The sequence below is a fragment of the Nocardioides sp. AE5 genome, from assembly GCF_031844485.1.
Taxonomy (GTDB): Bacteria; Actinomycetota; Actinomycetes; order Propionibacteriales; family Nocardioidaceae; genus Nocardioides.
Map to the genome: position 1 here is coordinate 447252 of NZ_JAUZVI010000002.1, position 55822 is coordinate 503073.

Annotated in this window: 54 protein-coding genes (2 of these 54 only partly in view); 25 read left to right on the forward strand and 29 right to left on the reverse strand. The window is 69.7% G+C overall.

What is annotated here, in order from left to right:
- The 7 genes from Q9R27_RS05285 to Q9R27_RS05315 all read right to left on the reverse strand — a co-directional run.
- Positions 1 to 647, reverse strand: partial view of a hypothetical protein gene (locus Q9R27_RS05285; RefSeq protein ID WP_311251293.1) — the 5' portion only. It extends 16 nt beyond the left edge of the window; only the first 647 of its 663 coding nucleotides appear in the window; its start codon is at positions 645 to 647; its stop codon lies off the left edge, out of view.
- A gap of 109 nt (positions 648 to 756) precedes the next feature.
- Entirely contained in the window at positions 757 to 1170 is a 414-nt protein-coding gene (locus tag Q9R27_RS05290) for a hypothetical protein (RefSeq protein WP_311251294.1), read from the reverse strand.
- Between the two features lie 373 nt (positions 1171 to 1543).
- Complete coding sequence (locus tag Q9R27_RS05295; protein WP_311251295.1) at positions 1544 to 1750, reverse strand: hypothetical protein; 207 nt, start codon at positions 1748 to 1750, stop codon at positions 1544 to 1546.
- 370 nt (positions 1751 to 2120) lie between these two features.
- A complete protein-coding gene (locus Q9R27_RS05300) occupies positions 2121 to 2597 on the reverse strand; it encodes a hypothetical protein (RefSeq protein ID WP_311251296.1) in 477 nt (158 codons plus the stop codon).
- A complete protein-coding gene (locus Q9R27_RS05305; protein WP_311251297.1) occupies positions 2594 to 2944 on the reverse strand; it encodes a helix-turn-helix domain-containing protein in 351 nt (116 codons plus the stop codon). The genes Q9R27_RS05300 and Q9R27_RS05305 overlap by 4 nt, the downstream gene beginning before the upstream one ends.
- Before the next feature lie 176 nt (positions 2945 to 3120).
- Positions 3121 to 3597, reverse strand: coding sequence for a DUF456 domain-containing protein (locus Q9R27_RS05310; RefSeq protein ID WP_311251298.1), 477 nt, complete (start codon positions 3595 to 3597; stop codon positions 3121 to 3123).
- 73 nt (positions 3598 to 3670) lie between these two features.
- Positions 3671 to 3895, reverse strand: a complete 225-nt coding sequence (locus Q9R27_RS05315) for a hypothetical protein (protein ID WP_311251396.1) — start codon at positions 3893 to 3895, stop codon at positions 3671 to 3673.
- A 394-nt stretch (positions 3896 to 4289) separates the two neighbouring features.
- On the opposite strand from Q9R27_RS05315, the gene Q9R27_RS05320 reads away from it, so the two are divergent.
- Positions 4290 to 6383 carry a DNA topoisomerase IV subunit B gene (locus Q9R27_RS05320; RefSeq protein ID WP_311251397.1) on the forward strand — a complete coding sequence of 698 codons (2094 nt, stop codon included), beginning with the start codon at positions 4290 to 4292 and terminating at the stop codon, positions 6381 to 6383.
- On the opposite strand, the gene Q9R27_RS05325 is transcribed toward Q9R27_RS05320, so the two are convergent.
- The 5 genes from Q9R27_RS05325 to Q9R27_RS05345 all read right to left on the reverse strand — a co-directional run bounded on the left by Q9R27_RS05325 (position 6350) and on the right by Q9R27_RS05345 (position 13659).
- Entirely contained in the window at positions 6350 to 8053 is a 1704-nt protein-coding gene (locus Q9R27_RS05325) for a GMC family oxidoreductase (RefSeq protein ID WP_311251299.1), read from the reverse strand. The two genes, Q9R27_RS05320 and Q9R27_RS05325, sit on opposite strands and share 34 nt — an antisense overlap.
- 78 nt (positions 8054 to 8131) lie before the next feature.
- The gene (locus Q9R27_RS05330; RefSeq protein ID WP_311251300.1) at positions 8132 to 8626 is read right to left on the reverse strand and encodes a carbonic anhydrase; all 495 of its coding nucleotides are present in this window, start codon (positions 8624 to 8626) and stop codon (positions 8132 to 8134) included.
- Between the two features lie 80 nt (positions 8627 to 8706).
- Entirely contained in the window at positions 8707 to 10458 is a 1752-nt protein-coding gene (locus Q9R27_RS05335; protein WP_311251301.1) for an MFS transporter, read from the reverse strand.
- The gene (locus Q9R27_RS05340; RefSeq protein WP_311251302.1) at positions 10455 to 11162 is read right to left on the reverse strand and encodes an LppX_LprAFG lipoprotein; all 708 of its coding nucleotides are present in this window, start codon (positions 11160 to 11162) and stop codon (positions 10455 to 10457) included. The genes Q9R27_RS05335 and Q9R27_RS05340 overlap by 4 nt, the downstream gene beginning before the upstream one ends.
- A 4-nt stretch (positions 11163 to 11166) precedes the next feature.
- Positions 11167 to 13659: a DNA topoisomerase IV subunit A gene (locus tag Q9R27_RS05345; protein ID WP_311251303.1), complete on the reverse strand. Its 2493-nt coding sequence runs from the start codon at positions 13657 to 13659 to the stop codon at positions 11167 to 11169.
- Positions 13660 to 13751: 92 nt separating this feature from the next.
- On the opposite strand from Q9R27_RS05345, the gene Q9R27_RS05350 reads away from it, so the two are divergent.
- From Q9R27_RS05350 to Q9R27_RS05360, 3 genes are read left to right on the forward strand one after another with little or no spacing between them, the layout of a single operon-like run.
- Positions 13752 to 16454: a GNAT family N-acetyltransferase gene (locus tag Q9R27_RS05350; RefSeq protein WP_311251304.1), complete on the forward strand. Its 2703-nt coding sequence runs from the start codon at positions 13752 to 13754 to the stop codon at positions 16452 to 16454.
- A 46-nt stretch (positions 16455 to 16500) separates the two neighbouring features.
- The gene (locus Q9R27_RS05355; RefSeq protein ID WP_311251305.1) at positions 16501 to 17100 is read left to right on the forward strand and encodes a DUF5998 family protein; all 600 of its coding nucleotides are present in this window, start codon (positions 16501 to 16503) and stop codon (positions 17098 to 17100) included.
- Positions 17097 to 18227, forward strand: coding sequence for an alkaline phosphatase family protein (locus Q9R27_RS05360; RefSeq protein ID WP_311251306.1), 1131 nt, complete (start codon positions 17097 to 17099; stop codon positions 18225 to 18227). Before Q9R27_RS05355 ends, Q9R27_RS05360 begins: the two co-directional genes overlap by 4 nt.
- 113 nt (positions 18228 to 18340) lie before the next feature.
- Here the strand turns inward: Q9R27_RS05360 and Q9R27_RS05365 are convergent, their stop codons facing one another.
- The gene (locus Q9R27_RS05365; RefSeq protein ID WP_311251307.1) at positions 18341 to 19867 is read right to left on the reverse strand and encodes a DUF222 domain-containing protein; all 1527 of its coding nucleotides are present in this window, start codon (positions 19865 to 19867) and stop codon (positions 18341 to 18343) included.
- Between the two features lie 163 nt (positions 19868 to 20030).
- Positions 20031 to 20684 carry a thymidine kinase gene (locus Q9R27_RS05370; protein WP_311251308.1) on the reverse strand — a complete coding sequence of 218 codons (654 nt, stop codon included), beginning with the start codon at positions 20682 to 20684 and terminating at the stop codon, positions 20031 to 20033.
- Between the two features lie 54 nt (positions 20685 to 20738).
- Between Q9R27_RS05370 and Q9R27_RS05375 the strand changes: the two genes are divergently transcribed.
- Complete coding sequence (locus Q9R27_RS05375) at positions 20739 to 21563, forward strand: sulfurtransferase (RefSeq protein ID WP_311251309.1); 825 nt, start codon at positions 20739 to 20741, stop codon at positions 21561 to 21563.
- A gap of 22 nt (positions 21564 to 21585) precedes the next feature.
- Here Q9R27_RS05375 and Q9R27_RS05380 read toward each other — a convergent pair whose 3' ends face one another.
- Together Q9R27_RS05380 and sepH are read right to left on the reverse strand one after the other, a co-directional pair.
- Entirely contained in the window at positions 21586 to 23583 is a 1998-nt protein-coding gene (locus Q9R27_RS05380; RefSeq protein ID WP_311251310.1) for an SDR family oxidoreductase, read from the reverse strand.
- Between the two features lie 95 nt (positions 23584 to 23678).
- Positions 23679 to 24656 carry a septation protein SepH gene (gene sepH, locus Q9R27_RS05385; RefSeq protein WP_311251311.1) on the reverse strand — a complete coding sequence of 326 codons (978 nt, stop codon included), beginning with the start codon at positions 24654 to 24656 and terminating at the stop codon, positions 23679 to 23681.
- Positions 24657 to 24797: 141 nt separating this feature from the next.
- Between sepH and Q9R27_RS05390 the strand changes: the two genes are divergently transcribed.
- A complete protein-coding gene (locus Q9R27_RS05390) occupies positions 24798 to 25421 on the forward strand; it encodes a TRIC cation channel family protein (RefSeq protein ID WP_311251312.1) in 624 nt (207 codons plus the stop codon).
- Between the two features lie 19 nt (positions 25422 to 25440).
- Here Q9R27_RS05390 and Q9R27_RS05395 read toward each other — a convergent pair whose 3' ends face one another.
- Both Q9R27_RS05395 and Q9R27_RS05400 read right to left on the reverse strand, forming a co-directional pair.
- Complete coding sequence (locus Q9R27_RS05395; RefSeq protein ID WP_311251313.1) at positions 25441 to 26745, reverse strand: D-arabinono-1,4-lactone oxidase; 1305 nt, start codon at positions 26743 to 26745, stop codon at positions 25441 to 25443.
- On the reverse strand, positions 26742 to 28001 hold the full coding sequence (locus Q9R27_RS05400) for an MFS transporter (protein WP_311251314.1): 1260 nt from the start codon (positions 27999 to 28001) through the stop codon (positions 26742 to 26744). Before Q9R27_RS05400 ends, Q9R27_RS05395 begins: the two co-directional genes overlap by 4 nt.
- A gap of 21 nt (positions 28002 to 28022) precedes the next feature.
- Between Q9R27_RS05400 and Q9R27_RS05405 the strand changes: the two genes are divergently transcribed.
- The 3 genes from Q9R27_RS05405 to Q9R27_RS05415 all read left to right on the forward strand — a co-directional run bounded on the left by Q9R27_RS05405 (position 28023) and on the right by Q9R27_RS05415 (position 30342).
- A complete protein-coding gene (locus Q9R27_RS05405) occupies positions 28023 to 29111 on the forward strand; it encodes a ferrochelatase (protein WP_311251315.1) in 1089 nt (362 codons plus the stop codon).
- A 4-nt stretch (positions 29112 to 29115) separates the two neighbouring features.
- Positions 29116 to 29913: an inositol monophosphatase family protein gene (locus Q9R27_RS05410; protein WP_311251316.1), complete on the forward strand. Its 798-nt coding sequence runs from the start codon at positions 29116 to 29118 to the stop codon at positions 29911 to 29913.
- Positions 29914 to 30051: 138 nt separating this feature from the next.
- Entirely contained in the window at positions 30052 to 30342 is a 291-nt protein-coding gene (locus Q9R27_RS05415; RefSeq protein WP_311251317.1) for a DUF4193 domain-containing protein, read from the forward strand.
- Between the two features lie 114 nt (positions 30343 to 30456).
- Here the strand turns inward: Q9R27_RS05415 and Q9R27_RS05420 are convergent, their stop codons facing one another.
- Positions 30457 to 30792 (reverse strand): DUF4235 domain-containing protein, encoded by a 336-nt coding sequence (locus Q9R27_RS05420; protein ID WP_311251318.1) that lies wholly within the window; start codon positions 30790 to 30792, stop codon positions 30457 to 30459.
- Between the two features lie 31 nt (positions 30793 to 30823).
- Positions 30824 to 31267 (reverse strand): DUF3093 domain-containing protein, encoded by a 444-nt coding sequence (locus Q9R27_RS05425; protein WP_311251319.1) that lies wholly within the window; start codon positions 31265 to 31267, stop codon positions 30824 to 30826.
- A gap of 52 nt (positions 31268 to 31319) precedes the next feature.
- Here Q9R27_RS05425 and dut point away from each other — a divergent pair, with 52 nt between their 5' ends.
- Genes dut through Q9R27_RS05445 form a run of 4 tightly spaced genes read left to right on the forward strand, consistent with a single transcriptional unit; the run spans position 31320 to position 33597 of the window.
- Positions 31320 to 31820 (forward strand): dUTP diphosphatase, encoded by a 501-nt coding sequence (gene dut, locus Q9R27_RS05430; RefSeq protein ID WP_311251320.1) that lies wholly within the window; start codon positions 31320 to 31322, stop codon positions 31818 to 31820.
- Complete coding sequence (locus Q9R27_RS05435) at positions 31817 to 32488, forward strand: DUF3710 domain-containing protein (RefSeq protein ID WP_311251321.1); 672 nt, start codon at positions 31817 to 31819, stop codon at positions 32486 to 32488. The genes dut and Q9R27_RS05435 overlap by 4 nt, the downstream gene beginning before the upstream one ends.
- Before the next feature lie 4 nt (positions 32489 to 32492).
- Positions 32493 to 32864 (forward strand): OB-fold nucleic acid binding domain-containing protein, encoded by a 372-nt coding sequence (locus tag Q9R27_RS05440; protein ID WP_311251322.1) that lies wholly within the window; start codon positions 32493 to 32495, stop codon positions 32862 to 32864.
- The gene (locus Q9R27_RS05445; protein ID WP_311251323.1) at positions 32848 to 33597 is read left to right on the forward strand and encodes a DUF3159 domain-containing protein; all 750 of its coding nucleotides are present in this window, start codon (positions 32848 to 32850) and stop codon (positions 33595 to 33597) included. Before Q9R27_RS05440 ends, Q9R27_RS05445 begins: the two co-directional genes overlap by 17 nt.
- An 11-nt stretch (positions 33598 to 33608) precedes the next feature.
- Here Q9R27_RS05445 and Q9R27_RS05450 read toward each other — a convergent pair whose 3' ends face one another.
- Positions 33609 to 34280 (reverse strand): TrkA family potassium uptake protein, encoded by a 672-nt coding sequence (locus tag Q9R27_RS05450; RefSeq protein WP_311251324.1) that lies wholly within the window; start codon positions 34278 to 34280, stop codon positions 33609 to 33611.
- Positions 34280 to 34945: a TrkA family potassium uptake protein gene (locus Q9R27_RS05455; protein WP_311251325.1), complete on the reverse strand. Its 666-nt coding sequence runs from the start codon at positions 34943 to 34945 to the stop codon at positions 34280 to 34282. Before Q9R27_RS05455 ends, Q9R27_RS05450 begins: the two co-directional genes overlap by 1 nt.
- A gap of 46 nt (positions 34946 to 34991) precedes the next feature.
- Here Q9R27_RS05455 and Q9R27_RS05460 point away from each other — a divergent pair, with 46 nt between their 5' ends.
- Positions 34992 to 37040 carry an APC family permease gene (locus Q9R27_RS05460; protein WP_311251326.1) on the forward strand — a complete coding sequence of 683 codons (2049 nt, stop codon included), beginning with the start codon at positions 34992 to 34994 and terminating at the stop codon, positions 37038 to 37040.
- Positions 37041 to 37043: 3 nt separating this feature from the next.
- Positions 37044 to 38222, forward strand: a complete 1179-nt coding sequence (locus tag Q9R27_RS05465; RefSeq protein WP_311251327.1) for a TRAM domain-containing protein — start codon at positions 37044 to 37046, stop codon at positions 38220 to 38222.
- 4 nt (positions 38223 to 38226) lie between these two features.
- On the opposite strand, the gene Q9R27_RS18735 is transcribed toward Q9R27_RS05465, so the two are convergent.
- The gene (locus Q9R27_RS18735) at positions 38227 to 39198 is read right to left on the reverse strand and encodes an RES family NAD+ phosphorylase (RefSeq protein WP_397219645.1); all 972 of its coding nucleotides are present in this window, start codon (positions 39196 to 39198) and stop codon (positions 38227 to 38229) included.
- Positions 39195 to 39524 carry a hypothetical protein gene (locus Q9R27_RS05470; protein WP_311251328.1) on the reverse strand — a complete coding sequence of 110 codons (330 nt, stop codon included), beginning with the start codon at positions 39522 to 39524 and terminating at the stop codon, positions 39195 to 39197. The genes Q9R27_RS18735 and Q9R27_RS05470 overlap by 4 nt, the downstream gene beginning before the upstream one ends.
- A gap of 786 nt (positions 39525 to 40310) precedes the next feature.
- Between Q9R27_RS05470 and Q9R27_RS05475 the strand changes: the two genes are divergently transcribed.
- Positions 40311 to 43127 carry an aconitate hydratase gene (locus tag Q9R27_RS05475; RefSeq protein ID WP_311251329.1) on the forward strand — a complete coding sequence of 939 codons (2817 nt, stop codon included), beginning with the start codon at positions 40311 to 40313 and terminating at the stop codon, positions 43125 to 43127.
- Positions 43128 to 43183: 56 nt separating this feature from the next.
- Here Q9R27_RS05475 and Q9R27_RS05480 read toward each other — a convergent pair whose 3' ends face one another.
- Positions 43184 to 44128, reverse strand: a complete 945-nt coding sequence (locus Q9R27_RS05480) for a hypothetical protein (protein WP_311251330.1) — start codon at positions 44126 to 44128, stop codon at positions 43184 to 43186.
- Complete coding sequence (locus Q9R27_RS05485) at positions 44125 to 44349, reverse strand: hypothetical protein (RefSeq protein ID WP_311251331.1); 225 nt, start codon at positions 44347 to 44349, stop codon at positions 44125 to 44127. The genes Q9R27_RS05480 and Q9R27_RS05485 overlap by 4 nt, the downstream gene beginning before the upstream one ends.
- A gap of 158 nt (positions 44350 to 44507) precedes the next feature.
- On the opposite strand from Q9R27_RS05485, the gene Q9R27_RS05490 reads away from it, so the two are divergent.
- The 8 genes from Q9R27_RS05490 (at position 44508) to Q9R27_RS05525 (ending at position 51969) form a co-directional block, all read left to right on the forward strand.
- Positions 44508 to 44816: a thiamine-binding protein gene (locus tag Q9R27_RS05490; RefSeq protein WP_311251332.1), complete on the forward strand. Its 309-nt coding sequence runs from the start codon at positions 44508 to 44510 to the stop codon at positions 44814 to 44816.
- 5 nt (positions 44817 to 44821) lie between these two features.
- Complete coding sequence (locus tag Q9R27_RS05495) at positions 44822 to 45451, forward strand: DUF3105 domain-containing protein (RefSeq protein ID WP_311251333.1); 630 nt, start codon at positions 44822 to 44824, stop codon at positions 45449 to 45451.
- A gap of 14 nt (positions 45452 to 45465) precedes the next feature.
- A complete protein-coding gene (locus Q9R27_RS05500) occupies positions 45466 to 45915 on the forward strand; it encodes an NUDIX domain-containing protein (protein ID WP_311251334.1) in 450 nt (149 codons plus the stop codon).
- A gap of 2 nt (positions 45916 to 45917) precedes the next feature.
- Positions 45918 to 46841 carry an SMP-30/gluconolactonase/LRE family protein gene (locus Q9R27_RS05505; protein WP_311251335.1) on the forward strand — a complete coding sequence of 308 codons (924 nt, stop codon included), beginning with the start codon at positions 45918 to 45920 and terminating at the stop codon, positions 46839 to 46841.
- A 73-nt stretch (positions 46842 to 46914) separates the two neighbouring features.
- Positions 46915 to 48819 carry a 1-deoxy-D-xylulose-5-phosphate synthase gene (gene dxs / locus Q9R27_RS05510; protein ID WP_311251336.1) on the forward strand — a complete coding sequence of 635 codons (1905 nt, stop codon included), beginning with the start codon at positions 46915 to 46917 and terminating at the stop codon, positions 48817 to 48819.
- Between the two features lie 64 nt (positions 48820 to 48883).
- Positions 48884 to 50122 (forward strand): hypothetical protein, encoded by a 1239-nt coding sequence (locus Q9R27_RS05515; RefSeq protein ID WP_311251337.1) that lies wholly within the window; start codon positions 48884 to 48886, stop codon positions 50120 to 50122.
- 16 nt (positions 50123 to 50138) lie between these two features.
- Entirely contained in the window at positions 50139 to 51077 is a 939-nt protein-coding gene (locus Q9R27_RS05520; protein WP_311251338.1) for a PAC2 family protein, read from the forward strand.
- 22 nt (positions 51078 to 51099) lie between these two features.
- Positions 51100 to 51969: an acyl-CoA thioesterase II gene (locus Q9R27_RS05525; protein WP_311251339.1), complete on the forward strand. Its 870-nt coding sequence runs from the start codon at positions 51100 to 51102 to the stop codon at positions 51967 to 51969.
- Between the two features lie 72 nt (positions 51970 to 52041).
- Here Q9R27_RS05525 and Q9R27_RS05530 read toward each other — a convergent pair whose 3' ends face one another.
- Complete coding sequence (locus Q9R27_RS05530) at positions 52042 to 52932, reverse strand: MaoC/PaaZ C-terminal domain-containing protein (RefSeq protein ID WP_311251398.1); 891 nt, start codon at positions 52930 to 52932, stop codon at positions 52042 to 52044.
- A 1-nt stretch (position 52933) separates the two neighbouring features.
- A complete protein-coding gene (locus Q9R27_RS05535) occupies positions 52934 to 54262 on the reverse strand; it encodes a 3-oxoacyl-ACP reductase (protein ID WP_311251340.1) in 1329 nt (442 codons plus the stop codon).
- A 179-nt stretch (positions 54263 to 54441) separates the two neighbouring features.
- Between Q9R27_RS05535 and Q9R27_RS05540 the strand changes: the two genes are divergently transcribed.
- Positions 54442 to 55725, forward strand: coding sequence for an acetyl-CoA C-acetyltransferase (locus Q9R27_RS05540; RefSeq protein WP_311251341.1), 1284 nt, complete (start codon positions 54442 to 54444; stop codon positions 55723 to 55725).
- 43 nt (positions 55726 to 55768) lie between these two features.
- On the opposite strand, the gene Q9R27_RS05545 is transcribed toward Q9R27_RS05540, so the two are convergent.
- Positions 55769 to 55822 carry the 3' portion of a TetR/AcrR family transcriptional regulator gene (locus Q9R27_RS05545; protein ID WP_311251342.1) on the reverse strand. It continues 645 nt past the right edge of the window, so the window shows 54 of its 699 coding nt (coding positions 646-699); its start codon lies off the right edge, out of view; its stop codon occupies positions 55769 to 55771.

Sequence of the window (55822 nt, forward strand, 5' to 3'; positions counted from 1 at the left end):
TCAGCGCAGCGAGTGGTCTCGAAGTACTGACCTTCGCGGACGGTGACGAAGCCGGGGCCGTCGATGTTGTTGTTCTCGGCGATGTCATGCGTGCTGGTGGACCGAAGAACTGCGTAGTAGCAACCCGATGCGCCCTCGGTCCGGTAGGTGCCGGCCTTCATGTCGGTGCCAACCCTGTACATGCCTTCGCCTGGGATCGTGTTCGCGGCCCGCTCGACCTCGGCTATGCCGACCGCCTTCTCGCGCTCGGCCACGGCCGTCTCAGAGCCCGCGACTACGACCTCGCGCCTCGTCAATTCGGCCTGGGCCGCCTTGAGTTCAACGAGTCCGGCCGCCAACTCTTCCTCGCGCCGGGGGAGGTCGCCCTCAATCTCCTCCATCTCGGCCCGGGCGTTTCCCAAGTCCGCTCGCGCTGCCGCGAGTTCCCCTTGAAGGGAGTCGCGCTCGGCTGTCAGTTCCACGTACTCCGGCGAGTTCTCCACGCTGCCTTGCGCGAGCACGCTCACCCCGACGCCGATGGCTGCACCCGCGAGGAGTGCGACCACCGCAGTGGCGCCCACCTGCAGTCCACGCCGGTGAAGCAGCGGCACCTTCGGAGCCGGTGGCGGCGTCGGACCTGACTGCAAGGGTTGCTGTGGGTGGCTCATGTGCCAGACGCTAGCCCCCGGCCAACCGGCTGTCAGAAGAATGGAGAAAGTGCTGCAGTTGTCAGTCACGACCCCACGCTGCCGGCTCGCAACTCGATGACTCGAGCGATCAGTCGTCCGACTGACCAATCAGCAAGCCGACGGCCGCCATGAGCGTGATGAGTGCGATCATCCCAATCAGAACCGTCCACACCCAACCCCACCAGTGGCCAATGAACTGATATCCCCACCATGTCAGGGCGGTTAGTGGCACGACAAGGACCACCATCGCAACCAGAAACTCCCCCCACCTGAGCCGGCGCTTAGTTCCGGGATCGGAAACTCTCGCGAGCGTACGGCACTGATGCGTGATTGCCTGGCTCAAGAGATCCCGTGCTTCTGCTAAGTCCTCATGATCTTGAGTCCGGTTATGTAGATCGAGCGTCTGGTCAATTTGTTCCCGCAGGCGACCTCGACGCCCCAAGCCGAACATGACTCGAAGGGCGCCCGCAACTTCTCCAACAGGTGTTCCGATCTTGCTCATATGGTGATCGTGAAGCATCAACGCTCAGATGTCTTGGCTTTACCAGTTTGTCGCCAACGGGACCGTGCCCTCCAACGCATGTGACAAGGCAGTGACACAGGTTCACCGACACCAGCCCCACCACAGCGGATGCCGGGGTGGGGCTGGTGGTCAGGCCAGTCGGGGCAGGTCGGCATCCAGTTCTCCTTCTCGTCCAGACATATCCAGTCGGAGCGCGAGAGTATTCCGGCCACGAAGCCCCGTAGTGTCTCTTCTTCATCGAGGGGTCGGTCTCGTTGCGCGGCCCAGCGCTTGAAGTCGGCCTTGATCGTCCATGTCCTGGCGCACTCCACGCAGGCGACCTCGATCTGGTCTGCGGCCTCGATGGTGGCGCTCACTGGTTCGCCTCCAGCCATTCGGCTGCTGCAGTTGCCGCAGCGGCCAAGTCGCGACATTCAGAGGCTGTCAGCGTCCGGTCACTCTGGTTGCCCTTGACCCAGACGCGGGCCGCTGGAGTGCTCAATGTCTTGCCTTCGGGGGTGAGGTACTCCTCGGCTTCGATGTCGATGTCGCCGCCAGCACCTACTTCGATGCTCATCACGTGCGTCCGCATCTGTGACCCGGCACGCACTGCGCAGTCCTCGGCATAGCGATCCGTCATATCGTCCCACGTGTGCCCCGGGTGGCCAGTCTCAGTGCACCAGTCGGGGCAGGCGAAGTGGTCGCGGACCGCGGTCTGGTCTCCCACCCCTCCACACTGGGCCATCGTGAATCCGTGCTCGCTGCTGTAGTTGACGGTCGGGTCGGGGAAGGTGTGTGGGAGGTGGGGGTCTGTGACTTCGCAGGTCGCAAGGGATGATGTGCTCATGGTTCTGGTCCTCCTAGTGGACTGGTTCCTAGACCCCGGCCGGCGTCCTACCGCCGGTCGTGGGTCGCTTGAAGTGGAGAGTTTCAGAGGGGGCCGACACAACTCAGGAGTCAGCCGACGTGAGGATTACCCGGAGCTGGTCCTCGAAGGTGTCGAGCGGCTCGGCTGTGCTGACGGTCCCGAGCAGGTCTTCGGCGTTGAGCTGGTAGCAGACACCGATCCAGGCGACACGCTTGCCGTTCTTCCGGACCATGTGCTTGAAGCCCCGCGTGCGTGTGAAGTGGCCCGGCGTGCGGCCATACTTCTCAACCATCCCCAACCCGCAGGTGATCAAGGTCGAGAGGTCCACTGCGCCAGCATCGGTACGAGCTCGCACCTCCCAACGGCGCTCTTCCTTCTGGAAGCAGAGCGCGCCGACCAGGCGGAACACGCCGAGTCGGGTACCTGGCACCGGGGCGCCGTCGAAGGTGTAGCAATCGAGTGACTTGTAGTGCGTGATCTCCAGACCCGCCACGCGAGCCTCGACATACAGGCGGCTCACATCCTCGGCCGTCCGCTGAGTGATCAGCTCAAACCTCACAGCCGCTCACCGGCCTCGAAGTCGTGTCCGTTTGCCGTGGCGTTGTGGACCAGTGCGTCGGCACGGAGACCGCACTTCCAGCATGTGCCGGCAGGCAGGGGACTGGTGGTCTGCTCGCAACTCTCAGCGGATCGAGCGAGATCGGCAGGAGTGACACCGAGCGCGGTTGCGATCAAGGCGAGGTCGTCCAACGACATGGCACTGGCGTCGGCACGGTGCCGGACCAGCTCACCCCAGGTCAGAGCCGACTCCTCGGCCAGCCGGTCGAAGTCCCAATCCAGACGGTTCATGTGTTGGGCGATGTTGACGGCGATGGTCTCGCCGAGCGTGTGAACAGTGGTGGTCATCTGTGGTTCCTCTCAGTTGGGTGATGGTCGACCACCTTGGACTGATGGAGAATCAACCCGACCTCAGTCCAAGATAGTTCACCCCACACCGCTCTTGACCTGCACGTTTAGAACGCTCAGCCGTACAGCGCTCAGCCGTTCCTAGTGCGCGACTACCTGGACTGAGTCGCGGGTCCTCAGACGAGGATGACGCCGACGATCCAGACCAGGGTCGCGGCGAGCGCGAAGGCGAACTCGATCACGATCGAGACGCCGACCGCCTTCAGGGCGTTGACCGTGGTGGTCCGCGCGGCCTGTTCGCCGACGCGCCGGACCTCGGCCAGCCAGACGCCGAGCACGAAGCCCAGCGGCAGGCCGATGATCGGGATCACGAAGAACCCGACCACGCCCAGCACGCCACCGAGCAGCAGGGTGCTCGACGGCACGCCGCTGCGCTTCATCGACCGTCCCGGGATCAGGTACTTGACCACGGTGCCGATCGCCAGCAGCGCGGCCGCGATCGCGAAGACCGCCCAGCCGGCGCCCTGGTCCGCATGCAGTGCCCAGCCCAGCAGCGCACCGAGGATGAGCAGGGTGCCGGGCAGGATCGGCAGCACGATGCCGACCAGGCCGACGGCGATGACGAGGGCAACGAGCAGGTCGACAGCAGTCACGGGGTCACTGTGCCACGAAATGCGCTACGGCCCCGCCCAGCATCGCTGGACGGGGCCGCAGGAAACCGTTGGGTCAGTCGTCGGAGGCCGCCGGCGAACCGGACAGCTTGTGCGTCTCGTCGACCATGTTGACAGCCACTTCGCGCAACTTGTCGTTGTGCTCACGGGCGTGGTGAGCGCAGAACAGGAGCTCGAGCCCCGAGGCCAACTCCACGCGAAGGTAGGCCTGGGCGCCGCAACGGTCGCATCGGTCTGCCGCAGTCAAGGCGGCGGAACTGGGGGCAACTGCAGTAGTCACTTCGGCCTCTCTTTCCTCGTTGTCGGGTTCAACGAGCCGGAGATCATTTTGATTCCCGGCGAACCGTGGCACCCGACACACCCATCCAACCATGGAGTGGTCCTACCCCGTTGCCGGGGTTCCCACACCGTGGACGGCGTCCCACCTGGGAGACGCACTGGTGTTGCAAGTGTGACGCGGGTCGTGTGGAAAAGGTTGCCAGACGCGGCAAAACCACCCGAACGGGTGATCCCCGTCCGGCCGATCGGCCACGGCATCTGCTTCCCCACGGACTCAACATAGGCTCAGGCCCCGACAGAACCGGGCAACGGCGCAGATCCAGGTGCCAGGCGTGTCGCGAGCGCGTGTCGTGACCGCGTGGCAGCGCCGATCGCGCCGGGTCGCGGGATAGGTTCTGTGGTGTCCGAGAGATGAAGAGGAAAGACCCATCGACAACACGTACAACGCCGCCCACCTGCTGGTCCTCGAGGGCCTGGAGGCGGTGCGCAAGCGTCCCGGCATGTACATCGGCTCCACCGACACCCGGGGGCTGATGCACTGTGTCTGGGAGATCATCGACAACGGTGTGGACGAGGCCCTGGCCGGGGTGGCGCAGCGGATCGAGGTGACCCTGCACCCCGACGGCTCGGTGGAGGTCCACGACGACGGGCGCGGCATCCCCACCGACAAGGAACCCAAGACCGGCCTCTCCGGGGTCGAGGTGGTGGCCACCAAGCTGCACGCGGGCGGCAAGTTCGGCGGCGGTTCGTACGTCGCCACCGGCGGCCTGCACGGCGTCGGCCTCTCCGTGGTCAACGCCCTCTCCTCGCGGATGGACATCGACGTCGAGCGGTCCCCGTCGGCCCAGGGCATCTCGTTCCAGCGCGGCGTACCGGGCGTCTTCGACGGCGACGGCCCAGACGCCGGCTTCGCCCCCGGCTCGGGCCTCTCCCGCAAGGGCAAGCGGATCGCCAAGGGCAAGACCGGCACCCGGATCCGGTTCTGGCCGGACCGGCAGATCTTCACCCGCGACGCGGCGTACGTCTTCGACGAGCTGATCGTCCGGGCCCGCCAGACCTCCTTCATCGTCCCCGGCCTGGAGTTGGTGATCCGCGACGAGCGCGGCGAGGAGCCGGTGGAGCAGAGCTTCCGCCACGACGGCGGCATCGGTGAGTACGCCGACTTCCTCAGCGAGGGCGAGCCAGTCACCGACGTGCTCCGGCTGCAGGGCTCCGACGTCTTCACCGAGACTGTCCCGATGCTCGACGCCAAGGGGCACATGACACCGCAGGACGTCGAGCGCGAACTCGGCGTCGACGTCGCGCTGCGCTGGAGCAGCGGCTACGACACCGTGCTGCGCTCCTACGTCAACGTGATCGCCACCCCCAAGGGCGGCACCCACGTGGCCGGATTCGAACAGGCGCTGACCAAGACCTTCAACGACGCGATGCGCAGCTCCAAGGTGCTCAAGGTCAACGACGCCGACGTGGTCAAGGACGACGTACTCGAGGGCCTGACCGCCGTGGTCACGGTCCGCCTCGCCGAGCCGCAGTTCGAGGGGCAGACCAAGGAGATCCTCGGCACCTCGGCGGCACGCAGCGTGGTCCGCAAGGTGGTGCAGAAGGAACTCAAGGCGTTCCTGACCTCCACCAAGCGCGCCGAGAAGGCCCAGGCCAAACTGGTGATGGAGAAGGTCGCCGGGGCCGCCAAGACCCGGATCTCGGCGCGCCAGCTCAAGGAGACCCAGCGCCGCAAGAACGCACTGGAGTCGTCCGCACTGCCGGCGAAACTGGCCGACTGCCGCTCCAGTGACACCGAGCGCACCGAACTCTTCATCGTCGAGGGTGACTCCGCGCTCGGCACCGCAAAACTGGCTCGCGACTCGGAGTTCCAGGCACTGCTGCCGATCCGGGGCAAGATCCTCAACGTGCAGAAGGCCTCGGTCGCCGACATGCTCAAGAACGCCGAGTGCGCCTCGATCATCCAGGTGGTCGGCGCCGGCTCCGGCAAGACGTTCGACATCGACGCGACCCGCTATGGCCGGATCATCTTCATGGCCGACGCCGACTCCGACGGTGCGCACATCCGCACCCTGCTTGCCACCCTCTTCTTCAAGTACATGCCGGGCCTGGTGCTCGCCGGGCGGGTCTATTCGGCCGTGCCGCCGCTGCACCGGATCGAGATCAACCGGCCCAAGAAGGGGATGGACAAGTACGTCTACACCTACTCCGACGCCGAGTTGCAGCGGAAGCTCGCCGAGCTGAAGCGGAAGAACGTAACCTGGAAGGACCCGGTCCAGCGCTACAAGGGGCTGGGTGAGATGGACGCGGACCAGTTGGCCGAGACCACGATGGACCCGCGCCACCGCACCCTGCGCCGGATCACCGTGGACGACGCCGACGAGGCGTCGAAGGTGTTCGAGTTGCTGATGGGCTCGGAGGTGGCTCCCCGCAAGGAGTTCATCGTCCAGGGCGCCTACGACGTCGACATGGAGGCGCTCGACGCCTGAGGTGGCGTCGGGCCCAGGCGCAACGCCGCCGGGGCGTGCTCCGGCACGGCCGGGTTGCGCGGGGCCACCGGTGCGATCCGGGTGTACGCCGATCCCAGCGCGGGTCGGGGGTCCTGCTCGCCCTTGTTGGGCCAGAACGCCAGGGCGCGTTCGGCCTGGGCGGTGATCGTCAGTGACGGGTTGACGCCGAGGTTCGCGGTCACCGCGGCCCCGTCGATGACGTGCAGGCCCGGGTGCCCATAGACCCGCTGCCACGCATCGACGACGCCGGTGGCGGGGGAGTCGCCGATCACCGCGCCGCCGATGTAGTGCGCCGTGGAAGGAATGTTGAGCACGTCGGTGCCCACCGCACCGGTGTCGCCCTTGACCTTGCTGGCGAACATCCGGGCGACCTTGTGCCCGATCGGAATCCAGGTCGGGTTCGGCTCGCCGGTGCCCTGGCGGGTGGTCAGCCGGCCACGGCGGCGGAAGCTGGTCAGCGAGTTGTCCAGGGACTGCATCACCAGCAGAATCACGCCGCGGTCCGCGCCGCCGAAGGGCCACAGGGAGCGCGCGAAGGCGAGCGGGTGGCGCACGATGGTGAGCAGGAACCGCAGTGCCCGCAGCGGACCGCCGTCGACCATCGGCACCGAGAGCGGGAAGAGGGCGTCCTGGCCGGAGCCATACTTGACCACCTCGACGTGGGTGGTCGGCTCCGGGTGGATCGAGGACGTGATCGCAACGCCCTGGGCCATGTCGGTGTGGATCCGGCTGGCCACGGTGAGGATTGCCTCGGAGTTGGAGCGGGTCAGTTCCCCGAGCCGGTCGGAGAGGTGCGGCAGGTCGCCGGAGTCCTTCATCTTGTGCAGCAGGTCCTGGGTGCCGCGCGCTGCCGCGGCGAGGACCACCTGGTCAGCGGTGAACGTACGCCGCCGCTTGCGCAGCACGCCGTTGGAGCGCTCGGTGCTCACCTCATAGCCGCCACCGGCTCGCGGCCGGATCCGGGTGACGGTGGTCAGCGGGTGCACTTCGGCGCCCAGCCCCTCGGCCAGGTGGAGGTAGTTGCGGTCGGTGGTGTTCTTGGCGTTGAACGGGCAGCCGGTCATGCACCGGGCACAGTGCACGCACCCGGCACGGCGGGGTCCGGCGCCGCCGAAGTAGGGGTCGTCGACCTCGACGCCTTCCTTGCCCTCGTTGAAGAAGACGCCGACGTCGGTGGGGTGGAAGGTCTCGGCAACGCCGAGGTCCTCGGCGACACTGCGCAGCACGTCGTCGGCGCGCCACAGGCGCGGGTTCTGGTTCACGCCCAGCATCCGCTTTGCCTGGTCATAGAAGGGCGCCAGCTCGTCGCGCCAGTCGGTGATGTGCGCCCAGGCGCGGTCGGTGTAGAACTCCGGCAGCGGCTCATAGAGGGTGTTGCCATAGATCAGCGAACCACCGCCGACACCGGCCGCGCTGAAGACGGTGACCTTGCCGATGATGCTGATCCGCTGGGTGCCGGTCAGGCCCAGGCGCGGCGCCCAGATCGAGTTGCGCAGGTTCCAGTTGGAGCCGGCGAACTCCTGCGCGTTCCACCGGCGGCCCGCCTCCAGCACGCCGACCTTGTAGCCCTTCTCGCTCAGCCGCAAGGCACTGGCGCTGCCGCCGAATCCGGAGCCGATGACGAGGACGTCGTAGTGTTTGTGGGCCATGGTTCCTCCTGGCGACGGCCCGCGGAGTCGGGCACCGGGTCGCTCAGGAGGACTGTAACAGCGTTGCTGTCAGTGTGGTCAGACCTTCTGGTCGATCAGGCCGGTGTCCACGTCATAGATGAAGCCGCCGACCTTGACCGAGTCGGGGATCAGCGGGTGCGAGGTGACCGCACGGATGTCCTCGGTCAGGCTGGCCACCTGGTCGCGGACCACGTGGAAGTGCTGCCAGGAGGCGTCCTGGCCGGCGGAGGCGCCGACCTTCTCGCGCAGCTCGGCCTCGGTGCTGGAGGACATCGCACACCGGGTGTGCGGGATGACCAGGATCCGGTTGACGTTGAGCAGGTGCACGCCGAGCACCAGTGCCTCCAGCGCGGCACCGGTGATCCGGCCACCCGGGTTGCGGAAGATCTTCGCGTCACCGGGCTTGAGGCCCAGCATGTTCAGCGGATCGATCCGCGAGTCCATGCAGGTCACGATGGCGACCCCGGCGTGTGCGACACCGTCGAACCCGCCCAGGTCGAAGGAGGTGGAGAAGTCGCGGTTTGCTGAGATCAAGTCATCGAAGTCGCCCATGCTTTGCAACATAGACCTCCCGACGTCGGTCTCCGCTGCGCGCTCAGGATGCGGACGAAACGCCCGGTGTGACGCGTCTCTCAGCCGCCCGAGCGGAGCACTTCCGCGGCGCTCATCCCGCGGGTCCGGGCGCCCCGGAAGAGCCACAGCGCGAGCAGTGCGGCGATCACCGCGCATCCCGCGGCGCCGAGGAAGACGGCGTGCTCCTGGGCGATCGCGGCCTGGGTGCCGCAGCGGCCGTACTGGCTGGCGTGCTCGGCCAGGCACTCCCGGTTGGCGTCATAGAACTCGCGCATCCCCAGGGTGGTCAGCGCCGAGATGCCGACCAGCATGCCGACCATCCTGGCCACCACCACCAGCGCAGAGGCAACCCCGTGGACGGCGTCGCGGGTGCTGGCGAGCAGGGCCGCGTTGACCGGAGCCAGGGCCAGGCCGAAGCCGAACCCGGTCAGCAGCAGGGTCCCGGTGACCGACCAGTGCCGCAGTGCGTCCTCGTCCCACTGGGCCATCAGCGCGAAGCCACCGGCCGCGGCGAACATGCCCACCGCAGTGACCAGCCCGGAGGAGAAGCGCCGGATCAGGTAGCCGCCGATCACCGCGCCGACCGGCAGGGCGACCAGGAAGCGGACCAGGACCAGCGCGGCGTCCAGTTGCGAGTCGCGATAGATGGTGGTCCGGGCGAAGATCGGGATATCGATCAGGGCCGCGATCAGGGCGGCGCCGATGAAGAAGCTGACCGCGAGCGACCCCCACGCCGGCCGCTCGGCGATCGCGCCGTGCGGGATCAGCGGCTGGTCGGCGCGCCGGGTGTGCACCACGAAGGCGACGGTGGCCACCGCCGAGCCGAGCAGGAACCACGGCCCCTGGTCGGAGAAGACCTGCACCTCGGGGTCGGCGGTCGCGAACGCCAGGATCACCCCGCCCAGGGCGACGGCGAGGTACGTCGCACCCAGCAGGTCGGCCTCGCGCAGGTGGCCGAACCAGGCCCGCAGGTCCACCAGCGGACGGCGGGCGAAGAGGCAGCGCACCACCAGGACGGCGAGCGCCCCGATCGCCACCGCGCCGATCGGGGTGACCCACCGGTTGTCGCCGAAGTAGGGGATGAAGAGCTGGCCCCAGGTCAGGTCCTTGAGCATCCCGTCGGGGCGGACCAGGACGATCGTGGCGGCGCCGATCGCCACCAGCAGCGCCAGGATGCCGATCGGGTCGGGGAAGCCGCGGGGCACCGGGCCCTGCGGGGAGTCCATTGCGTCGCGGCCGGCAGCGGCCCGGATGGCCAGGGCCAGCACCACGCCGACGACCAGGTTGATCACGAAGATGAACTGCCACGACGCCACCGCCAGCACCACGGCGCCGAAGAGCGGCCCGACGACGCTGCCCAGTTCCTGCACGCCGGAGACGATGCCGAGCGGGATGCCGCGGCGCTCGGTCGGATAGATGTCGGCGACCAGGGCCAGCGTGGCCGGGACCAGCCCACCGCCCCCGACGCCCTGCAGGAAGCGCCCGGTGACCATGCTGGGCAGGTCATAGGCGACCGCGGTGATCAGGGAGCCGACGGCGAAGACGGCCAGCGCCATCACCAGCACCGGCACCCGCCCACGCAGGTCGGCGATGCGGCCCATCAGCGGCAGAATCGCGACGTACCCGAGCAGGAAGCCGGAGATGATCGGGGCGGCCCGCTGCAGGTCGTTGATCGGGATCCGGGCGGTGCCCATCATGTCCGGCAGGGCGAGCACCACGACGTACGTGTCGGCCGCCGCGAAGGCGACCGCCACCGAGGCCAGGGCCAGCAGCAACGTTGCGCCGCGGCTGGTCCCCGGGACCCGCATCATGGGGCCGTGACGTCCGATTCGGAGTACTTGCCGTATTCGGAGAAGTTGATCGTGTAGGTCATCTCGGGCGTGCCCTCATAGAAGACCCCGGTCATCCGCACCTCGTTGACCTGGCCGTCGGCGTCGATCAGGTAGCTGACGTCGAAGCTGTCGCCCGAGGCCGTCGGGATGATCCGCGAGACGTCCTCGCCGGGCAGGGTGCCGGAGAACTTGCCGAAGACCTGCGAGTTGTCCGAGCCGCCGCGCTCGTCGCTGCAGCCGCTGACGCCGGTGGTCTTGACCAGCAGGTCGGAGGCGCCGCCCTCGGTGGCCATCAGCACCGCCGGGTCGGGGGCGTTGTAGCGGGCCGGGTCCTCCTCGGCGAAGCCGCCGCCGGCGATGTTGAGCCACACCTTGCCGTCGGTGGCGACCACCTCGACGTCGGCAGTGAACGCCGACATGGCGGCGTTCACGGTGCCCGCGAAGCCGGCCGGGTGCACGCCGATGCCCTCCGCGGAGTTGACCCCGGTGCTGCCCGAGGGGAAGTTGGTGGCGGTCAGGCTCACCTTCAGCCCGGACGTCTCGTCGAGCTTGGCCTTGGCCTGGGCCAGGGCGTCGTCGGGCAGTGCGTCGCAGGTGGACGTGGCGTCGTCGCCGCTGCAGGCCCCGGTGAAGAGGGCAGCGACCAGCGGCAGGGCGAGCAGGAGGGAACGGGTCTTCAGCATGGGCCTAGCCTTCCACATGGGTGGGCGGGACGGAGGGGACCACCGGCGAGGCGCAGGCGGCGATCGGCTGGGGGGACGGCGTACCGGACCCGTCACGGCGACCGGTGGGCTCGGGCAAGTCGATCGGTGCGCCGCTGGCTGCGGCGGCACGCGCCGGCCCCCGACCGGCCCAGGCGAAGACGATCGCGTCCTCGCCCTTGAGGAAGCGGTGGCACCGTACTCCGCCGGTGCCGCGCCCCTTGCCCGGATACTCCTCGAACGGGGTCACCTTGACCGACCCGGCCTCGGTGCCCGGCAGTGCGGTCGAGGAGCCGGAGGCGGTCACCACGACGACCTGGTCGTCCCCGGTCGCGCCGGTGCCGTCGACGGCACCGAACCACGCGACCCGCTGGCCGTCGGCCAGTCGTACGCCGGCGATCCCGCCGCCGGTGCGCCCCTGTGGGCGGACCTGGTCGGCGCCGAAGTGGAGCAGTTGCGCCTCGGAGGTGATGAAGCAGAGCTCCTCGGTGCCGGTGGCCAGTTCGACCGCGCCGACCACCTCGTCGCCGTCCTTGAGCGAGATCACGTCCCACTCGTCGCGGGTGAGCACCTCCGGGTTCACCCGCTTCACCACGCCCTGCGCGGTGCCCAGCGCCAGGCCGGGACCGTCCGTGGCCAGCGACTGCAGGCACAGCACCCGCTCGCCCTGCTCCAGGGAGAGGAACTCGCTCAGCGGCAGCCCGCCGCTGAGGTGCGGGTGGTTCGCGGTGGGCGGCAGGGTCGGCAACTCCAGAACGCCCAGGCGCAGCAGCCGCCCGCGGCTGGTGATCACGCCGACCTCGCCGCGGGCGGTGGTGCGCACGGTGGAGATGATCGCGTCGTGGCGGGTCCGGGCGCCCCCGGTGCCGGGCGGCTCCTCGGCGCTGGTGCGGGCCAGCAGGCCGGTGGAGGAGAGGAAGACCAGGCACGGGTCGTCGGCCACCTCCAGCGGCACCTCGGCCGCCTTGGTGGCCACCCCCGAGGACTCCAGCAGGACCGTACGCCGCGGCGTACCGTAGGTCTTGGCGACCTCGGCGAGCTCGTCGGAGACCACCTTGCGGAGCACCGCCTCGTCGGCGAGGATCGCGTCGAGTTCCTCGATCCGGCGGCGCAACTCCTCCTGCTCCTTCTCCAGCTCGATCCGGCTGAACTTGGTCAACCGCCGCAACGGCATGTCCAGGATGTAGTCGGCCTGCACCTCGGAGAGGTCGAAGATCTCAATCAGCCGCTCGCGCGCCGCGGCCGCGTTGTCGGAGCTGCGGATCACCTGGATCACCTCGTCGATGTCCAGGATCGCGATCAGCAGCCCGTCCACCAGGTGGAGCCGGTCGGCGGCCTTGCCGCGCCGGAAGACGGTACGCCGCCGGACCACGTCGAAGCGGTGGCCGAGGAAGACCTCGAGTAGTTCCTTGAGGCCCAGGGTGCGGGGCTGGCCGTCGACCAGGGCGACGGTGTTGATCCCGAACGAGTCCTCCATCGGGGTCTGCCGATAGAGCTGGGCCAACAGCGCCTCGGGGTTGATCCCGTTCTTCACCTCGATGACCAGGTGCAGGCCCTTGTCGCGGTCGGTGAGGTCCTTGATGTCGGAGATGCCCTGCAGCTTCTTGGCCTGGACCAGGGACTTGATCTTCTCGACGATCTTCTCGGTGCCCACGCCATAGGGGAGCTCGGTGACCACGATCCCCTTCTTGCGGGGCGTGATGTTCTCGATCCGGGCGGTGGCCCGCATCCGGAAGGTGCCGCGGCCGGTCTCATAGGCGTCGCGGATCCCGTCCAGGCCGACGATCTTGCCGCCGGTGGGGAGGTCCGGGCCGGGGATGAAGCGCATCAGGTCGTCGACAGTGGCGGTCGGGTGCTTGATCAGGTGACGCAGCGCCTGGACCACTTCGACCAGGTTGTGCGGCGCGATGTTGGTCGCCATCCCGACCGCGATGCCGGTGGTGCCGTTGACGATCAGGTTGGGGATGGCCGAGGGCAGCACCGACGGCTCGAGCTCGCGCGAGTCGTAGTTGGGCTTGAAGTCGACGGTCTCCTCGTCGATCGACTCGGTCATCGCCACGGCCGCGGGCGCCATCCGGCACTCGGTGTAACGCATCGCGGCAGGGGAGTCGTCGGGGGAGCCGAAGTTGCCGTGCCCGTCGATGAAGGGCAGGCGCATCGACCACGGCTGGGCCATCCGGACCAGGGCGTCATAGATCGCCGAGTCGCCGTGCGGATGCAGGCGACCCATCACCTCGCCGACCACGCGGGCGCTCTTGACGTGGCCGCGGTCGGGGCGCAGGCCCATGTCGTTCATCGTGTAGAGGATCCGCCGCTGGACCGGCTTCAACCCGTCACGGGCGTCGGGCAGCGCCCGCGAATAGATCACCGAGTAGGCGTATTCCAGGAACGAGGAGCGCATCTCGTCCCGGACGTCGATGTCGAGGATGTGCTCCTCGAAGTCCTCGGGGGGCGGATTCTTGGTGGTACGTCGAGCCATGGGGGCATTCTTCCCTGCGCCGGCCCGACAATCGCGGCGGCCACGCCGCCCGGGCGGCGCCGATCCTTCGCCAACCCGCTAGATTCACTCCTGTGACATCGACCGATCCTGCCAGCCCCGCGGCGCCCAAGCACTGGACCGCGGACGTGCTGCTGATCGACGGCAGCACCGCGCACGTGCGCCCGATCCGTCCCGACGACGCCGACCTGCTGGTGGAGTTCTATGCCCGGGTCTCGGAGGAGTCGAAGTACTACCGCTTCTTCTCCCCGATGCCGCGCCTGTCCGACAAGGACGTGGCCCGCTTCACCCAGGTCGACCACGAGAAGCGGGTCGCGTTCATCGTGATGCTCGCCGAGCGGATGATCGCGGTGGGGCGCTTCGACGTCGTCGAGCCCGGCGAGGCGGAGGTCGCCTTCCTGGTCGAGGACCAGCACCACGGCCGCGGCATCGCCCAGGTCCTGCTCGAGCACCTGGCCCAGGCGGGCCGCGAACTGGGCGTCGAGCGGTTCGTCGCCGAGGTGCTGCCGGACAACCGGCGGATGATCACCACTTTCACCGACGCCGGCTATCACGTGGCGGGTGGTTATGAGGACGGGGTGATGAGTCTCGAGTTCGACATCGACCCGACCACCACGGCCATCGGGGTCCTGGAGAACCGGGAGCACCGGGCCGAGTCCGCCTCCATCTCCCGCTTCTTCAACGCCCGCTCGATCGCCGTGGTCGGCGCCAGTCGCCGCCAGGACACCATCGGCCAGGCACTGGTGCGCAACCTGATCACCGGTGACTTCACCGGCGTGGTCCACGCGGTCAACCCCGGCTCGGACGCGGTCTCCGGGCTGCCGGCGTACGCCTCGGTGGCGGAGATCCCCGGGCCGGTCGACCTGGCCATCGTCGCCGTCCCCGCGACCGCCGTGCAGGACGTCGTCCTGGATTGCGCCGCCAAGGGCGTGCACGGCCTGATCGTGATCTCCTCCGGCTTCGCCGAGACCGGCGACGAGGGTCGGCGCCGCCAGCGCCGGCTGGTCGGCCTGGCCCGCTCGTACGGCCTGCGCCTGATCGGCCCCAACTGCCTGGGCGTGATCAACACCGACCCGGAGCGCTCGCTGAACGCCTCCCTCTCCGCGCTGATGCCGCCGCGTGGTCGGGCCGGCTTCTTCTGCCAGTCCGGTGCGCTGGGCTCGGCGATCCTGGAGAAGGTCTACAACCGGGGCCTGGGCCTGTCCACGTTCGTCAGCGCCGGCAACCGGGCCGACGTCTCCGGCAACGACCTGTTGCAGTACTGGGAGGAGGACGAGACCACCGAGGTCGTCCTCCTCTATCTGGAGTCGATCGGAAACCCGCGCAAGTTCTCCCGGATCGCGCGCCGGGTCTCGCGCCGCAAGCCGATCGTGGCGGTCCGTTCCGGTCGCACCACCCAGGGTGTCCCGATGGGGCACGCGGTGCGCACCATCGCCGCGCCGCGCCAGGCCGTCGACTCGATGTTCCGCCAGGCCGGCATCATCCAGGTCGACACCCTGGAGGAGATGTTCGACGTCGCGCAGCTCCTCGCCCACCAGCCGCTGCCGCGGGGACGTCGGGTCGCCGTGGTCGGCAACTCGGACGCCATCGGCCTGCTCGCCAACGACGCGGCCGCCTCGGTCGGCCTGGTGGTGAACCGCTCCGTCGCGCTCGGCGCCGAGGCGACCGCCGAGGACTTCGAGGACGCGCTCGATGCGGCGATCGACGACCCGGACGTGGACGCGGTGGTGGCGGTCTACATCCCGCCGCTGAACGTGACCGGAGAAGAGGTCGCCAACGTGCTGGCCGCAGTGGGGGAGCAGTCCGACAAGCCGCTGGTCTCCACCTTCCTCGGCGCCGAGGGTGTCCCGGAACTGCTCCGGGTGCCCGACGTCGCCGGGTCGACGGCGGGCCGTGGCTCGGTGCCGTCCTACCCAGCCGTCGAGGCCGCGGTGCGGGCACTCGCCCACGTCGTCGAGTACGCCGTGTGGTTGCGCACCCCGGAGGGTGAGACCAGTGAGCGCGCCGAGGTCGACACCCAGTCCGCCAAGGTGCTGGTCAACACGATCCTGATGAACTCGCCCGAGGGGCGTGACCTGGAGTTCCACGAGCTGCGCGAACTGCTGGCCACCCACGGGATCGACCTGTGGGAGCCGCGCCCGGTGCACACCGTCGAGGAGGCGGTCGCGGCCGGTCGCGAGTTCGGTGGCAACGTGATCCTCAAGGCCACCGCCGAGCACCTGCGCCACCGCCCGGATCTCTCCCACGTATGGCGTGCCATCGACGGCGAGCAGGAGATGCGCGACGGGTTCGCTTCGCTTGCCGAGGTGGTCGGCGACCCCGCGGATGCCGGGTTCGTGGTGCAGAAGACCGCACCGACCGGCGTACCAGTCAGCATCACCGCGATCGAGGACCCGCTCTTCGGGCCGGTGGTCTCGTTCGGCATCTCCGGTCCGTTGACCGAACTGCTGGGCGACAAGGCCTACCGGATCCCGCCGCTGACCGAGCACGAGGCACGGTCGATGACCCGCGAGATCAAGGCGTCGCCGATGCTCTTCGGCTATCGCGGCAGCGATGTCGTCGACGTGGACCAGGTGGAGCGCCTGATCATGCTGGTGGCGCGGTTGAAGAACGACTTCCCGGCGCTGCGCTCGATCGACCTGTCGTTGGTGCTGGCTGGCAAGGAGGGCGCCACGGTGCTCACCGCATCGGGTCGGGTGGAGCCGGTGGAGGACCTCCGCTCTGACTGGTTCGTGAGGCGCCTGCACGCGGATCCCGCCGACACCATCCCGGACTGAACCGGCCCAGCGGGTGCGCCGGCGGCGCGCGTGACAGACTCGGCCCATGCGCAACCGTGGAACCAGCGACACTTCCGACAGCTTTGTCCGCCTCCGCGCCGCGATCGACCGGACGGGCTATTACCCCGAGGTGGTCGCGGACGGCGTCGGGGCGGCGGTGGCCGGCGAAGAGGTGGTCTCCTTCTATGTGCACCACGAGCCGACCATCGAGCGTGACGAGGTACGCCGCCACATCACCGTCGTGGTGCTCACCCCGAGCCGGCTGATCCTGGCCCACACCGACGAGCATGCCGGCGACGACCTGTTGCCGCAGCCGTACACGTCGACCTCGACGGAGGCGATCTCGCTGGCCTCGATCCGGTCCGTGGTGGTCACCCGGATGGTCGCAAACCCCACCTCGGGGCCGCAGCCAGCGGCCGAGGCGGTGCTCACCATCGGTTGGGGCGGCGTCGGCCGGATCGACCTGGAGCCTGCGGCTTGTGCCGATCCCCAGTGCGAGGCGGACCACGGCTACACCGGCATGCTGGCGGCGGACGACTTCTCGCTGCGCGTCTCGGCCGCGGCCGAGGGGTACGACGCGGTGACCTCGCTGCTCGAATTCGCCCGCGCGTTGTCGGCGTCCACGCACCACGACGTACGTCCGTGACCGTTCAGGGGGCCGGCGGGTTCGTCGAGCCGGCGTACTCGGCGCGGTCCCTGGCCGACGTCGTACCGGCCGCGGCGGCTGCCCTCGGTGCGCCCCTGGGGCGTACGCCGAGTGATCTGGTGCTGCCCGAGGCGCCCGGTGTGGTGATCCTGTTGATCGACGGCATGGGGCAGCGGTTGCTGGAGCGGTATGGCCACGTCGCGCCGTACCTGTCGAGCCTGATGGGTGCGCCGGGGACGGCTGGGGTGCCGTCGACCACGGCGACCTCGTTGACGTCGCTGGGCACGGGTCTGGCGCCGGGGCAGCACGGCCTGGTCGGGTACACCGCCCGGATCCCCGGGACGGATGAGTTGCTCAACCACCTGGAGTGGGCCGACGGGGTGGACCCCGAGCAGTGGCAGCCGCACCCGACGGCGTTCGCGCAACTGGGCGCGGCGGGGGTGCAGGTGAACGTGGTCAACAAGCGTGACTTCCGCAAGTCCGGGCTGACCCGTGCCGGGCATCGCGGGGCGGAGTATGTGGGTGCCGACAAGACGGGGGAGCGGATCGCTGCGGCGATCCAATGCGCCGGACGTACGCCGTCGCTGACGTACCTCTATGACAGTGACCTCGACTGGACCGGCCACGTGCACGGGGTGGCCTCGACCGCGTGGCTGCAGGAGCTGGCCAGCATCGACGCGACGGCCGAGCAGCTGCGCGAGGCGCTGCCGGACTCGGTGCGCCTGGTCGTGGTGGCCGATCACGGGATGGTCGACTGCCCGCGCGAGGAACGGGTGGACGTGGATGAACACCTGGACCTGCGGGCGGGGGTGTCCCTGCTCGGGGGTGAGGCGCGGTTCCGGCACCTGTACTGCCGACCCGGCGCGGTCGAGGATGTGGTGGCCACCTGGTCGGAGCACCTGGGGGAGCGCGCCACCGTGCTGCGTCGCGACGAGGTCATCGGGCGTGGCTGGTTCGGACCGGTGGTGGAGTCGCACGCGCGTGCGCGGCTGGGGGACGTGATGGTCGCCTGCCACGGTGGTACGGCGGTGGTCTCCACCCGTGACTTCGAGAAGGAAGACAAGCTGGTCGGAATGCACGGGTCGCTGAGCGCGGACGAGATGCTGATCCCGATCCTCGTTGGCTGAACGCCGTCCTGTCGCGGGCATGGCCGCGAGGGGTGCGATGGCATGCCTGTGTCCCCGGGGGTGCGGTTCGCTGTGGGCGGTTCGCGCTGTTCCCGGGGGACGGGGCAGGGCATTCAGGGATCGGTGAGGTTGGTGGTGCCGTCGTGGGTGACGAGCCAGGTGTGGGTGTGGTTGGTCCAGGTGTAGGTGCCGTCGCGGTTGCGGACGTAGCGCCATGTGCCGTGGGTCTTGGCCAGGTGATGTCGCCGGCAGAGTGGCGCGAGGTTGTCGGGCCTGGTCTGGTCGGGTGGGCCGTGTTCGTCGTAGGGCTCGATGTGGTCGAGGTCGCAGTTGCGGGCGTCGACTGTGCACCACGGGAAGACGCAGTGGCGATCCCGGAGAATCACTTGTTCGCGCATGGTCTCGGGTGGGTCGTGGTGGTCGACCGACCAGTGGCGGTTGGTGTCGATGACGGGCGTGACGCGGGCGTTGGTGCCGAGGTCGCGTAGCCAGGTCGTGAGGGTGTCGAGGTGGACGGTGCCGAAGAGGTTCGTCGCGGCTACGTGACCGTCCGCAGTCGCGCTGGCTCCTGTGGCACCTGTCGCGGCGTCGGTGGTCGCGCCGGCCATCGTGGCGAGGTCCGCCAGCGTCATGTGCACGTAGAGGCGGGTCTTCAAGTAGGAGCGGCGTCGGGTCACGGGCTTGCCGGTGACGGGGTGCACCAGGCCGCCGGCCGGGTTGTTGGGGTCCTCGCCCGCGCCGTGGCCAGTCTCGCTGCAGCCTTCGCCGTGGTCGCTGGCTCCGCCCGCGCCCTCACCTTCACCGCTACGGTCCGCGCCGTTGCCACGGCTGCCACCGCTCTCGTCATCGAGGAGCCCCAGCAGGTCGGCAGTCGCCTGCTGGTCCGCCAACACACCGAGGGCCTTGGCCTTCCGCTGCCCGAGCGTGTCGGTGTCGCCGAGGCGGCCCATGGTGGCTGCCTCATCAGCGAGGAGGGAGTGGAACTTCTCCAGGTCCACGCTGTCGCCGATGGCGTCGAGGCGGCTGGTGCCGTCCACGCCGCCGGTGTGGTCGACGGTGACGTCCCAGTCATCACGGTCCGGTAGTCCGTTGTTCTTGACCAGGTCGGGGTGGAACATCGCGATCGCGGTCTTGATGGTCTTCTCGATGGTCGGCAACCCCCACGTCCCGGTGCGGGCGAGTTCGTTGTCGACCCAGGTGGCTGCCTCGAGGGAGAGGCGGTTGGTGTCCTCGGCTATCCGGCACGCCTTCCAGCCGGGGATGCGGAGTTCTTCCACAGCGGCCCATGTGTGCGGGAGGCGGTGATGCAGATCCAACGCCGCAGCCAGCGTCCGCTTCGCCGACCACGCGGACACCCCTGCTGCGGTGGCCCACAACTCGACCGTAAACGCCGCCACCTCCGGCGTCCCTTCGCCACCCAACGTGTCGGTGTAACCAGCCAGGGCGGGGATGCCATCGGCCCATGAGGCTGGATCGTCTTCGACGGCAGGATGGGTGACGCAGAGTTGGTAGGCGAGCCGGAGGCGGCGGCGCTCCGCCCGCCACTCCTGGTCCGTGTTGTCCGAGATCAGATCGAGCAGCACGTCACCGTCGAGGTCATCCACCTCGAACGGGGCCAGCGATGCGTCGGTATCGATCATGCGAACAGTCAATCAGGGGGTACCGACACAACCCCCTCGGAACAAGCCCGGTCATCCCGGCATGCGGACGACTGCTGAAGATTGATGCGCGGCGGGCCGGGAAGCGTGCCGACCGGGCGGCGCTGGCCTGTGGCCTGTGGCCTGTGGCTTCGGGCTTCGGGCCTCACCCGAAGGGCAGCGGCTCCGGCGCAAGCGATACCGCGCGGGCACGAGCAGCGGTGAGCCGCCGGCGGTGGTGCTGGCGGCAGAGCACCTCATAGGCCACATCCGCGGGCTCGGCGTCCTGGTCCTCCACGTCGCCCACCACCACCTGGTCGCCCTCGGTGACCATGGCGCCGTTCTCGGTGCGCGCGTTGTGCGTGGCCCGCTTGCCGCACCAGCACAACGCCTCCACCTGGAGCACGTGCATCCGGTCGGCGAGCTCCACCAGCCGCGCACTGCCCGGGAAGAGCAGTGAACGGAAGTCGGTGAGGATGCCGAAGGCGAAGACGTCGATCTGCAACTCGTCGACGATCCGCGCCAGCTGGTCGATCTGGTCGGGCGAGTAGAACTGCGCCTCGTCACAGATCAGGTAGTCAATCCGCCCACCGCGGGTCAGCGTCTCGACCACGTGGCGCCAGAAGTCGAACCCCTCGCTGACCTCGTTGGCCTCGTGGGTCAGGCCCAGCCGCGAGGAGAGCAACGCCTCGCCGGAGCGGTCGTGCGTGGTGAAGATCTGGCCGATCCTTCCCCGGGCGGCATGGTTGTGATTGGTCTGCAGGGCCAGGGTGCTCTTGCCCGAGTCCATCGTGCCGGTGAAGTAGTGAAGTTCAGCCACGGGGCGCAATGATGCCACGCGGCCACCAACAGTCCGTGGGGGCATGATGGGGCCATGGACGACGTACGGACCAGCCCGCTGATCACGGCCGGCGAACTCCACTCGCGGCTCGGCGCGCTCACGGTGCTCGACGTCCGCTACCGCCTCGGCGGCCCACCCGGGCTGGCGGACTTCGAGGCCGGCCACGTGCCCGGCGCCGTCTGGATCGACCTCGACGCGGACCTGGCCGCGCCGCCGGGCACAGGCGGCCGCCACCCACTGCCCGACCCGGCGCACTTCGTGGCAGCAATGCGGCACGCCGGCGTCGACGACGACCGCCCGGTGGTGGTCTACGACGACTGGTCCGGCCACGCGGCGGCACGCGCGTGGTGGTTGCTGCGCCACTACGGGCACCGCGACGCACGGGTGCTCGACGGCGCCTGGCCGGCCTGGGTCGCCGCCGGTGGCCCGGTCGAGACGGGGCCCGCGCAGCCACGCCAGGGCACTTTCGCTGGTACGCCGGGCACCATGCCGGTGGTCGACGCCGACGGCGCGCACCACAGCACTGTCCTCATCGACGCCCGCGCACCGGAACGGTTCCGCGGCGAGACCGAACCGGTCGACCCGGTCGCCGGCCACATCCCCGGCGCGCGCAACGTCCCCACCAGCGCCAACCTCGACCAACACGGTCATTTCCGCGACCCCGACGACCTGGCCCGGGTGTACGCCGCGGTGGACGCGGTGCCGGGTGCCCAGGTGGCGGCGTACTGCGGATCGGGTGTGACCGCGGCCCACGACGTCCTGGCGATGGAGGTCGCCGGGATCCGGGCTGCGCTCTATCCGGGCTCGTGGAGCGAGTGGATCACCGACGCCTCGCGCCCGGTGGCCACCGGCGCCTGACGGCAACCGGTGGCGCACCGGATCACCAGTGGATCCCCTTGAAGAGCCGGGCCAGCATGACCTGCTCGTTCTCCCGCTTGGGGTCCTCGCTGCCGCGCGCGGCCGCCGAGTCCGGGAAGACGTGGTAGGCCATGTTGAGCACCCGGAAGGACGCCTTCGGTGCGACGGTGTGCGCCACTGCGCCAGCGTTGCCGAGCAGGGTGTTCAACTCGTGCGGCTTCTCCACCATCGCCTTGATCACCACGTCGGCGGCCTGCGCCGGCGAGATCGTGGGGAACTTGTCATAGATCTTGGTCGGCGCGATCATCGGCGTCTTCACCAGCGGCATGTGCACGTTGGTGAAGGTGATCCCGTCCCCGACGACCTCCGAGGCGACCACGTTGCTCCACGCGTCCAGGGCGGCCTTGGAGGCGACGTACGCCGAGAAGCGCGGCGGGTTGGTCTGCACCCCGATCGAGGAGATGTTCACGATGTGGCTGCGCCGCTGCTCGCGCATCACCGGGAAGAGCCCCATCACCAGGCGGATCGCGCCGAAGTAGTTCAGCTGCATGGTCCGCTCGAAGTCGTGGAAGCGGTCGTGGCTGAGCTTGATCGAGCGGCGGATGGAGCGCCCGGCATTGTTGACCAGGTAGTCGATCGAGGGCAGTTCGGCGGCGAGTTGCTCGCACAGGGTGTCGATCGCCTCCAGGTCGGAGAGGTCACAGGGGAAGACGTGGGCGGTGCCGCCGCGCATCTCGATGGTGAGCTTGAGATCCTCCAGCTTCTCCTTGCCGCGCGCGACCAGGACCGGGATGCCGCCGGCCTGGGCGACCTTCAGGGCGGTCACCTGGCCGATGCCCGAGGAGGCGCCGGTGATCACGACGTACTTCCCGCCGAGCGCCTTGCGGTTCTCCGGATTGCGCCCGGAGGTCTGGTCGAGGTTCTCCTCCCAGTAGTTCCACAGCGCCCCGGCATAGCTCTCCAGCGCCGGTACGGCGATCCCGGAGCCGGCCAGCGCCTGTTCGGTACGCCGTGAGTCGAAGGTCGACTCGAAGCTGGTGTGGGCCAGCACCTCGGCCGGGATGCCGGCGCGGCCGACAGTCTGCCCGAGCAGCGCCTGGGCGGGACCCGAGCGCAGCGCACTGGTGACCAGGCGTCGCGGGTGCAACCCCTTGGGCAGGGCGTCCAGCGCACCACCGGCGGACACCTTGCGGGTCGGCACCGCGAACTGCGGCGCACCGGCGGCGGAGCAGAACGTGTTGATCATGTCGACCACCGGCTGCGGCTCGGGGTTGACCAGGTGGAACGCCTCGTCGTCGCGGTCGGGCAGGTGGGCCAGGTGGTCCATCGCCTTGGCGACGTAGTCGACCGGCACCACGTTGGTGGCGCCCAGGTCGACGCCGACCAGCGGCAGCCACGAGGGGAGCACGTCGCGCAGCCGCTTCATCAGCGGGAAGAAGTAGTAGGGCCCGTCGACCTTGTCCATCTCGCCGGTCTCGGAGTGGCCCACGACGATCGCCGGGCGATAGACGCGCCACGGCAGGCCGGATTCGCGGACCAGGCGCTCGGACTCGAACTTGGTCCGGTGGTACGGCGAGGGCAGGTGCTGGCCCTCGTCGAACATGGTCTCGTCGAAGTGGCCGTGGTGGTCGCCCGCGGCGGCCACCGAGGAGACCTGGTGGAAGGTGCCGACCTGCAGGGAGCGGGCCAGGGAGAGTGCGTACGTCGTGCCGGCGACGTTCATCGCGTCGTTGGTGGCGTCGTCGGCGGTCATGTCATAGATCGCGGCGAGGTGGAAGAAGTGGTCGACCTTGCCGGCATGCTCGGCCACCCAGGCCGGGTCGACGCCGAGGTCGTCGCTACCCAGGTCGCCGATCACCGGGATCACCCGGTCCGATCCCCATCGGGTGATCAACCGTTGCAGCCGCGGCAGGGACCCCTCGCGGCAGAGCACGAAGATGTCCCCCTCCCGGTTGTCGATCAACTCCCGGATCAGGAAACGGCCGATGAACCCTGTGGCGCCAGTCACGAAGTAGGACATGGGAGGAGACTAGTGCGGCGCGGCGACAGATGGGTGCCACCCGGGAAGATTTCCCGGACTTTCCGGCACCGGATCGGTGATCCGGCGCCGTGGGGTCACTCCTGCTTGCCGCCGCCGAACATGATCTCGTCCCAGCTCGGCACCGAGGCGCGCCCCTTCTTCCGGGCAGGCTTGCGCGGGGCCGGCTCGGGTTCAGGTGCCTTCTCCGGCTCGGGCGCGGGCTTCTCGGCCTGCGGCGTGGGCTGGGGCGCCTCGGCGAGCGGCTCCGGTGTCGGCTCGAGGGTGGCCTCCTCGGCCGCCTCGTGGCCGGTGGAGGCGCTGCGCATCTGCTCGGCGGTCTCGGTCAGGTCGACGGTTGACTCCTCGGCGGCCGGCTTGTCCGTCACCAGCGAGATCGCGTCGTCGCCGAGCGGCAGCTGCTCCTCCGGTACGGCGGCCAGGCGGCGCTGGCGGGCCTGCTGCAGGTCGTCGCGCTCCGGCTTGGCGGGTGCGGACTGGATCGAGGCCTCGCCGACCAGCCAGCGGGCGTCGTCGTTCTCCATCGTCACGTAGTTGCCGGGCATGTCATAGGTGAACCGGGCGGTTCCCTTGCGCTTGCCGGCGACATAGGTGGCGGTCAGGGTCCAGCGGTTGTCCTCGCGGCGCCAGGCGTCCCACTCGACGCCCTCGCTGGAGTGGCCGAGCTGGCTGAACTGGGCAGTGACGGCCTCACCCAGGGTGCGGGCACCGGAGTCGCCGGAGCGGCGGCGTACCGAGGAACGCTGGGCACGCTCGGCGACGTGGGCACGCTCGGCGAGCACCGGGTTGGCGAACGGCAGGATCTTCTCGACGGTGGTGTGCGCCGCCTGGGCCACGGACTCGGGGGAGTCGCCGGCCCGGATCCGGGCCTGGATGTCGCGTGGACGCAGGGTGCTTTCCATCTGTATCTCCAACTGGCCGAGTCGAGCATGCTCACCGCGCAGCGCGGCGCGGAGCTTCGCATCCACGGCGAGGGTGAACTCCTCGCCCGAGTCACTGACCAGGAGCAGGCGCTTGCCGTCCTCACTCACTCCAGCGAGCGAGAGGTTCGGCATGGTCGGTTCCTTGTCGGTGTGGATCTGTCTCCGGTGTGCGGCACGAGCCTACGCCAGCCGGGTACGCCGGTCGCGCAGCGTGGACGGCGTGCCACGCGCGGAGGCGCTCCCTGTTCCGGTGAGACCCACTAACCTGTGCCCATGTCGTCCCTGTCCTGGTTGATCACCTTCGACCTGCTGGGCATCTTCGTCTTCGCGATCTCGGGCGCCCTGGTCGCGGTCCGCAACCACCTGGACCTCTTCGGCGTCCTGGTGCTGGGCGTGCTGACCGGACTGGGTGGCGGGTTCCTGCGCGACGTGCTGATCGACGCGACCCCACCCGCCGCGCTGATGGACTGGCGCTATCTGCTGGTCCCGATCCTGGCCGGACTGGTCTCCTTCTGGTTCCACCCGGTGCTGGGCCGCCTCGAGCCGCGGATCAACATCTTCGACGCGTTCGGGCTCGCGCTCTTCTGCGTCACCGGCACCATCAAGGCGATGGAATACGGACTCGGACCGGTGCCGGCCGCGCTGATGGGGATGGTCACCGGCGTCGGCGGCGGGATGATCCGCGACGTGCTGGCCGGCCGGGTCCCGGTGGTCTTCCGCGGCCAGCTCTACGCCACCCCGGCCCTGGCCGGGGCCGCCGTGGTCGCGTTGCTGCACCACACCGGCCAGCCGCTGGCGCTGGCCGCGCTCGGCGGCCTGCTCTGCCTGGTCTGGCGGCTGCTGGCGCTGTGGCGCGACTGGCAGGCGCCCAAGCCGCGCCACATCACCCAGGCGTGAGCGCCGGGCGACCAGGGGCTCAGTCGCCGAGCACCCGCCGCAGGTAGGAGTTCGCGAAGACCCGGTCCGGGTCGAGCCGGTCGCGCACGGCCAGGAACTCCTCGAAGCGCGGATAGACCGACCCCAGGTCGGCCGCGGTGCGGGTGTGCACCTTGCCCCAGTGCGGGCGCCCGCCGGCGGCCTTGAGGATCGCCTCGACACCGGCGAAGTAGGCACGGTGGTCGGCGCGGTGGTGCACGTGGAAGGCCAGGTAGATCGACTCGCGCCCACTCGACGTACCCAGCGTGATGTCGTCGGCCGGCGTGGTCCGCACCTCGACCGGGAACCCGATCCGCCAGTCGTTGCGGTCGATCAGGGCGCGCGCCTCACGGAGTACGTCGAGCCCGACCTCGCGCGGCACGGCGTACTCCATCTCCTTGAAGACCACCCGGCGCGGGGAGGTGAAGACCTTGTGCGGCACGTCGCTGTAGCGGCGCTCGGAGAGCAGCCGCCCGGAGACCTCGTTGATCCGCGGCACCAGCCCGGGTGCGGCGTTGCCGACCCGGTTGACCACGCCGAAGAGCGTGTTGGACAGGAAGTCGTCATCCACCCAGCCGCGCACGCGGCCCAGCGGCTCGGCAGTGGCGGTCTCGGGGTCGAGGCGGTTGTTGGTCTTGACCTGCATCCGGTCGGTGTGCGGGAACCAGTACATGTCGCAGTGGTGGTTCCCGGTGACGAACTCGTCGTGCCGGGCCAGCGCCTCGTCCCACCCCATCGGCTGCTCGTGCGCCTCCAGCAGCCCCAGCGGCTCCACCTCGAAGGTGAGGTGGGTGATCACGCCCAGCGCGCCCAGCCCGATCCGGGCCGCGGCGAAGATGTCGGGGTTCTCCTCGCGCGAGGCGTCCACGATGCTGCCGTCGCCGGTGACCAGGCGCAGCCCGGCCAGTTGCGCCGAGAGCGACGCCTTCACGCCGCCGGTGCCGTGGGTGCCGGTGCTGGTCGCGCCGGCCAGCGTCTGCTCGGCGATGTCACCCATGTTGTGCAGCGAGAGGCCGAGCCGCTCCAGTTCGGCGTTGAGCACGTGCAGCGGGGTGCCGGACAGCGCGGTCACCGTCATCGCGTCACGGTCGATCGAGGTGATCCCGGTCAGCGCGTCGGGGCGCAGCATGATGCCCTCGGGGGCGGAGATCGAGGTGAACGAGTGGCCGGTGCCGACCATCTTCACGGTGCGCCCGGCCTCGGCCGCCTCGCGCACCGCGTCGGCGACCTCGTCCGCGTCCGCAGGGGTGAGCACCCGCTCGGGGGTGGCGCTCTCCAGGCCGGACCAGTTCTTCCATGTGCTCATGGGGAGGAGGTTATCGGCCGCCGCGCCACCCAGGCGGCAATCGCGCCGATCACCCCGGCCGCCACCGGTACGGCGTACCCGGCGGACGCGCCCTGGTGGTCGATGACGAGCCCGGCCAGGGCTGCCCCGGGCGCGACACCGGCGGCCAGTCCGGTGTGCACGATCGCCATCCCCTCGGTCAGCCGCAGCCGCGGCACCTCCCGCTCCACCACCGTCATCACCGCGATCAGGGTCGGTGCGATCGCGACGCCGCCGAGCAGCAGGAACCCGCCCATCACCCACATCGAGTCCACCCAGAAGAGCGGCACCGTGGTCAGGCCGAGCGCGAGCACGCCCCACGCCACCCGGGTCTCGGGCGGGGTGCGCCAGGCGATCGCGCCGCTGACCAGCCCGGCGGTGAGGCTGCCCAGGGCCCACATCCCCAGCAGCGGCCCGGCCCACGCCTTGGCGCCCTGCTCCTCGGAGAAGGCGACGGTGATCACCTCCACCGAGCCGAAGATCGTGCCCAGGGCGACCGAGACGAGGGCGAGCGTGCCCACCACCGCCCACGGCATCGCCGGCTTCGCATCCGGGTCACCAGCCGAGCCGGTGACGGGGCCTGTGTCAGCAGCGCGCGAACGGGTCCGCGCCGGGGGTTCGGTGGCGCGCTGCGCGGCCAGGGTGAACGCCCCGACGATCCCGAACGTGCCGGCCACGGCGAGCCCGGCGACCGGGTGCCAGGCGGTGGCCAGGAAGGTGACCAGGGTCGGGCCGGTGACGAAGACGACCTCGTCGACCACCGACTCCAGGGCATAGGCGGTCTGCACCGAGCGCGGTTCGTCCAGCACCCACGACCAGCGGGCCCGCACGCACGCCCCCAGTTGCGGCAGGCACGCCCCGGCCAGCGCGGCGAACCCGTGGATGGCGACCGTGCCCCACTCCGCCTGCACCGCCCACACCGTCATCGCCAGCGCCCCGGTGAATGCCGACTGGGCCAGCGGCAGCACCAGCGCCTGGCCGAACCGGTCGACCAGGCGCCCGTGCACGATTGCCAGCAGCGCGTTGGCCAGCACGTACGCCGAGGCGACGGTCCCGGCCAGCCCATACGACCCGGAGCGGGCCGAGACCAGCAGCACGATCCCGAGGCTGATCATCGAGATCGGCAGGCGCCCCACGAAGGCGCTGGTGGTGAAGCGCAGCGCACCCTCGGTGGCGAGCACGCGGCGATAGGGGGTCAGCACCAGCACAGTCTGACGGGCGGCGGTCCCGCCCGTCATCCGGGCTCCTAGGATGGGGCCATGCTGCCTGACCCTGCGCCGTACGACGCCCTGCTGCTGGTCTCCTTCGGTGGCCCGGAGAAGGCCGAGGACGTGGTCCCCTTCCTGGAGAACGTCACCCGTGGTCGCGGGATCCCGCGCGAGCGCCTGGTCGAGGTCGGCGAGCACTACTTCGGCTTCGGCGGCCGGTCGCCGATCAACGACCAGAACCGCGACCTGCTGGCCGCGATCCGCGAGGACTTCGCCGCCAACGGCATCGACATCCCGGTCTATTGGGGCAACCGCAACTGGGACCCCTACCTCACCGACGCGCTGGAGCAGATGCGCGCCGACGGCATCCAGCGGGCGGCCTGCTTCGTCACCTCCGCCTACTCCTCCTATTCGGGATGTCGCCAATATCGGGAGAACCTGGCCGACGCCACCGCTGCGGTCGAGGGGGCGCCGGTGCTGGACCGGCTGCGCCACTACTTCAACCACCCCGGCTTCGTGACCGCGATGGTCGACGCCACCCTGGCCGCGCTGGCCGAGCTGAAGCCGGGCGCGCGCGATGACGCCCACCTGGTCTTCGTCACCCACTCCATCCCGGACGCGATGAACGACGCCAGCGGCCCCGACGGCGGTGCGTACGTCGCCCAGCACCGCAGCGTGATGACCGAGATCGTGGAGCGGATCCGGGTCGAGACCGGCCACCACCACCGCCACGAGCTGGTCTATTGCTCGCGGTCGGGTTCGCCGCGCACCCCGTGGCTCGAGCCGGACGTCAACGACCACCTGCGCGCGCTCGCCGACGCGGGCCACGGCACGGTGGTGGTGATTCCGTTCGGGTTCATCTCCGACCACATGGAGGTCGTCTACGACCTCGACACCGAGGCGGCCGCCACCGCGGACGAGCTCGGCATGGAGTTCGTCCGTGCCGCCACCGCCGGGATCGACCCGCGCTTCGTGGCGATGGTGCGCGACCTGCTGCTGGAACGGGCTGCCACCGAGCAGGGACGCAATGTGGCGCGCGCCGCCACAGGTTCGCTGCCGGCCTGCTGGGACCTGTGCCAGCCCGACTGCTGCGCCAACCCGGCCGGTGATCGCCCGGCGCTCGGCCAGGTCCCGGTGTGAGGCGGTGAGCGACCCGGCTGAAGTGCTGGACCTGGCCCGCCGGGTGGCGGCCAGCGCGGCGGACCTGGTCGCGGCCAACCGCTTCGGCGTCACGGTCGCGGCGACCAAGTCGAGCCCGGTCGACGTGGTCACCGAGGTGGACCGGGCCAGCGAGGCGCTGATCCGTGACCTGGTCCTCGGTGCCCGCCCCGACGACGGGTTCCTCGGCGAGGAGGACGGGGGAGTGGCCGGCATTTCGGGCGTCCGCTGGATCGTCGACCCGATCGACGGCACGGTGAACTTCCTCTACGGGCTCCCGGCGTACGCCGTCTCGATCGCCGCCGAGGTCGACGGCCAGGTGGTCGCCGGCGTGGTCCGCAACGTGGCCAGCGGGATCGAGTACCACGCCGCGCTCGGGCAGGGCGCCTGGCGCGACGACGTACGGCTGCGGGTGCGCCCGGCACCGGAACTGGCGCAGTCCCTGGTGCTGACCGGGTTCAACTACGCCGCCGACGTACGCCGCATCCAGGCCGCCGGCCTGGCCGAGTTGTTGCCGCGAGTGCGCGACATCCGCCGCTTCGGCTCGTGTGCCCTGGACCTGTGCACCCTGGCCGAGGGCGGGGCGGATGCCTACTACGAGGAGGGCATCGCGACCTGGGACCACGCGGCCGGTGCACTGATCGCCCGCGAGGCCGGCGCCCGCACCGAGTTGACCACCGGTCCGGCCGGTCGCGAGATGCTGCTGGCGGCGCCTGCCGAGGGGTTCGAAGCGTTCCGCGAGGCGCTGGTGGAATGCCGATTGATCGGCGGAAACGGGGAATAGCGGGACCCCGGTGTTCGTTGCATGCGACACGTCGTGTGGAATGCGCGTGCAGAACAGGCCCGGATGGTGCACAATCTGGCCGCCGGGTCACGCACCACAGACGTAGACGCGACCGCAGTTGAACGACTGGAGAAGTTGATGGCGACCGATTACGACGCACCGCGCAAGAACGAGGAAGAGCAGAGCGAAGAGAGCCTCGAAGAGCTCAAGGCGCGCCGCCATGACAAGAACTCGGGCAAGGTGGACGAGGACGAGACCGAAGCTGCCGAATCGTTCGAGCTGCCCGGCGCCGACCTCTCCCACGAGGAGCTCGCCGTCGAGGTGAAGCCCCGCCAGGACGACGAGTTCACCTGCATGAGCTGCTTCCTGGTCCACCACCGCAGCCAGCTGGCCGATGCCAAGAAGCTGATCTGCCGCGACTGCGCCTGAGCGCACCAGCGCTCACACAGCACACAGACACTCAGCACCAAACGCAGCAGGAGCCGCAACCCGGTCGGGTTGCGGCTCCTGCTTGTGTCTGCGCTCGTGCCTGTGGGGCTCAGCTCAGGACGCGGCGCCCACCACGTGCCCGGCGTCCGAGGCCGGGTCCTGGCTGGTGTCGCCGTCGGCCTCCAGGCCGGGCGGCAGGTGGCCGGTCGACTTGGCGTAATAGTTGGCCGCCTTGCGGGCGGCGAGCATCTTGAGCACGGCAATGGTGGTGCCCGACACGGTCGCCCACGCCACGGCCTCCCACAGGTCCACGTCGGGGTCGGCGGGGTTGCTGGGCGGGTTCTTGCCGGTGGCTGCCTTCCAGCCCCCGTTGAGGGCCTTCTTCGCCACGGTCGCGCTGCCGACCGCAGCGCCGAGCGACAGTAGGGTCCAAGCCTTCGAGCCGGCCATCAGTTCCTCCTCGGTGTGGTTGGGGCCAACCCTATCGGGCGGCCTCGATCGCCGCGGCCAACCGCTTGGGATGCCGGGTGGAGATCAGCCAGTACGGCGTGGGGTCGCGCTCGTCGTTGATGGTGACCTTGACCGACCGCTTCAGGTAGGGGCGCATCAGCAGGTAGGCGCGCGCGTCGGCCTCGCGGCCGGCGACCAGGTGGGTCCGTTCCTTGTCCAGCGCCTCGACCTCGCCGATCAGCGCCACCGGGATGTGCGCCTTGCCGGCGCGCAGTTCACCGTCCTCGACGGCGACCCGGGCGCTGCCGTAGTTGATGAACCCCGCCGCGACCAACAGGCCGACGGCCAGGGCGAGCAGGGCGGCGCCGAGGATCGTCGGGATCGCCACGGCGACGGCGAACCAGAAGGACGCCACCAGCATGGTTCCCTGCACCCACCAGCGCAGGGGCACGGTGAGTCGTTCGGCGTACGGCACGGGGAGAAGCCTGCCACCTGTGGGTTCGGTCCGCGCAGGTAGGGTCGCCAACATGGCAGTGAACACCGTCGCGGTGCCGATCGTCCGGCTCGATCGCGACCTCCCGCTTCCCTCCTATGCCCATCCCGGTGATGCGGGGGCGGACCTGATGGCCACCGAGGACGTCACCCTCGCCCCCGGCGAGCGGCGGATGGTGCCGACCGGTGTCGCGCTGGCGTTGCCCGAGGGCCACGTCGGCCTGGTCCACCCGCGCTCCGGGCTGGCGGCGCGGCACGGGATCAGCATCGTCAACGCGCCGGGCACGATCGACGCTGGCTATCGCGGCGAGATCAAGGTGATGCTGGTGAACCTGGACCCGAGCCAGACCGTGCAGCTGCGCCGCGGCGACCGGATCGCCCAGCTGGTCGTGCAGCGCTATGAGCGGGCCGAGTTCGTCGAGGTCGACGCCCTCGACGAGACGGCGCGTGGCACCGGGGGCTACGGTTCCACGGGTGGGTTCACCCACGATCCCGGATGCGAATCGGCCACGGCGGCCCCAAGGAGTGCACAGTGAAGTTTGCCCGCAAGTCGAGGGCAGCCCGCGAGGAGCAGGCCGAGCCCGACACTGAGGTCACGGAAGACGCCACCACCGAATCCGGCGCGGACGACTCCACCAAGGAGCCCGCGGCCGCCGCAACCCAGGGCCCGTACGACGTCGCCGAGGTCGACCTGACCGACGGCACCGACCGGATCGACCTGGGCGGCATGCTGGTCGCCCCGGCGCCTGGCCTTGAGTTGCGCCTGCAGGTGGAGGAGAAGTCAGGCGAGGTGCAGAGCGTGTTGCTGGTCGGCAAGGACGGCGTGGTGGAGTTCCGCGCCTTCGCCGCGCCGCGCAACGGCGACCTGTGGAGCGACGCGCGCCAGCAGATCGCCGCCGACACCGCCCGGCGTGGCGGCACGGCGACCGACGCCGAGGGCACGTTCGGTGACGAACTCGTCTGCGTGCGCCCGGTCAAGACCGAGGACGGCCGGACCGGCAAGCAGCAGTCGCGGGTGGTCGGCATCAACGGTCCCCGCTGGATGCTGCGCGCCACCTTCCTCGGCACCCCGGTGGATCCCGCCGCGGCTGGTCCGTGGGAGGACGCGATCCGCACGGTGGTGGTGCGCCGCGGCGACGGGCCGATGGCCCCCGGCGAGGCGATCCCGCTGACGCTGCCGGCCCAGGCCCGCCGCAAGGACTGAACCGATGAAGCGACCCTCCGTGCGCCAGCGCCTCAAGTCCGCCCTGGGCAGTTGGGCCGACTCGGGCGACCAGGAGGTGCGCGACCTGCGCGAATCGTTCGCGCCCTCCGGGCTGGTCTCCATCGAGGAGGCGCCCGAGCGGGAACGGGTCCGGCTGACCGGCACCCTGCGCACGGTGACGCTGCGCCCGCGCGGCGGCGTACCGGCGATCGAGGCGGACCTGTGGGACGGCACCGGCGTGATCACGCTGGTCTGGCTCGGCCGGCGCCGGATCGTCGGCATCGACCCCGGCCGCTCGGTGACCGTCGAGGGACGCATCGGCGTGCGCGAGACCCACCGGATCATGTACAACCCCCGCTATGAACTCACCGCCTGACGAGCCCGTGCAGTCCGAGGAGCCCGTGCGCCCGGCAGCGACGGTGGAGACCGTCGAGGCGCTGGTACGCCGCCAGATGTCCACCGCCCTGGGCGGTCGCCGCGGCATGGTCGAGGCGGCGGTGCCGACGCTCGTCTTCACCGTCGCATTCCTGATCGGGCGCGACCTGCGCACCGCGCTGTTGCTCAGCCTGGCCGTGGCGCTGGTGGCACTGGTGGTGCGCCTGGTGCAGCGCTCGTCGATCCAGTTCGTGGTCAACGCCCTGATTGGCATCGGCATCGGCGCCTTCTTCGCGATGCGTGCCGGCCAGGCCGGCGGGGATGCCAACGACCAGGCGCTGGCCTACTTCCTGCCCGGGCTGCTCTACAACGGCGGCTATGCGGTGGTGCTCTCCCTGACCTGCCTGGTCCGCTGGCCCGCGGTCGGGTTCATGGTCGGCAGTGTCACCGGTGACGTCACCGAGTGGCGCCGCGATCCACAACTGGTCAAGCTGTGCACCCGGTTGACCTGGCTGCTGGTGGCGCCGTGCATCCTGCGGGTGGCGGTGCAGGCGCCGGTCTACCTGGCCGGCAGCCAGGACCTGATGGATCCGGGTGCCGCGGTGGCGGTGCTCGGCGTGGCGAAGATCGTGATGGGCTGGCCGCTGCAGATCGCCGCGCTGGCCGGGATGGCGTGGCTGCTCTCGCGCAACTCGATCCCGGTGGAAGAGACGGCCCGGGCCGAGCCCGCCTGAAGATCAGACGATCAGGCCGGGTGCGTGGACGGCGCCAGCATCCGCTCCAGGGTGTCCTCGACCTCGGCACCGGCCACGAAGAGGAGTTCGTCGCCGGCCTCGAGCGGCTGGTCGGCCGAGGGCGGATAGACCTGGCTGTCGCGCAGGATGGTGACCAGGGCGCAGTTCTCCGGCCACGGGATCAGCCCGGTTGGCTGGCCGACGTACGGCGAATCGTCCGGCAGCGTCATCTCGACCAGGTTTGCGTTGCCCTTGCGGAAGGTGAACAGCCGCACCAGGTCGCCGACGGAGACCGCCTCCTCGACCAGTGCCGACATGATCCGCGGGGTGGAGACGTTGACGTCCACGCCCCACGCCTCGGTGAAGAGCCACTCGTTGTCGGGGTGGTTGACCCGGCCCACGGTGCGCGGCACCCCGAACTCGGTCTTGGCCAGCAGCGAGGTGACCAGGTTGGCCTTGTCGTCACCGGTGGCGGCGATCACCACGTCGCAGTGCTGCAGGCGGGCTTCCTCCAGCGAACTCAGCTCGCACGAGTCGGCCAGCAGCCACTCGGCGGCCGGCACCCGCTCGGGCTTGATCGAGGCCGGGTTCTTGTCGATGAGCAGCACTTCGTGGCCGTTGTCGATCAACTCACTGGCGATGGAGCGGCCCACGGCGCCGGCTCCTGCGATCGCGACGCGCATCAGTCCTCCACCTCCGGGCCGTTGGCCAGTGCTTCATAGGCGGCTGCCGCGCCGGCCTCGGTCATCGCGATGTGCAGCACGTCGCCCTCCTGCATCACGGTGTCCTTCGTCGGCAACATGCCCTCGCCGAGCCGGTCGATCCACGCGATCCGCACGCCGGCGCGCTCCTGGAGGTGGATGGTCCGCTCGCCGATCCAGCCGGTGGTGATCGGGAACTGGTCCACCCTGATGGTGCCCGAGGGGTCGCGGAAGTCGGGTTCGGCGCCGGCCGGCAGGATCCGGCGCAGCACCTGGTCGGCGGTCCACTTCACGGTGGCGACGGTGCTGATGCCCAGCCGCTGGTAGACCTCGGCGCGGCCGGGGTCATAGATGCGGGCCACCACTTGCTGGATGCCGAAGCTCTCCCGGGCCACTCGCGCGGCGATGATGTTGGAGTTGTCGCCGTTGGAGACGGCTGCGAAGGCGTCGGCGCGGTTGATGCCGGCCTTGGTCAGCACGGCCTGGTCGAACCCATAGCCGGTGATCTTGTCACCGTTGAAGGTCGGGCCGAGGCGGCGGAACGCGTCGGGGTTGCTGTCGATGACCGACACCGTGTGGTTGCGGTCCTCGAGGTTGCGGGCGAGGGTGGAGCCGACCCGGCCGCACCCCATGATCACGACATGCACAGTGCAGACGCTACCTCAGCCGCCGGTGGGACTAGCCTGTTCGCTCGTGGGAGTTGCTGACCTTTCCAAGCGCATCCTGCTGGGGCGCAAGTTGCACAGTGCGCAGGCCGGCGGCACGCTGCTGCGCAAGCGTGTCGCGCTCCCTGTCTTCGCCAGCGACGCACTCTCCTCGGTGGCCTATGCCCCCGACGAAATCTTCATCATGCTCTCCATGGCCGGCGCCACGGCGTACGTGTGGTCGTGGAAGGTGGGGCTGGCGGTCGCGCTGATCATGCTCGCCGTGGTGGCCTCCTATCGCCAGACGGTGCAGGCCTATCCCAGCGGCGGTGGCGACTACGAAGTGGCCACCACCAACCTCGGCCCGCGCGCCGGGGTGACGGTGGCCAGCGCGCTGGTGGTCGACTACGTGCTCACCGTGGCGGTCTCCATCTCCTCGGCCTCGCAGTACGCCGGAGCGGCGATCCCGTTCCTGGTCGACCACGAGGTGACGGTGGCGATCGTGATGGTTCTCTTCCTGGCCGCGGTGAACATGCGCGGCGTACGGGAGTCGAGCATCTCGTTCGCGTTCTTGACCTATGCCTTCATGTTCGCGGTGCTCGGCATGTGCGCCCTGGGTGCGCAGCAGGCGATCAACGGCACCCTGCCCCAGGTGGAGAGCGCCGCGCTGCGGATCGAACCGGTGGCTGGCTATGAGGAGCAGTTGACCACGATCGGGCTGATCTTCCTGCTGGCGCGGGCGTTCTCCTCGGGGTGTGTCGCGCTGACCGGCGTGGAGGCGATCTCGAACGGCGTACCGGCGTTCCGCAAGCCGAAGGGGCGCAACGCCGCCACCACGCTGGTGATGCTCGGGCTGATCGCGATCACGATGATGCTCAGCGTGATCGTGCTGGCCCACCAGATGGGCCTGCGCTACGTCGACCCGCACCGCACCCACCGGCTCAGCAACGCCGACGGTACGGCGCTGACCGCCGACCACGTGCAGCACACGGTGCTGGCCCAGTTGGCGCGGGCGATCTTCGACAACTTCACCCCGGGCTTCTACCTGGTGGTCACCCTGACCGGGATCGTGCTGGTGCTGGCCGCCAACACCGCCTTCAACGGGTTCCCGGTGCTCGGCTCGCTGCTGGCCCGCGACGGGCTGGCGCCGAAGGCGCTGGGGCAGCGTGGAGACCGGCTGGCCTACAGCAACGGCATCGCGTTCCTCTCCGTGCTGGCCTGTGCCCTGATCTGGGCGTTCGACGCGGAGGTCACCCAGCTGATCCAGCTCTACATCGTCGGTGTCTTCGTGGCGTTCACGTTGAGCCAGCTGGGCATGGTGCGGCACTGGACGCGCCACCTGGCCACCGAGGCGGTGCCGGCCGAGCGGCGTCGGATGCAGCGCTCGCGGGCGATCAACGCCGTCGGCCTGGTGATGACGGCGGTGGTGCTGGTGGTCGTGGTGCTCACCAAGTTCACCCAGGGCGCGTGGATCACTGTCTCGGCGATGGTGCTCTTCTATTTCGTGATGCGCTCGATCCGGCGCCACTATGACGCCGTCGAGGCGGAGCTGGCGGTGGATGACCAGGACAAGGTGTTGCCGACCCGGGTGCATGCGATGGTGCTGGTCTCGCGGCTGCACAAGCCGACGCTGCGGGCGCTGGCGTTCGCGAAGGCGACCCGGCCCAACGTGCTCGAGGCGATCTATGTCGGCACCGACCCGCGCGAGACCGACGAGCTGATCGAGTTGTGGGACAACCGCGGCATGGACGTGCCACTGAAGGTGCTGCACTCGCCGTACCGCGAACTGGTCCGCCCGATCGTGGAGTACGCCGTGGAGATCCGCCGGGCGAACCCGCGGGGCGTGGTCGCGGTCTACATCCCCGAATATGTGGTCGGGCACTGGTGGGAGCAGGTGCTGCACAACCAGACGGCGCTGCGGCTCAAGGGGCGGTTGCTCTTCGCCTCGGGCGTGATGGTGATCTCGGTGCCCTACCAGCTGCGTTCCTCCGAGGCTGCCCTGGAGCGGACCCGGCGCGACGCACAGCGGGCCCGGGCCGGCGACGTACGCCGCGGCAACGTCGGCAACGGTCCGGACCGACGCGGACAGGTGGGCTGAACGATGGGGCGCAACACCCGGCAGCGGCGTCCCCGCGGTGCCTCGCACGTGGGGGAGCGGCATGCGGTGACCGTCGGCCCGATCGCGCACGGCGGGCACTGCGTGGCCCGGATCCCGACGCGTGGTGCCGACGGTGAGGAACGGACCCGGGTGGTCTTCGTGCGCCACGGCCTGCCCGGCGAGGAGGTGCTGGTGGAGATCACCGAGGGCACCGACGGGGACTCGTTCTGGCGCGGTGACGTGGTCCGGGTCGAGGTGGCCTCACCGGACCGGGTGGAGGCGCCGTGTCAGTACGCCGGCCCCGGCGCGTGTGGTGGCTGCGACTTCCAGCACGTCGCGCTCCCGGCCCAGCGGGAACTGAAGGCGGCGGTGGTGCGTGAGCAGTTCGCGCGCCTGGCCGGCATGGACGTCGACGTGGTCGTGGAGCCGGTGCCCGGCGATCGTGACGGGCTGGCGTGGCGGACCCGGATGGAGTACGCCGCCACCCCGGCCGGGTGGCGCGGGATGCACCGCCACCGTTCGCGCTCGGTGATCCCGGTGGACGAGTGCCTGATCGCGGCGCCCGGGGCGATCGACACGTCGATGGCCGGACAGCCGCCGGTGGTCGAGCAGGTGCACGGGCGCGAGTTCAGCGTGGAGGCGGACGGGTTCTGGCAGGTGCACCCGGGGGCCGCGACGGTGCTGGTGGATACGGTGCTGGAGATGCTGGACCCGCAGCCGGGGGAGAAGGCCCTGGACCTGTATTCAGGTGTCGGCCTCTTCGCGCGGTTCCTCGCCGAACGGGTGGGGGAGTCCGGGCGCGTGGTGGCGATCGAGGGCAGCCGGCCCGCGACCGCGCACGCGCGGGAGAACCTGGCCGGAGCGCCGTGGGCGCGGGCCGTGGCCGGATCGGTGGACCGCGTGCTGGCCGACCGCTTCGACCAACCGTTCGACCTGGTGGTCCTGGACCCGCCCCGCGAGGGCGCCCGCCGCAAGGTGGTCACCCAGGTCGTCGACCGGGACCCGCGGGCCATCGCCTACGTGGCCTGCGACCCGGCCTCCCTGGCGCGCGACGTGGCTGCCTTTGGTGAACTGGGCTATCAGCTCGTCGAACTGCGAGCGTTCGACCTGTTCCCGATGACGCATCATGTGGAGTGCGTGGCACTGCTGGTGAAGGAACGGCAGGAGACGAGTGGACCCTGAAGTCTCAAACCGTGGCCACTCGCTTTCGCTGGACTCGTCTGACGGCCACAGGCCACAGGGCGACTGGACGAGGGGGAATAGCGCTGTCTTGACTGCCTCGTGTCTTCACGTGGGTTGACCCTTGATTACCGTTGCAACGTCTGCCACCGAGACGTGACGTGCTGTGTCGTGTACGAGAACGAGACGAAGTTCGGAGCTCTCGGGAAACAGGTAGTCGATGCAGTGCTCGTGGCCCACGAACACGACCCAGTTGTCCGAGATCGGGTCGATGCTGCTCGCGAAGCGAATCGCTTCGGGCGGTTCGACGCCGGCGAGTAGGAACGCAGTGAAGATCTGGGTAGGTAGATAGGTAGTGTCTCTCGTCAATCGGGTCGTTGGGCTGGCTGATCGACGCCGTGAACCGCCGAAGGAACGCTAGTGCTTCGTGGGAATGCGCGGCCCCTAATGCAAAAGGGGATGGCGGGTCGGGGACCTCGAAGACATCGAGGTGATGGATCGGCCGGGACGCTTCGAACCTGCCAATCCAGAACTCGGGCGCTTCGCCCGCGTGCTTAGCGGATTCGAGAATCGCGCCTCGCTCGGTGACGCTTCCGTAGAAACAGGAGTGCCCTGCGGCGTTCAGGCGTCCGGCACGCGCGCAACCGGGGGGAGCTGTGCCTAGATCGTTCGCTGAGCGAAAGTTCTTGTCTTGCCCGCCGGGCCGACAGCGCCACAGGCTCGGTTCGGAGACTTGGAATAGGCCCTCCGTCACTGCAGTTTGCCTAACGCGCTCCAGTAGGGAAACCGTGCGCGGGTGCAACGAGGCCAGCAGGTCGGCCGCGGCCTTGCCGATGTCGCCTGACCGGGATTCGAGCAGGAAGATCTTCCACGCGGCCTCGTCGTGCTCGTACAGGCTGGCCCATAGGTCGGCCTGCTTGACGAAACCGTACTCGACCGCGTTTGCGGCGGCAGCAAACCGCGTGAGTGGAGCGATCACGGGATTTTCGACAGCGTCGTGGAGCCATTCTTCAAGGATCTCCTGAACGTCCTCGACACGTTCGCTCCATTGGCCCTCCTCGTGATAGGCGCCCGATTCGTCGACGGTGACGTAGAACTCGTGAAGAGCGCGGTGATGCCAGCCGTCAGGTCATCAAACGACGTGATGTCGGAGGTGGTGCCGCAGAAGTCGCACCTCCCGAGGGTGGTGGCGGCCCCGACCCGCCTCCACAACTCCATATCGACGACACACGTCGAGCAGACACGGGTCGTGGCGACCGCGAGTGAGTCGACGTTCGCTTCCCATTCGTCGAGGTAGTCGTGCATCAGTCATCCTCCTGGACTCTGACCGGGGTAACGCCGGCGATGTTGTCGGGCATGGTCGCAGCAAGATGGTCCTTGTTGACGTGACCATCCATGGCCATGTCGAGGGAGGCACGACGCTGACTGCCCTTACAGGGTGGGGTGACCACTTCGGTGGTCGAGGTTTGTCCAACCGCAGAGCCGCCAGCTGGCAAGCACCCATGTAGCGCACTACGCGGATGCGCGTATGCCGAAACACCGCCTCGATCGCTGACATGGTGCAATCGTCCACGGAAGGCGTGCGGACTCGTACGTTGCCTACAGGCGCTGCAGGTGGAAGCTCGTGGGGCGAGTTGTGCTATGCCCGCCGCCAACCGCTTGAGTCCTAGAGTTCCGGGATCACACCGATATGGAAGTGCGAAGTTCCCGAATCTATCGGTCCCATCGACTCAGGTTTGTCATGCGCAAGTAGCACAGCACTTGAGGTGGTGTCGCGAGGCACTCTCACGGCACCCGACGCACGTGGGAGAAGGCCGCCAGATGACCGTTTCGGATGCCCCAGGCCAGATCGCCTACGGCATCCTCTACGGCTGAAGCGCAGGCAGACCCGGACGGCGGGTCGCTGGCTCAGCGGCTTCGGTTTTCCTCCGCCATCAGGTATCTTGATATCAAGACAAATGGTGGTCATCCAGGGTCTCTTCCTCCGTGGCGTTGGGGGAGGGGACTAAGGGTTGCCTTTCTTCCCTGCACGGGGTGGGCGACGGCAAGATGGTCACCGAGCTAATCGAGACTTCTGAGGAGATGTGGCTGATGGCCAGTCAGGACAGCTTCGGTGCCAAGAGCACCTTGGACGTGAACGGCAATTCCTACGAGTTCTTCCGGCTGGACGCGGTCAAGGGTGACGGCCTGGACGTCGACTCCCTGCCCTACTCCCTCAAGGTGCTCCTGGAGAACCTCCTGCGCACCGAGGACGGCGCCAACATCACCGCCGACGACATCAAGGCGCTCGCCGGCTGGGACGCCGACGCGGAGCCGTCGAAGGAGATCCAGTTCACCCCCGCCCGGGTGATCATGCAGGACTTCACCGGCGTGCCCTGCGTGGTCGACCTGGCCACCATGCGCGAGGCGATGGCCGACCTCGGCGGCGACCCGTCGAAGATCAACCCGCTCGCGCCGGCCGAGATGGTCATCGACCACTCCGTCATCGCCGACGTCTTCGGCTCGCCCGAGGCGTTCGAGCGCAACGTGGAGATCGAATACGAGCGCAACCGCGAGCGCTACCAGTTCCTGCGCTGGGGCCAGGGCGCCTTCGACGACTTCAAGGTCGTCCCGCCGGGCACCGGCATCGTCCACCAGGTGAACATCGAGCACCTGGCCCGCGTCGCCTTCACCCGCGACGCCGACGGCGTCACGCAGGTCTACCCCGACACCTGCGTCGGCACCGACTCGCACACCACCATGGTCAACGGCATCGGCGTCGTCGGCTGGGGCGTTGGCGGCATCGAGGCCGAGGCAGCCATGCTCGGCCAGCCGGTCTCCATGCTCATCCCGCGCGTGGTCGGCTTCAAGCTCAGCGGCGACCTGCCCGAGGGCTCCACGGCCACCGACCTGGTGCTCACCATCACCGAGATGCTCCGCGAGCACGGCGTGGTCGGCAAGTTCGTCGAGTTCTACGGGCCCGGCGTCTCCGCGCTGCCGCTGGCCAACCGCGCCACCATCGGCAACATGAGCCCCGAGTTCGGCTCCACCATCGCGGTCTTCCCGATCGACGAGGAGACCGTCAACTACCTGCGCCTCACCGGCCGCTCCGAGGACCAGCTCGCCCTGGTCGAGTCCTACGCCAAGGCCCAGGGCCTGTGGCACGACCCGAGCGCCGAGCCGCGCTATTCGGAGAAGCTCGAGCTCGACCTGGCCACCGTGGTGCCCTCCATCGCCGGCCCCAAGCGCCCCCAGGACCGGATCCAGGTCACCGACGCCAAGCAGTCCTTCCGCGGCGCCCTCACGGCGTACGTCGACCACGAGGCCGAGCCGGTCCAGGGTGCGTACGACGAGGCGCTCGAGGAGTCCTTCCCGGCCTCCGACGCGCCTGCCGCCCACGAGGACGCCCACGGTCAGACCCCCGGTCGTGACTACCTGACCTGCGCGGCCACCGACGGCGGACGCGCGAGCAACCCGGCCAAGGTCACCCTGGCCGACGGCACCACCTTCGAACTCGACCACGGCGCCGTCACCATCGCCGCGATCACCTCGTGCACCAACACCTCCAACCCGAGCGTGATGATCGGCGCCGCGCTGCTGGCCAAGAAGGCCGTGGAGAAGGGCCTGCAGCGCAAGCCGTGGGTCAAGACCACCCTCGCGCCCGGCTCCAAGGTCGTCTCCGACTACTACGAGAAGGCCGGCCTCACGCCGTACCTCGACAAGCTCGGCTTCAACCTGGTCGGCTATGGCTGCACCACCTGCATCGGCAACTCCGGCCCGCTGATCCCCGAGGTCTCCGCCGCGGTCAACGAGAACGACCTCGCCGTCGTCTCGGTGCTGTCGGGAAACCGGAACTTCGAGGGCCGGATCAACCCGGACATCAAGATGAACTACCTGGCCTCCCCGCCGCTGGTGGTCGCCTACGCACTCGCCGGCTCCATGGACGTCGACCTCTTCGACGACCCGCTGGGCACCGACACTGAGGGCAACGACGTCTTCCTGCGCGACATCTGGCCCACCCCGGCCGAGATCGAGGAGACCATCGCCGGCGCCGTCAACGCCGAGATGTTCGGCGAGTCCTATGCCGACGTCTTCGCCGGCGATGAGCGGTGGCAGTCGCTGCCCACCCCCGAGGGCAAGACCTTCCAGTGGGACCAGGACTCCACCTACGTCCGCCGTCCTCCCTACTTCGAGGGCATGCCGGACACCCCGGACCCGGTCGGCGACATCGCCGGCGCCCGCGTCCTGCTCAAGCTGGGCGACTCGGTCACCACCGACCACATCAGCCCCGCCGGCGCCATCAAGAAGGACTCCCCGGCAGGCAAATACCTCGCCGAGCACGGCGTGCAGCAGCGTGACTTCAACTCCTACGGCTCACGCCGGGGCAACCACGAGGTCATGATCCGCGGCACGTTCGCCAACATCCGGCTGCGCAACCAGCTGGCCCCGGGCACCGAGGGTGGCTTCACCCGCGACCTGCTCGGCGACGGCGAGGTGACCACGGTCTTCGAGGCCTCGGAGAAGTACATCGCCGCCGGTGTCCCGCTGGTCGTCCTGGCCGGCAAGGAGTACGGCTCCGGCTCCTCGCGTGACTGGGCCGCCAAGGGCACCGCACTGCTCGGCGTCAAGGCCGTCATCGCGGAGAGCTATGAGCGGATCCACCGCTCCAACCTGCTGATGATGGGCGTCCTGCCGCTGCAGTTCCCCGCCGGCCAGAGCGCCGACTCGCTCGGCCTCACCGGCGAGGAGACCTTCGAGATCACCGGTGTCAGCGCCATGAACGACGGCCCGACGCCCAAGACCGTCAAGGTCAAGGCCGGCGACGTCGAGTTCGACGCAGTCGTCCGCATCGACACCCCCGGCGAGGCGAACTACTACCGCCACGGCGGCATCATGCAGTACGTGCTGCGCAACCTGCGCAACGCCTGATCGCACGCAACGACGCCCCCGCCACCCTCACCGGGTGGCGGGGGCGTCGTCGTACGTCAGCCAGCCAGGGCGGCCCGGTGTTCCTCGTCCAGCAACCCCGGCAACCGGGTGGCGACCTCGCCCAGGCCCGTCTCGGCGGCGACCGCCAGGATCGTCTCCAGTACGCCGTCGGCCAGCGTGGCCTCCACGTTCACCATCCGCGCCAGCGCCGCGTCGTCCAGCACCAGCAGGCCCGGCAACACCACCGCCCACGCGTCGTGGGCATGGACCGAGCGCAGATAACCGGTCACCGCGGCCGCATCCAGTTGCGCGATCAACCCCACCAACCGGTCCCGGTTGGCCGCGGAGACCTGGCTGACCAGGGTGAGCGCATCGGCGTACACGTCGTCGGCATGGGCTGCATCGATCGCCGCCACCAGCACGTCGTCACCGATCCGCTCGATCAGGGCGTCCAGCGCCGCCGGGTCCTCAGCCAGCAGTGCCACCTGGATCAGGTCGGCGCCCGAGGCCCCGTCGACCACCCGCATGGCCACGTCCGGCTTGATCACCGAGACGAAGCGCCCCAGGGTCAGGTGCTCCCCACGGGCCAGCAGGCCCTGGCCGACTGCGACCACCGTGTCGTCGTCGATCCCGTCCAGGATCGGCGCGGCCCGCAGCGGGTCCAGCGAGACGCTCAGGCTGGTCAGGTAGTCCAGCGAGAGGGACCCGGCCAGGCGCACCGCCAGCGGCGCGTCCATCACCGCCGCGACCCGGGCGGCCAGCGCCGGGGGCAGGGCCAGTTGCGCGATCCGGCCCGAGACCGCCGCCGGCACCGCCGCAGCCACCTGGGCGATCCGGCGGAACCGGCTCTCGTGCCGGGCGAAGACCGCCTCGCCGTACGCCGTACGCAGCGCCCGGATCGACTCCGGCGGCGCCGCGGCCAGCATCGAGACCGCCTCCGGGGCGACGCCCAGGGCGGCAGCCAGCTTCATCGTCTCGACGCGGTGGGCCAGCGTGCTCATCCCTCACCGCCCGGGAAGAGCAGCTTGCGGGCACGACCGCGCAACGGACGCGGCACCGCCTTCAAGGTGGCCGCCAGTCCGGACTCCACTGCGGCGTCCTCGCGCTCCATCGCCGCCTGCAGCAACCCGCACAGTTCGTCGAGCTCCGCCGTGCTGCACGTGTCCAGCCCGTCCAGCGCCTCGGCCCCCAGCCATGCGGCGACCGATTCCTTCGATGCCATGCCTTGCCTTTCTCGATGTCCACGGGCACAACGAGACCACCCGGCGGTCGTGACGGTTGTGCCTGCGCCGATTCTGCACCGCCGCTCGATAGATTGGAGGCAAGGGCACGCGCACCGCGCGGGTGCGGCGTACGAACGAACAGACGAGGTGGGGAACCATGCTGGTGGCCTTCTCCGTTGCCCCCAGCGGCACCGGACGCGAGGACGGGTCGGTCTCCGACGCCGTGGCCGCCGCCGTCGCGGTGGTGCGCGCCTCCGGCCTGCCGCACCGCACCGACGCCATGTTCACCACCATCGAGGGCGAATGGGACGAGTGCTTCGCCGTCGTCCGCGCCGCCACCGACGCGGTCGCGGCGTTCGGCAGCCGCGTCTCGCTGGTGCTCAAGGCCGACATCCGCCCCGGCTTCACCGGCGAGCTCGACGCCAAGCTGGCGCGCCTCGAGGCCCACCTCGACGCGCAGGACTGATCGCGATGCGGATCCTGCGCCTGGTGCTGGTGCTCGCTATTGCCGCCGTCCTGGTCACGGCGGCGGTGCTGCTTCCGATCCTGGCCGGTGGCGACGACCCGGCCGGGCAGGCGCAGATGGGCCCGCCCAACGGCTCCGCCTCGGTGGCCAGGGAGGCCGCCGACATCGACGGCGACGACCTCGGAGCGCTGCGCGAGTACCCCGACCTCTCGACCTGGCACGTCGACCCCGACGAGACCGTCACCTATGACCAGACCCCACCGGCCGGCGGCGAGCACGCCGGGCACTGGCTCGAATGCGGCGTGTACGACGAACCGGTGCGCGAGGAGAACGCCGTCCACGCCCTCGAGCACGGCACCGTGTGGATCACCTACCAGCCCGACCTGTCCGACGCCGAGGTCTCGAAGCTGGCCGAGCTGCTGCCCACGGAGGGGATCCTTTCGCCCTACCCGGGCCTGCGGGCGCCGGTCGTGGTCACCGTGTGGGGCACCCAGCTGGACCTGGTCGGCGCCGACGACCCGCGGCTGGCGACCTTCATCGAGCGCTACGGCAACGGCGAGACCGCGCCCGAGCCGATGGCCAGCTGCCACGGCGGCGTGGTCCGCTACGAGAGCGAGGACAGCCAGGGCCCGTGAGTAGGGTGGCCGGCATGCGCCGCTTCTCCAGTGTCCTGATGGTCGACCGGCGCGGCTGGTTGCTGCTGCAGGAGCGCGACGAGTTCCCCGAGATCGACCCCGAGTGCTGGGGCTGCCCCGGCGGCCACGTCGAACCGGGCGAGACTCCGCTGGCCGCCGCGGTGCGCGAGTTCGCCGAGGAGACCGGCGTACGACTGGAGCCAGGCGACCTGCACCCCTGGCGCGAGTTGTCCGTGCGCCACGCCGGGCGCACCGCCGACGACCTGGTCCACGTCTATGTCACCGCAGCCGACCTGGCCGACGACGACATCACCTGCTACGAGGGGCGCCGGATCGTCTTCGTCGACCCCGCCCGGGTCGCCGAACTGCCGCTGACCGTGGCCGCCGCGGCAGGACTGCCGGACTTCCTCGCCTCCACCGACTATCGCGCCTTGTTCACCAGCCTGCACACCCATCAGGAGTAGCCATGGACATCACCGTCATCCAGGTCCCCGGCCACGGCGCCGAGGACGTCGTCGTCGCCACCTCCGGGCCCGACGAGGGCGCCGTCTACACCGGCACCGAGGACGGCATGGTGCTGCGGATCAGCCACGACGGCCGCCGCATCGACCGGATCGCCGAGACCGGCGGACGCCCGCTCGGCATCGAGCTCTTCGACGACGGCTCCCTGCTGGTCTGCGACGCCCACGCCGGCCTGCTGCGCCTCGACCCGCGCAGCGGACGCCTCGACACGCTGGCCGACGCGATCGACGGCGTACCGTTCGCGTTCTGCAACAACGCCGCCGTCGCGACCAACGGCGACATCTGGTTCAGCGACAGCTCCACCCTCTACGGCATCGAGGAGTGGAAGGACGACCTGGTCCAGCACACCCGCACCGGGCGCCTGCTCCGACTCGACGCCTGCGGCGAACTCGAAGTGGTGCTGGACGGACTGGCGTTCGCCAACGGCGTCGCGCTGGGCGCCGACGAGACCTGGGTGGTCGTCGCCGAGACCGGCGCCCGCACCCTGGTCCGCCACTGGATCAGCGGCGAACGCGAGGGGGAGCGGGAAGTGATGGTCGCCGACCTGCCCGGCTATCCGGACAACATCGCCCGCGGCAGCGACGGACTGATCTGGGTGAGCATCGCCTCGCCGACCGACCCGGTGGTGGAGCGGCTGCAACGCTCACCGATGCCGCTGCGCCGCGCCGCCACCCGGATCCCGGAGGCGCTGCAGCCGAAGCCGAAGCGGACAGTGCGGGCCCAGGCGTACGACGAGCACGGCACGCTGGTGCGCGACCTCGACCTGGACACGCCCGACTTCCACATGGTCACCGGGGTGCGCGAGCACGAGGGGCGGGTCTGGCTCGGCAGCCTGCACGAGCCGGCGATCGCCATCATCGACGCCTGACGTCGGCGCCGGTCACCGGGTGGGACTAGACTCGATCAACAGCCAATCCGTCGAAGTGGGGAGACAAGCACGCATGAGCTACCTGGCGTCGATCTCGACCCCGCGTGACCTGCGTGCCCTCGAACCCGACCAGCTGGCCGAGCTGGCCGAGGAGATCCGCGACCTGCTGATCCGGACCGTCGCCACCAACACTGGCCACCTCGGGCCAAACCTCGGCGTCGTCGAACTCACCCTGGCCATCCACCGGGTCTTCGACAGCCCCCGCGACAAGATCGTCTTCGACACCGGCCACCAGTCCTATGTGCACAAGCTGGTCACCGGCCGCGCCGACCGGTTCGACACGCTGCGCCGCGAGGGCGGCCTCAGTGGCTATCCGAGCCGCGCCGAGTCCGAGCACGACCTGGTCGAGAACTCGCATGCCTCCACGGCGCTCTCGTACGCCGACGGCCTGGCCAAGGCGTTCGCGATCAAGGGGGAGGACCGCCACGTGGTCGCCGTGATCGGCGACGGCGCGCTGACCGGCGGGATGGCGTGGGAGGCGCTGAACAACATCGCCATCGCCGACCGGAGTCGGCTGGTCATCGTGGTCAACGACAACGAGCGCTCCTACACCCCGACCATCGGCGGCCTGGCCACCGCGCTCACCTCGCTGCGCACCAACCCGCGCTATGAGCAGATCCTCGACCAGGTCAAGCGGCGCCTGAACGCGGTGCCCGGCGTCGGCCCCGCGGCGTACGACGCACTGCACGCGATGAAGAAGGGCGTCAAGGATGCCCTCGCGCCGCAGGGGCTCTTCGAGGACCTCGGCCTGAAGTACGTCGGACCCGTCGACGGGCACGACCGCCTCGCCGTCGAGCAGGCGCTCACCCACGCCAAGCGGTTCAACGGCCCCGTCATCGTGCACGCGATCACCCGCAAGGGACAGGGGTACGACCCCGCCGTGCGGCACGAGGCCGACCAGTTCCATGCGCCCGGGCCGTTCGACGTACAGACCGGGATCGAGAAGCCCAAGGCGCCGATCTGGACCGACCACTTCGCCGACGAGATCGTCGAGATCGGGCGGCGGCGCGAAGACATCGTGGCGATCACCGCCGCGATGATGCACCCGGTCGGGCTGCACCGCTTCGCCGAGGAGTTCCCCGAGCGCACCTTCGACGTCGGCATCGCCGAGCAGCACGCCGCCACCTCCGCGGCCGGGCTCGCGATGGGCGGTATGCACCCGGTGGTGGCGCTCTATGGCACCTTCCTCAACCGCGCCTTCGACCAGGTGCTGATGGACGTCGCGCTCCACGAGTGCGGGGTCACCTTCGTGCTGGACCGCTCCGGTGTCACCGGCGACGACGGCGCCAGCCACAACGGCATGTGGGACATGTCGATCCTCCAGGTCGTGCCCGGGTTGCGCCTGGCCGCGCCGCGCGACCGGACCCGACTGGTCGAGTTGCTCAATGAAGCCGTCGAGATCGACGACGCCCCCACCGTGGTCCGCTTCCCGAAGGGCCCGCCGCCCGACGACATGGATCCGGTCGACCGCGTCGGTGGCGCCGACGTGCTGGTCCGCTCCGGTGACCAGGACGTGCTCGTCGTCGCCGTCGGATCCATGTGCACCACCGCCATCGAACTCGCCGAGCGCCTGGTCGACCAGGGCATCGGCATCACCGTCGTCGACCCGCGATGGGTCAAGCCGGTCGACCCGGCCATCGTCGACCTGGCCGCCGCGCACCGCCTCGTGCTCAGCATCGAGGACAACGGCATCGTCGGCGGCTGCGGATCGGTGCTGCTGCAGGCACTCAACGCCGCCCGGGTCTCGACCCCGGTGCGGCTGCACGGCATCCCCCAGGAGTTCCTCGACCACGCGAAACGGGCCGCGATCCTGGAACGGATCGGGCTGACCCCGCGGGCGCTGGCGCTGGCAACCGTCGAGGACCTGGCCGCCCTGGACCAGGGCAGGGCGTTGGTCGATGCGGACCACAGCGCCTAGGCGGCTTCGGGAGGGAAGCGCCACACACACCAGCAGGGCACGGGGGAGCCTGACCCTGCTTGCAGTGGCTGCACTGGCCACGGTGGTCGCGATGCTGCTCGGCCTCGCCGGCTGCTCGGTCGGTGGCACCGCGCCGCCGGTCACCCTGCCGCCCCCGGCCGCTGCCGCCCCCGACCTGGTCGAGGGGCTGGAGGAGGTGCTCCAGGCGCGCACCGATGCGCTGCTCGCCGGCGACGTCGACGGGTGGCGTTCCGTGCTGGTCGACGACCCCGAGTTCGTGGCCGCCCAAGAGCAGTACTTCGACAACCTGGTCCAGCTCCCGCTGGCGCTCTATGACATCGAGATCGCCGAGGACGCCGTGCCCACCGCCGTCGACGGGGTGACCGAGGTGGTGGTCCATGAGCGGATGCAACTCGACGGGTACGACGCCGTCCCCGTCGAACGGCCCGCCCGCTACACCTTCACCCGCAACCGGGACGGCGTACTGGTGATCTCCGGGACCCGCGACGAGGACTGGGAGACGCGCAACGGGATCGACCCGGACCCGTGGGACCTGGTGCCGCTGCGGGTCGAGGAGCGCCGTGGCGTGCTGGGCATCTTCGATGAGGAGAGCCACGCCTACGCGGCCGACCTGGTCGACTCGATCGCTGACGGGGTGGGCCAGGTGCGGCGCGTGCTGCCGTTCGACTGGGACGGGCGCGTGGTGGTCTATGCGCTCAGCTCACTCGACGTACTGCGCGAACTGGACGACCTGCCCGGCGGCAACCCCGACGCCCTGGACGGCGTGGCGTTCCCGGTCAGCTCCGGGCCGCGCACGTCTGAGCTGGCCAGCACCCGGTTCATGCTGCACCCGCGGATGCTGACCCGCGACAACGACGTACGCGACCGGTTGCTGCGTCACGAACTGACCCACGTGGCGATGGGACCGCGCGATGACCGGGTGCCGATCTGGCTCTCCGAAGGGCTGGCCGAATATGTCTCGGTGCGCCCGGTGCCCGAGCATGACCGGATGATCTCGCGCGACGCGCTGAGCGCCGCCCGCGCCGGACTGACCGCCCTGCCGGCCGATGCGACGTTCAATGCGGCCGGCTCCAGCGGCAACTACGGCGTCTCCTGGTATGTGTGCGAATACATCGCCACCACCTTCGGGGAGGCCGCGCTGTGGCGCCTCTTCGACGAGATGCGCGCGGGCGACGGGACCAGCGAGGCGGACCAGGGAGCGGTGATCCGCAGGGTGCTGGGCATCGACGAGCGGACCCTCGCCCAGGGAGCGGGCGCCCGGATCCTGGCCACCTTCGGCTGAGCCCTAGGATGGACGGGTGGAACACCTGCATGTCGTCGACGAGGTCCCGGACCTGCCTGCCGGCCAACCGGTGCCGCTGGTGGTGGCCCTGCAAGGGTTCCTCGACGCGGGCAACGCCTCGGCCCTGGCCGTCGCTGAACTGACCCGCCACGATCCGGGCCGCGTCGTGGCCACCTTCGACGTGGACGTCTTCCACGACTACCGCGCGCGCCGCCCGATGGTGACGTTCAACCGCGACCACTACCAGGACTACGACGCACCGCGCCTGGTGGTGCGCCTGGTCCGCGACGCCGCCGACCAGCCGTACCTGCTGCTGACCGGTCCGGAGCCGGACACCCGCTGGGAGGCGTTCAGCCGCGGCGTACGGGAGCTGGTGGAGCGCTTCGACGTGGAACTGGTCGTCTCGCTGGCGTCGGTGCCGATGGCCGCGCCGCACACCCGGCCGCTCGCGGTGACCCAGCACGCCAACGACGAGGACCTGCTCTCCCGGGAGAACCCGTGGGTCGGCGAGATCCGGGTGCCGAGCTCGGCCAGTGCCCTGCTGGAAATCCGCCTCGGTGACCACGGGCACCCGATGACCGGGTTCGTGGCCCACGTGCCGCACTACGTCGCCCAGGGCGACTATCCGATGGCGACGCTGAGCCTGCTCGAGGACCTCGCCGCGGCCACCGGCTTGGAGATCGACCTGGACCCGGTGCGCGACGCCACCGCGGCGAAGGCGCGCGAGATCGACGACTACATCGCCGAGCACGGCGAGGTCGCCGAACTGGTCCGTGGCCTGGAGCAGCAGTACGACGCGTTCACCCGCTCGGAGGAAGCCGGCAGCAGCCTGCTCGCCGAGGACGCGCCGCTGCCCTCGGGTGAGGAACTGGGCGCCCAGTTCGAGCGGTTCCTGGCCGGGCTGGACGGCCCCGAGGGCACTGACCCGCGCGGCTTCGGCGACCACCAGGGTTGAGTGGAGCAGGAAGGACCAGGAGATGCCCAGATCAGCTGCTGAGTTGCGTGAACTCCTCGACATCGAGGACCTGGACAAGAACCTCTTCCGCGGCCGCCAGCCTGAGACGTCGCTGCAGCGGGTCTTCGGCGGCCAGGTCGCGGCGCAGGCGCTGATCGCGGCTGCCCGCACCGCGCCGGATGGGTTCGCCGCGCATTCGCTGCACTCCTACTTCCTGCGTCCCGGCGACACCGCGGTGCCGATCATCTATGACGTCGAGACGCTGCGTGACGGGCGTTCGTTCGCCACCCGCCGGGTGGTCGCGCGCCAGCACGGGCGCCCGATCTATCTGATGTCGGCCAGCTTCCAGGTTCCCGAGGAGGGGCTGGAGCACCAGGACACGATGCCCGAGGTGCTGCCGCCGGAGCAGGGTGTGCCGATGGCGGAGATCTTCGCCAAGGCGGCCTCGCGCACCACGTCGGGGAGCACGGACGAGTGGGTCCGGGAGTGGGCGGCCCTCGACGTACGTTCGCTCGGGGACTCCCATGTCGGCGGGGTGGCCGAGGACGACACCCGCCCGGCGCGGGCACAGTTGTGGGTCCGGGTCGACGGAGACCTGGGGGAGCCGGGCATCGACCAGCAGGCTGCCTTCACCTATGCCAGCGACATGACCCTGATCCGGGCCAGCCTGGTGCCGCACGACCGGTTCGTCTCCTCGCCGGGCATGCAGGTCGCGTCGCTGGACCACACGATCTGGTTCCACCGCCCGTTCCGTGCCGACGAGTGGTGGCTCTTCGACCAGCACTCGCCGGTCGCCGCTGGCGGACGGGGCCTCAACCTGGCCCGGGTCTGGACCCAGTCAGGTGAGCTGGTTGCCACCGTGGCCCAGGAGGGCCTCATCCGCCAGCGGTGATCCGCATCAACGATTGAGCTTTCGCGCATCATTGATTGAGCGTTCGCGACACAACCATTGAGCGTTCGTGGGTCAGACCGCGCGGGTGCGACCCAGGAGGTGCGGGGCACCGGACTTCGGGTTGTTCACCGCGAAGTCGAGGCCGGTCTCGGTCGCCGTGGCACCGAAGGTGACGGTGCTCGGCAGGAAGATCGGCTTCTTGAAGGCGACCTCGACCACCACGGAGTCGGGCAGCCGGTTCTCCATGGCCGCAATCGCCCGGGCCTTGGTCCACATGCCGTGGGCGATGTGGCGGGGGAAGCCGAAGGCCTTCGCGGTGAGCGGGTAGAGGTGGATCGGGTTGCTGTCACCGGAGACGGCCGCATAGCGACGGCCCAGGTCACCGGCCAGGCGCCAGGTGGCGCCGCCGGAGGCGACCGGGGCCAGCTCGATGCCGCGCTCGCCGTTCTCCTTGTCGCCCTTGCCCACCCGCAGGTAGGTCGAGGTCGACTCCCAGATCACCGAACCGTCCTCGGCGGTGATGGAGACCTCCATGTCGAACGCGCGCCCCTTGCTGTGGGTGCGCAGGTTCGTCGCGGTCGCCTGCGCCGAGACGCGCTCGCCGATGGCGACCGGGCGGTGCTGGGTGATCCGGTTCTCCAGGTGGACGGTGCCGATCGCGGGGAACGGGAACGCCTGGTCGGTCATGATCGCCATGTGCAGCGGGAAGGCGATCATGTGCAGGTACGGCAGGGGAGCGGTGTCCTTGATCGGGAAGCCGCACACCTTCGCGTAGGCGTCGACGTGGTCGCGCTCGACGAGCACGCCCTCGCGCCGGAACGCCAGGTCGGGCAGCTCGCGCGACGTCTTCCGTACGCCGGGCAGCTGGTTCACGCCGGGCAGGGTCGGCAGCGCGGCGCGGACCATGGTGCCCAGCCCGCCGCCGGCCCCGTCCAGGGTGCGGATCTCGGTGGAGGCGCCCATCTCAGGCACCCAGCATCATCTGGCCGCAGACCCGCACGACGTTGCCGTTGACGGCGGTCGAGCCGGGGCTGGCATACCAGGCGATCGTCTCGGCCACGTCGACCGGCAGGCCACCCTGCTGCATGGCGTTGAGGCGCTGGCCGACCTCGCGGGTCGCGAACGGCACGGCGGCGGTCATCGCGGTGATGATGAAGCCCGGCGCCACGGCGTTGATGGTGATGCCGTCCTTCAGCTCACCGGCCAGGGAGTCGACGAAGCCGATCACGCCGGCCTTGGAGGCGGCGTAGTTGGTCTGGCCGACGTTGCCGGCGATGCCCGCGATGGAGGCGACGCCGATGATCCGGCCGTTCTTGTTGATCGCACCCTGCTCGAGGAGCTCGCGGGTGATCAGCTCCGGCGCGGTGAGGTTGACCGCGATCACCGACGACCAGCGGTCCTCGGCCATGTTGGCCAGCTTCTTGTCGCGGGTGATGCCGGCGTTGTGGACCACGATGTCGATGCCACCGTGGTTCTCCTTCACATAGTGCGCGATCCGCTGCGGCGCGTCGGCGTGGGTGATGTCGAGGGTCAGGCTGTCGCCGTTGAGCTCCTTCATCACGGCCTGCAGCTCGCTGGCGGCCTGCGGGACGTCGATGCCGAGCACGGTGGCGCCGTCACGGTGCAGCACGCGGGCGATCTGCTCGCCGATGCCGCGGCTGGCGCCGGTGACGATGGCGATCTTGCCGGCCAGCGGGCGGGCGAGGTCCTTGACCGCGGCGGCCTTCTTGGTGCCCTGGGTGCCGATCCGGACGACCTGCCCGGAGACGTACGCCGACTTGGGGGAGAGCAGGAAGGCGAGGGTGGAGTCGATGGCTGCCTCGGCGCCCTTGGCGACGTAGACCAGCTGCGAGGTGCTGCCGCGGCCGAGCTCCTTGCCCAGGGAGCGGGTGAAGCCCTCGAGGGCGCGCTGGGCGACCCGCTCGCCGCCCTCGACCTGCTCGGGCGGGGTGCCCAGGACGACGATCCGCGAGCACTTCTCCAGGCTGCGCAGCAGCGGGGTGAAGAACTCCTGCAGCGCGACCAGGTCGGCAGAGGAGGTGAACGAGGTGGCGTCGAAGACGAGGCCCTTGTACTTCTGGCCGTCGACCTTCTCGCCGGTGTTGGCGATGCCGAGGCGGTCCAGGGCGGTGACCAGCTCGAGGCGACCGGCGCCGCCGACCACGACGGTGCCGTCGACCAGCGGGGCGCCCTCGGTCCAGCGGTCCAGTGCCACCGGGTCGGGCAGTCCGAGGTTCTTGACCAGCAGCTTGCCGATCGGAGACTTGGTGAAGGCCTGGTAGCGGTCGCTCATGGTTGGTCTCTAGTCCTTGCGTCGACAGTGGGTCAGGGGGCCCTGCATGGGCCGCATCCAAGGATATGTAACTTCAGGTGTAACTCGGAGTCCACTTTTCGTGATCTCCAACTCATTGCTTTCCTTGGGCGCGGATGAGCGGCAAGGATATGCAGACCCGACCAACACAGGAGAAACGCATGCAGGCCCAGACCCGTCGCGTAGCCATCATCGGTGGCAACCGGATTCCCTTTGCCCGCTCCAACACCGTCTATGCCGAGGCGTCCAACCAGGAGATGCTGACCGCGGCGGTCGACGGGCTCGTCGAGCGCTTCGGGCTCGAGGGCGAGCAGCTCGGCATGGTCGCCGGCGGCGCGGTCATCAAGCACTCGCGCGACTTCAACCTGGTCCGCGAGGTGGTCCTCGGCTCGAAGCTGAGCGCCCGCACCCCCGCGGTCGACATGCAGATCGCCTGCGGCACCGGCCTGCAGGCCATCATCACGGTGGGCAACCTGATCGCCCTGGGCCAGATCGACGCCGCCATCGCCGGTGGCTCGGACACCACCTCGGACGCCCCGATCGCGATCAGCGAGAAGCTGCGCAAGAAGCTGATCAAGGTCAACCAGCAGCGCGAGACCAAGGACAAGATCCGCAAGCTGCTCGACATCCGCCCCGGCGACATCGGCATCCTGCCGCCGGCCAACATCGAGCCGCGCACCGGCCTGTCGATGGGTGACCACCAGGCGATCACCGCACTGGAGTGGGGCATCACCCGCGAGGCGCAGGACGAGCTCGCCGCCGCCTCGCACCAGAACCTCGCCCGCGCCTGGGACGAGGGGTTCATGGACGACCTGGTCACCCCGTTCCGCGGCGTGGAGCGCGACAACCACCTGCGCCCCGACTCCACCGTGGAGAAGCTCGCCAAGCTCAAGCCGGTCTTCGGCAAGGGCGAGGCCGCCACGATGACCGCCGGCAACTCGACCCCGCTCAGCGACGGCGCCTCCGCCGTCCTGCTCGCCTCCGAGGAGTGGGCCGCCGAGCGCGACCTGCCGGTGCTGGCCTACCTGACCGCCTACGAGACCGCGGCCGTCGACTACGTCGGCGGTGACGAGGGCCTGCTGATGGCCCCGACGTACGCCGTCTCCGACATGCTCGAGCGCGAGGGCCTGACCCTGCAGGACTTCGACTACTACGAGATCCACGAGGCGTTCGCCGCCCAGGTGCTCTCCACCCTCAAGGCGTGGGAGGACCCGGTGTTCTGCAAGGAGCGCCTCGGTCGCGACAAGCCGATGGGTGCCATCGACCGCAGCAAGCTGAACGTCAACGGCTCCTCGCTGGCAGCGGCGCACCCGTTCGCCGCCACCGGTGGCCGGATCGTCCCGGTGCTGGCCAAGCTGCTGGCCCAGAAGGGCAGCGGCCGCGGCCTGATCTCGATCTGCGCCGCTGGTGGCCAGGGCGTCGTGGCCATCCTCGAGCGCCCCTGATCGACACCTGAAGCACCCCGAGGCCGGCCTCCGGCGGACTGGATCAGTCCGCGGGGGGCCGGCTTCCGCGTGCCAGGGCAATGCTGGTGTCGATCAG

What these genes read in the sequence shown, in the direction of transcription:
- Q9R27_RS05290 (WP_311251294.1), bottom strand. Translation starts at nt 1,170, where the DNA reads ATGAGCAAGATCGGAACACCTGTTGGAGAAGTTGCGGGCGCCCTTCGA.
- Q9R27_RS05305 (WP_311251297.1), bottom strand. Translation starts at nt 2,944, where the DNA reads ATGACCACCACTGTTCACACGCTCGGCGAGACCATCGCCGTCAACATC.
- Q9R27_RS05325 (WP_311251299.1), bottom strand. Translation starts at nt 8,053, where the DNA reads ATGGCCCACAAACACTACGACGTCCTCGTCATCGGCTCCGGATTCGGC.
- Q9R27_RS05330 (WP_311251300.1), bottom strand. Translation starts at nt 8,626, where the DNA reads ATGGGCGACTTCGATGACTTGATCTCAGCAAACCGCGACTTCTCCACC.
- Q9R27_RS05335 (WP_311251301.1), bottom strand. Translation starts at nt 10,458, where the DNA reads ATGATGCGGGTCCCGGGGACCAGCCGCGGCGCAACGTTGCTGCTGGCC.
- Q9R27_RS05340 (WP_311251302.1), bottom strand. Translation starts at nt 11,162, where the DNA reads ATGCTGAAGACCCGTTCCCTCCTGCTCGCCCTGCCGCTGGTCGCTGCC.
- Q9R27_RS05345 (WP_311251303.1), bottom strand. Translation starts at nt 13,659, where the DNA reads ATGGCTCGACGTACCACCAAGAATCCGCCCCCCGAGGACTTCGAGGAG.
- Q9R27_RS05355 (WP_311251305.1), top strand. Translation starts at nt 16,501, where the DNA reads ATGCGCAACCGTGGAACCAGCGACACTTCCGACAGCTTTGTCCGCCTC.
- Q9R27_RS05365 (WP_311251307.1), bottom strand. Translation starts at nt 19,867, where the DNA reads ATGATCGATACCGACGCATCGCTGGCCCCGTTCGAGGTGGATGACCTC.
- Q9R27_RS05375 (WP_311251309.1), top strand. Translation starts at nt 20,739, where the DNA reads ATGGACGACGTACGGACCAGCCCGCTGATCACGGCCGGCGAACTCCAC.
- Q9R27_RS05380 (WP_311251310.1), bottom strand. Translation starts at nt 23,583, where the DNA reads ATGTCCTACTTCGTGACTGGCGCCACAGGGTTCATCGGCCGTTTCCTG.
- sepH (WP_311251311.1), bottom strand. Translation starts at nt 24,656, where the DNA reads ATGCCGAACCTCTCGCTCGCTGGAGTGAGTGAGGACGGCAAGCGCCTG.
- Q9R27_RS05390 (WP_311251312.1), top strand. Translation starts at nt 24,798, where the DNA reads ATGTCGTCCCTGTCCTGGTTGATCACCTTCGACCTGCTGGGCATCTTC.
- Q9R27_RS05395 (WP_311251313.1), bottom strand. Translation starts at nt 26,745, where the DNA reads ATGAGCACATGGAAGAACTGGTCCGGCCTGGAGAGCGCCACCCCCGAG.
- Q9R27_RS05400 (WP_311251314.1), bottom strand. Translation starts at nt 28,001, where the DNA reads ATGACGGGCGGGACCGCCGCCCGTCAGACTGTGCTGGTGCTGACCCCC.
- Q9R27_RS05405 (WP_311251315.1), top strand. Translation starts at nt 28,023, where the DNA reads ATGCTGCCTGACCCTGCGCCGTACGACGCCCTGCTGCTGGTCTCCTTC.
- Q9R27_RS05415 (WP_311251317.1), top strand. Translation starts at nt 30,052, where the DNA reads ATGGCGACCGATTACGACGCACCGCGCAAGAACGAGGAAGAGCAGAGC.
- Q9R27_RS05420 (WP_311251318.1), bottom strand. Translation starts at nt 30,792, where the DNA reads ATGGCCGGCTCGAAGGCTTGGACCCTACTGTCGCTCGGCGCTGCGGTC.
- dut (WP_311251320.1), top strand. Translation starts at nt 31,320, where the DNA reads ATGGCAGTGAACACCGTCGCGGTGCCGATCGTCCGGCTCGATCGCGAC.
- Q9R27_RS05440 (WP_311251322.1), top strand. Translation starts at nt 32,493, where the DNA reads ATGAAGCGACCCTCCGTGCGCCAGCGCCTCAAGTCCGCCCTGGGCAGT.
- Q9R27_RS05445 (WP_311251323.1), top strand. Translation starts at nt 32,848, where the DNA reads ATGAACTCACCGCCTGACGAGCCCGTGCAGTCCGAGGAGCCCGTGCGC.
- Q9R27_RS05450 (WP_311251324.1), bottom strand. Translation starts at nt 34,280, where the DNA reads ATGCGCGTCGCGATCGCAGGAGCCGGCGCCGTGGGCCGCTCCATCGCC.
- Q9R27_RS05465 (WP_311251327.1), top strand. Translation starts at nt 37,044, where the DNA reads ATGGGGCGCAACACCCGGCAGCGGCGTCCCCGCGGTGCCTCGCACGTG.
- Q9R27_RS05470 (WP_311251328.1), bottom strand. Translation starts at nt 39,524, where the DNA reads ATGCACGACTACCTCGACGAATGGGAAGCGAACGTCGACTCACTCGCG.
- Q9R27_RS05475 (WP_311251329.1), top strand. Translation starts at nt 40,311, where the DNA reads ATGGCCAGTCAGGACAGCTTCGGTGCCAAGAGCACCTTGGACGTGAAC.
- Q9R27_RS05480 (WP_311251330.1), bottom strand. Translation starts at nt 44,128, where the DNA reads ATGAGCACGCTGGCCCACCGCGTCGAGACGATGAAGCTGGCTGCCGCC.
- Q9R27_RS05485 (WP_311251331.1), bottom strand. Translation starts at nt 44,349, where the DNA reads ATGGCATCGAAGGAATCGGTCGCCGCATGGCTGGGGGCCGAGGCGCTG.
- Q9R27_RS05490 (WP_311251332.1), top strand. Translation starts at nt 44,508, where the DNA reads ATGCTGGTGGCCTTCTCCGTTGCCCCCAGCGGCACCGGACGCGAGGAC.
- Q9R27_RS05495 (WP_311251333.1), top strand. Translation starts at nt 44,822, where the DNA reads ATGCGGATCCTGCGCCTGGTGCTGGTGCTCGCTATTGCCGCCGTCCTG.
- Q9R27_RS05500 (WP_311251334.1), top strand. Translation starts at nt 45,466, where the DNA reads ATGCGCCGCTTCTCCAGTGTCCTGATGGTCGACCGGCGCGGCTGGTTG.
- Q9R27_RS05505 (WP_311251335.1), top strand. Translation starts at nt 45,918, where the DNA reads ATGGACATCACCGTCATCCAGGTCCCCGGCCACGGCGCCGAGGACGTC.
- dxs (WP_311251336.1), top strand. Translation starts at nt 46,915, where the DNA reads ATGAGCTACCTGGCGTCGATCTCGACCCCGCGTGACCTGCGTGCCCTC.
- Q9R27_RS05525 (WP_311251339.1), top strand. Translation starts at nt 51,100, where the DNA reads ATGCCCAGATCAGCTGCTGAGTTGCGTGAACTCCTCGACATCGAGGAC.
- Q9R27_RS05530 (WP_311251398.1), bottom strand. Translation starts at nt 52,932, where the DNA reads ATGGGCGCCTCCACCGAGATCCGCACCCTGGACGGGGCCGGCGGCGGG.
- Q9R27_RS05535 (WP_311251340.1), bottom strand. Translation starts at nt 54,262, where the DNA reads ATGAGCGACCGCTACCAGGCCTTCACCAAGTCTCCGATCGGCAAGCTG.
- Q9R27_RS05540 (WP_311251341.1), top strand. Translation starts at nt 54,442, where the DNA reads ATGCAGGCCCAGACCCGTCGCGTAGCCATCATCGGTGGCAACCGGATT.